We start from the raw sequence: 57,671 nt of genomic DNA on the forward strand, positions 1-57,671 counted from the left end.
AACCAATGCCGGTTTGTCGTTCGCACCAAGTAATGCAGGTATGCCTGCCAAAGTTTGGGTACGCGATATTGAATTTGACCCGCGCGATGATACGCGTGCTTCACTTTTTGTAGCAGCACCATGGAGCCAGGAGACTGGAACCCAAGGAGGTTTGTTCCATTCAACTAATCGCGGACAAAGCTGGACCGAAATACCGGTTGCCGATAATCTGGAAGGAATAAACAATGTGTGTTTCGACCACACCGGACGATTGTATGTAACAGCAGGACGGCGCGCTGCAAATGGCGATAACGGTGGTGTTTTTTACAGCGATGATTATGGTATAACCTGGACCCAAATATTTGAAGCGCCGTTTATGGATAACTTTGATGTGTCGCCATTCGACCACAACCTGTTAGTTGTGTCTCAAGGCACATTGGCAAAGAATCCCGGCATTTTTGTGAGTCGCGACCGTGGCCTTACCTGGAGTAAAAACAACCGCACAATGGGGCAACCCAATGTAATTACCCAGGTTGAATTTGATTTACACGACGAAACTACGCTTTGGCTTTCGGTAATGGGTAGTGGTTTTTATCGTGGCGATTTCCCTCAGGGTACAATATCGCGTAAAATTCGGGTTAGCCCCGGAACGGCCAAAATAAAAGTGGCTGCTACTTTACAACTGGAGCTTACTTTAAACGAAACTGCGGGGAACGTTATCTACAAATCGGCCAATGAAAGCATTGCTACTGTTACACAAGATGGTTTGGTAACCGGCCAAAAAGAGGGTGCAGTAAAAATTTGGGTAACTTCGGATGATGGCCGTTATTCGGATTTTGTGTATTTGGTGGTGAACAACATTACAAGCACAACACAGTTTGAAAAAAATGAAATTAAAGTATTCCCGAATCCGGCAATTGATAAGCTTTATTTTAGTGGCAATACCGATGATTTTCATTTTCAGTTATTTTCATCAACCGGGATGCTGGTGAAAAATATCCGAACAAATCAATCGCAGTCGGTTGATGTGTCAGATTTGTCGGGCGGACTGTATGTATTTAAAATTGTTCAGAATAATCGTATCAGTTCGGGGAAAATTATCAAAAAGTAAGAATATAGAAAGAGGGGTATTTTTAAAAAAGAGCCCCTCTTTTTTACCACAATTATCAGCTGATTTACAATTCCTTAAAAAGCACTTCGGCACTTAAACCATCTTTACACTCAAATTCAACAATAGTTTGGTTATTTGTAACTGAAATGATTCTGGCATTTTTCACTTTCGCTGTTTCCATTTCTTTCAGTTGTTTTTCTATTTTCCATTCTCCATTTAGAGTAATTTGCACCTTGTTAGGGCGGCTGGGCCAAAAGAACCATTCTTTTTCGTAAACCGAAAGCTCGGTGCGGCTTCCGTCGGGTAACAGGTCGTCTTGTCCGTCGTAAATATTTAAATCCGGATCGGCTACTGCTAAAATAAGCTGTCCCTTGCTTTCCTTTACCGCAAAAGTGGCTTGTTTGTTAATCGATGTAATCGGACCATTCTTAAAGATTAATCCAGCTTTTTTGTAAACCGCGTAAGCCGTAACTTTTTCTGAAGGTATTTTAACAATGTGTGCGTTTTCATCAGCCTGGATAACTGATACCGGCGCATTTTCAACCAGGCTATTCATTTCCTTTTCTGAAGTATTGGCGACAAGAAGGTATTGATAAGCGGCATTCTTTGGAGCTTTGCCGTGTTTGATAAAAGCACAGGCAAAATCGCCCGAAACTTCGCCTTTGTTTTGAAACTGCGGGTTGGTTTGTGTGCTTTTAATAAGCTGAAATTCTGTGTCCTTCATTGCTAAAAATCCGGTTCCCCGATTGTCAATAACCCAACTGTTTTTTGTCGCATACTTCTCAAAGGGGAAGGTGCTTACCGGGCCTTCCCACGAGGTAGTTATTTTCTCCGACTTAGCTTTTAATGCTGTTTGAAAAAGGGTGGTTTCTACATCGTAATCTGTTAAGTTGCTTGTAATATTTGTTCCGATGCAAAGTACTTTATTACCGAAGAAAAAATAGGATTTTTTGCCTGTAAAGTCTTGTAAGTTAAACTTATCGTGGCCTTTATACTGAAAGACGCTAACACCAATTCCGTAAGTGGTTGCAACGCCACCGGCAAATGCCTGGTCGCTAAACAGGTATTCACCGCCTTCATCGCGCACCTGTCCGGGGTCTGTAAGCATTTTTTCATAAGGCAAACGTACGCTGGTAACTCCCGGCCATCGGCGAAAATCGTAGCCTTCGTGCCAGTAGCCTTCTTCCGGTGTCTGGCTGTCGAGGCTTTCCGGGTACGAAACGTCAAGATAACCGTTGGCAATAAAAAGCGGGAATCCAAAATACGATTTTCCCCAGCTTTCAAAAGGATACACGTATTTTGAGTGGGTTCGCAGCACAATCATCCAGTCGTCGGCCTGACGGTTTAGGGTTACGCACGAATAGGGTAGTTGAGTGATTTGATCATAAGTGTACGGCGCAGTATTCGTCATTTGTGCGTTTGTTTTTTTCTTCCAGAAGTCGTGGTTTTCTACCCGGTCGCCTGTATACTTTTGGAGCATGTCGTTGTACAAGGCTCCCATTTCTGTATCGAAAGCTGGTGCAGAGCAGGCCAGCACAGCCGGAATGGTATAGAATTCGCGGGGCAAACCATAATTTTCAAACCGAATATTGGCAAAGGCTTTTGGTGCCATCAGGTTATCGGTAAAAAGGCAGGCCATCAGTTTTTTTGTAACTTTTTTCATGCGCTGGAAGGCTGCTTCTGTTGCGGCATATTGTGTGCCCGAAAGCAAATAGCCTGCTGCTACACCCCCATAAACCGCCCTTCCACCATAACCAAAAGCATGGCCGGCATGGTGGAAAAAAGTTCCGTCGGGTTTATAGGTTTCATCAAGTGCGTTGGCATATGCCGTAATAATATTTGAATAGTACGAACTAAAATGTTTAATGTCGCGGGCTTTCTCTGGTGAATCGGGCTGCATAAGTGCAACCAGCAATTTTTGCGGAACCAGACCTTGTATTTCGTCGGCATTGGCGGCTTTACGTCCTTTAATTTCGTACACATATTCTTCGTTATATACCTGGTTAAAAGCATAAAACCAACGACAAATTTCAATGGCTTTTTCCAGCCTGCCGTGTTTTTCCAACACATCGCGCATCAGGTAAAATGCCGGTGCCTGTTCACGAATGATGTAGGAATAATGGTGTATCCAGCCCAAACCTTCACCGGTGTCAAAACCCTGGTCAACAGCATAATCAAACAGGTTGATAAACATTTTCTCCAGTTCGGCTTTAATTGTTGGCGAGTTGGTATAGCTATATAATTTTGCCATATCCAGCAAGGTGTAGCCAAACTCTGGTCGCCATTTTTTAATTCCTTCAAATTTTTCTTTTGAAGTGCCCGGAAGCTCAGTAAAATAATCGCCAATAATCCGGTTGTAAATCAGTGGCCGGCCATAAATGGCGTCACCATCGCGGGTAATTTCAAAAGCCTCATAATCCTGCTTTATTTTTTCAATTTTGTCATCGGTGTATTTGGCTTTCTCGTGCTCCGGAAAAAAGATGTCGTTTACATTTTGTTCCAGTTTTCGAAAGTCGGCAAAGGTTTCTTCCGTTAGTGGTTCAAGCTTAAAAGTTGGTCGATACTTGCTGAATTCGTACAACAAATGCGGGTACTGAGCAACCAGTCGCGGATGCCGGTCGATTTCAGGTAGCTGTGGGTTGGCCTGCACTGTTCTGGGATTCATGGTTATGGAAGTGCCCATCATATCAAAATAAAAAGTGCCAGAGCCACTTGCCGGTGCGTTAATGGTTACGCGGTTCATCTCTTCGTTTGGAACGCCGCGCATATCGCCACGGTCGTAGCCAACAGCGCAGGTTCGCCAGCCTGTAAAATTCAGGTTGAAATCAAATTCGCAGTCTACTAACTCGTTGCGACCAAACTGAATACGTATGCGTTGCTGACTGGCTTTTTCGTTATAAATGTAGATAAAGAAACCGCGCGGTGGCTCTAATACCGGATTGCTTACAGAACCTCCATGTCCATCGGCAAGTTTCGAGAGATCAGTAACTATGGCCTGCTGATGATAGCCAATTTCTGTATTAAAAATTAGTCGGTCATTACCCTGCCATTCCCACTTCAATGCTGAATTTCCATATTTAAAACGCTTCGCATCTATTGATACTTTCCCAGTTGCTTTTAAGTAAGTTGGCAATTCTTCAAAATCTTCCATTACTTTAAACGGAGCTACTTGGGCAAACAGTTGTGTAAAAGCAAATAGGCTAAAAAATAGTAAAGTTGATATCAGGTATTTCATTTTATAGGTCTTTCGTCCTGAAAGGACAATTTATTTCAGCCCAAGGAAACACCTTGGGTACAATTGATTAATATTTAATGCGGGCTGAAAGTCCAGCTGATTTTAGTTGCCCTTGCAGGGTGCAGTTTATTTATTATCAATGCCCCGGTCGTTGCCCGGGGCTGAATTAAATAAGGCTTTCAGCCTATTCGTTATAGTTCAAAAAATCCGAACAAATGTTTTCGGTGTACCATTTGTCGTTGGTCGATTTAAGCAGGTGTTCTAATTCTGTTTTTAATTCCGGGCCGTTTTTAACATTAGTAAAAGGGATGCGGTTTAGTTGGTTTGGATCTTTTATATTATCGTAACCGTAAACTTCGGTTTGGCCGTCCTCATTAAGCAAAACAACCAAAGTTTGATTGCCCGTATACACTCCGCGCGATTTATAATCGATATAGAGTGCAGCTGTGGGTTTTTTCTGGCTGCCAGGTTTCGAAATGGCGTCAGCATAGTTTGCTCCTTGCACTTCTGACGGAATTTTTTCTTCCAGGCCCACCATACCCAAAATAGTTGGCATAACATCGGGTACACTTAAAATTAAATCCTCAACACGGTGTTCTAATTTATCGCCCCATTTTACAATAAACGGAATATTAAAAGCTTCCGTTTCAGGGTAAGGTTTGCCTTGGTGTCCATGACTTCCCAACATCTCGCCATGGTCAGACGAAAAGCAAATGATGGTATTTTTATGCAGGTTTAGCTCTTCCAGTTTGTTAAGTACCATGCCAATAAAATGGTCAACGGCACTAACGTTGGCAAAATAATAAGCTGCATAATCGCCTGCTTCGTGGTCGGCATTTTTATGTGTCAGCAATTCTCCCAGCTCAACCACTCCATTGTTGGTGTATTGGTTGTAAAACTGCATGTAGGTGCTTTCTTCCGTCCACGGGTTGTGTGGCGGATTTAACGACCAAATCATAAAAAATGGTTTATCCGGATCGCGTTGCTTACGGTTGTTTTCCAGATATTCTACAATCTTTTCCGATTCAATTTCTGCTGAAAATCGTTTAGGCATATACAATTCGCCATCTTTTTTGCCCTCAATTGCTCCAGGGTCGTTCGAAAACACACGCGGGTTAAAATGCTCATCTTTCAAGGCCTGGAAAAAATAATCTATTCCATGACGATCGGGACCAGGAGGAACATAAGTGTCGTAACGGTTTAATAAATGGCCACCGGGCTCTTCCAAACTTCCCACATAATTCCCGTCTTTGTCAAAAAGTGGTTCGGTTTTTTGCCAGTGGCATTTCCCAAAATACGACACATTGTACCCCGCTTCAGCAAAAACATCGGTAATACAAACAGCATCGGTGCGCAGCTGTACTTCCCGATCGGCTCTGCAGTTGGAAGTTAAACCATTAAGGTCGGGGTACAAACCAGATAAAAGCATTCCGCGATAAGGGCTGCACAGGGGGAAATTACTTACGGCACGACTAAAAACAACACCCTGGTTGGCTAGTTTGTCCAGATTGGGTGTACTTACAGGGTCTGGTTGCCCTTGCAAATGTTTGGCATTATCGCCCTGCGACCAAAAGCCAAGACTGTAGCTTCTGAACTGATCGGGAAAAATAAAGATTACATTGGGTTGTTCTTGTCTTGTGTGTTTTTGCGAACACGATAAGAATGAAATAGTAAATAATAGGGTTACAAGTGTTAGTTTTAGGTATTGCATGTGTTTCAATTAATTTAAATGTTATTGCAAAGATATTGGATACAGGTATTTTTTTAGGTGTGTAATTGTTCAAAAAGTGGGTAGGATTATGCAGGTGAATATTGCCTTTTTGAATGTAAGTTTAAGCTGTATAGATTGTTACGTAGTTTTTTTCTGCTTGCCTTTTTCTGCTTGCAGCTTTGTACTTCTAAATTCAGCAAAACAATTATCTATTTTTGTTTGATAAACGTAATCAATTGCAGCTATGAAAAAAACTTCACAACTACTGCTCCCTCTTGCTTTGTTTCTTATGGCTTGTGCCTGTAAACAGAATACAACAACCGATGCAACACAAGCAAAATTGTTAACTGATTTTATTGAAAATGGCAGTAAAAGTATTTTGCCCGACTTTTCGTATGCCGGTTATGCTTATGGCGAGAAAGAAGTGCCAACAATTAATGGTCCGGTTTTTCGCGTTGAAGACTACGGAGCGATAGCTGATGACAGTATTGATGATACTGAAGCAATACAAAAGGCGGTTGATGCAGCGGGTAAAGCCGGCGGGGGAGTGGTATTATTTCCGAAAGGCCAATTTGATGTGAATAGCGACACAACCCGTCAGGATATTATCAGAATTAATTACAGCAACATTGTTATGCGTGGTGCCGGAATGGAGAGCGATGGAACGATTATTCACAGCCACACTCCAACCACGCAGACAGAGGAAAATTCGCCCTGGTTATCGCCTTTTGTTTTTCACACTGGTTTGAGCTTACAAAGCACCAACAATTTTTTTGATATTGATGAATTGCCCGTTTATTCAAAGCTTATGAAGGATGCGCCAAAAGGCGAAAATGTGCTTGAATTGGCACAAACCAAAGGTTTAAAGGCCGGCGATATTTTGGTGGTAGCCATGCGAAATACGAGTGATGAGGGCGATTTAATGCACCACCTGATGGCTCCCCTGAAGTTTGATCATTTTATGAGCAGCTACCTGGACGCAGGCAAGAACCGCAGGCCATCATTTCAGTATTTCCTTGAGATTGACAAAATACTTTCGGATACAGAAGTGCAAATGAAACAAGCCATGCGCCGCGATATTTTAACACAGTTTGAAGCTTTTGTTTGCCGTGTTCCAATGCTTAAAAATGTGGGAATAGAGCATTTTCGGTTTGAATGTGATTACCAGGGCGGGTACAAGCACCACTTAACCCGCGAACACGATTATGGTTGGGGGGCTGTTTGCCTGCAGCGAGTTGCACATGGCTGGATACGCAACTTGCACATCAATAATTACGTGCAAACCACGCACCTTGTTAACAGCCGCAATATTAGCATATCGGCTATTACGCTTACCGGTTACGATGGGCATTATGGCCCCAAAATGTACCACTCAAGCGATAACCTGGTTTATAACATTGATGTGCAGGCAAAATATACGCATGGCCCGGGCCTGGAGGGCTGTTGTTTTGGAAATGTGTACCGCAAAATAAATCACACTCACCCGGTTCCTGTTGATTTGCATGGAATTGGAGGCGCTGATTTTTCGCCGCCTGCCTGCAATCTATACGAGGAATGCACAAACCTGACCCGAATGGCCGGAGGCGGCGCCCCTGAAAATATTCCGCATGCCAGCGAATACAATACCTTTTGGGGCTTGAAAATGGCAGGCTTCGACGATGATGGGTACAACGAGCTGTTTTATTCATGGATATGGCGCGATCCAAAGCGATTTAAAAATGAATTTCATATCGACTGCCATAAGCAATACCTACGCTCCATTTTGGTAGGTATTCATCATCCCGAAAAAACTTTAAGTATTGAGCACAACACCGAAGACCGGGCCGACGAATGGATTTATGTAGAGGGCTTGAATGAGAATATGAATTTACCATCGCTTTACAAAACACAGCTGGCCTTGCGACTGAAAAAGTAATTTGGGAAGCAAACCCTGATTTAACGTTTTACATATTGCGAAGGATTTACTCCAAAGTGTTTTTTAAAAGCCATGGCAAAATAGCGTGGCGAGTTAAAACCGGTGTCGTAAGCTACCTCCGAAATATTTTTACTGGTATCGTTTACCAACATATCGGCAGCTTTTTTCAGCCGTATGGTTTGAATGTACTCATTAGGCGTTTGTCCCGTAATCATTTTTACTTTTGAGTAGAAAATGGTTCGTCCCATATTCATTTCTGTAGCAAACTCATCAACATTAAAATCAGGGTTCAGCAGGTTGTTTTCAACAATGGTCGTGGTTTTCAACAGAAAGTCGCTATCCACTTTATTTTGTGTAATAGATTTGGTGCTGGCTGCCGGATCGGTGCTAAATTTTTGCTGAAGTTTTGCCCTGTTTTCGAAAAGGTTATTTACCCGAGCCTGCAACATTTCTGAATTAAAAGGTTTGGTACAATACGAATCGGCACCGTGTTTAAAAGCTTTTGTCCGGTCTTCTTCCGAATCGAGCGCTGTTAGCAATAGTACAGGAATGTGGCTTGTATTCAGATTGTTTTTCAATTTTTTGCACATTTCAAACCCCGACATGTTCGGCATTAATACATCCGAAATAATTATGTCGGGTTGATTTTCAAGTGCTATTGCCAAACCTTCAGCCCCGTCGTTGGCCGTGGTAATCTGATAATTTTCAACAAACAAATTTTTAACTGCAATTCTTATTTCCGGATTATCATCAACGATAAGCAATTGTGGCGCATTTTCGTTTACGGCAGGTAGGGCAACTGTTTCGTTGCGCTCTTCAGTTTGCGAAACAGCAATTAGTTCCTTGTCGATACTAAAGGCGTTACTTCGTTTCTTCTGGCTAATTTCATCTGCATCCAAATGTTGGTTTCCTTTTACCAATTTTACTTTAAAACTGGTGCCGCTGTTTAATTCGCTCTCGCAAGTAATTTGGCCTCGGTGTGCCTGCACAATACTTTGGGTAAGTGCCAGTCCAATACCGCTTCCCTGGTAAGCATTTTGCTGGTATTTCGAGTCGTGATGAAAAAAGCGGTTGAAAACTTTATCCAGGTCTTCACCCGGAATTCCAACACCATTATCTTTTACTTCAATTTCAACAGCTTCGGAATTGTGTTCAAGTTTAATTTGTACCTTACCTGTGCTATTTTCGACATGGTTTAAAGCGTTTGAAAGCAGATTGTAAAATACTTTATCCATTTGCCGGGCATCGTAAAACACCATAATTTTTTCGTTCGGAATTATGGCTTCGTAGCTAATGTTTTTATGATGGGCAATTTCTTTAAAAGCTTCGTAAATTTCGTTTAAGTAGGGGACCAGGTCGTTCTCTTGTGCTTCTATTTTTAAGTGTCCCTGTTCAATTTTTCTGAAATCAAGCAATTCGGAGTTCAAATTTTTTAAACGTTTGGCATTGCGTAAGGCCAGGTTAAGGTGCCAGTGTATCTTTGGCGGAATTTTATATTTGGCAAATGCATGTTCAAGCGAGCTTAAAATAATGGTCAAGGGTGTCATAAACTCATGACTAATGTTTGTGAAGAACCTGAGCTTGTACTGGTTCAACTCCTTCATTCTTTCTTTTTCGCTACGTTCGTTTTTTAGCTGATATTGAAGGCGTACTTTTCCCAGGTAAAAATAATTAAACAGTAGTATTAATGCGGCTAGCAACAGCACATAAAAGGTATAGGCATACCAGGTACGCGTAAGGGGAGGCTTAATTGTTATGGCAATGGCTTTTTCGTTGGTGATGGGGTTATAGGCAACATCGGTTGCCCTTATTTTAAATACATATTTCCCGGGATTAAGGTTGGTATAAGTAACCGATGTGTTGTATTCGGCATTCACCCATTCGTTGTTAAAACCTTCAAGTTGGTATTGGTATTTGTTGTTTAAGGTATTGTTGTAGTTAAATGATGAAAAATCAATGCTAAAAACAGTATGTGTGGGTTTTAATACAAAAGATTCGGCCACGGCTATATCGGAAGAAAGAATTCCGGTGTTATCATTGGCACGCACTTCTTTGTTGTTAACGTATAAGCCCGAGAAATTTACTTCAAGATTTTCGTCAACCATTAGCAAATCGCGCTCTTTAAACGATACCAAACCATCAATTCCCCCCAGAAAAAGCTCTCCGCTTTTGGTCAGTAAAAGACCTTTGTAGTTGAGCTCCTGCAAGGGAAAACCCGAAGCACTGGTATAGTTGAAAAATAACTGGTTTTCCACATCAAAGCGCGAAAGGCCGCGGCTGGTGGCAATCCACAGGTTGCCAAAACGCGATTCGGAAATTCCGTAGATAAAATCGCTGGGCAAATTGTTTTTTTGTTGCGTAAACGAGGTAAAATTATCCGTTTCGCGGTTGTACAGGCAAAGTCCGCCACCATCGGTTCCCAGCCATAACCTGAAACGGTGATCTTCAATTATCTGATTAACGGAGTTGCTACCAATACTCTGTGGATCGAACTCGTTACTAAGATACTTTTTTAAAGTTTTTGCGCTTAGGTTGTAGGCAAACAAGCCATTACCGGCAGTGCTAATCCATAGAATTCCTTTTGTGTCGATGTACAAATCGGTGGCGATTGTTTCTGCAGGCCAAAGATTTTCAGAGGTTTGAATAAAAGGCTTGAATTCTTCGTTTTGAATATCAAAACTAATAACGCCAATTTCGGTAGCTAAAATATAGCAGCCATTATATTCAATAATATCGTTAACGTGATAGGGGCGGTCTTTAAAACCGGGTTTGTTGTAATGTTTAAATGTTTTTTGTTTTAAATCGAAGATATTTAAACCACCCTGGTAAGTGCCAATCAGCAGTTTATTGTCGAGCGTAAGGTAAAGCGATTTGATGTTGGTTTGCGACAGGCCGTATTTGTCGTTGGTAAACGGATAGTTGGTAAAGGTATTATCAGCACGGTTATAATAATCCAGTCCGCCTCCTTCGGTGGCAATCCATATATTGTTATTATCTTCAACCATAGCGCCAATAACAGGGTAGCTCGGGCCTCCAGTGGTTTGGTTGTTATATCGGGTAAAAACCTGGTTGGCAACCCGTCCGTAATTTATTCCGCCAAAATACGAACCTACCCAAATGTTATCATCGTTGGAGAGGAACAGGCTGTAAACCGAGTTGTGGGTAAGGCCATATTCGCCACTTCCCGAACGAATAAAAGTTGTTGATTGCGCTTTTCTGTCAAAAACGGCAAGGCCTTTAAATGTTCCAACCCAAAGCCTGTTATTTTTATCTTCAATAACTTTCCGCACTGAAAGGCTTTCAACGAAGTAGGGAGCAGTATTCAGATTTACATTACTAAAAACGCCTGTATTAATATCGTAAACAAAAATGCCATGGTAACGGGTCGAAATCCATAGCTTATTTTCGGAGTCGACAAACAAATCGTAAACAATAAACTTATCGCTAACCGGCACATCAATAATTTCCTGTTTATCGGCTGTTACTTTTATTAATTTACTTTCATTGTTTGATGCCAGCCATAAAACCTTGTTCCTGTCTTGGTAAATAGCGTTAAAAGCCGGCGAGGGCTGCTTTTCCAGTTTGTATGGAATAAATTTTTCAGAACTTTTATCATAAATAAGCAAACCGCCCCGTGTAGCCACAAGAATGGTAGTGTTGAAGTTGCCACACGTTAGTAGCCCGTTAAAACTGTAGCGTTTAAACGAAAGTGTGTGTAAATCCAATCGCGAGAGATGATTACCCGATTGCGCCCAAAGGTAATGATCGGTTTGATGCAACTCAGAAACCTTGTGCCCCGCAAGAGATGTACTGTCGCCACGTTGCGGATAAAATGTTTTCATGCGTATTCCATCCCAGCAATTTAATCCGTTTCGCGTGCCAATCCACATACGGTTTAAGTGGTCCTGGTGAATACAAAGTCCGGCCAGTTCGCTTAAGCCTTCTTCTAAACCAAGCTTTTTAAACGAAATCTCCTGAGCCCTCAGAGTATAAAAATTGAGCAGCCATAAAAGCAGAAAGGGAAAAATAACAGTGAGTAGTTTACTTCTTTGCTTAATTGTTTGCATAGTTCCGTCAGATAGTCGCTTCAGAATGTAAGTATACCGCTTTTTAAAAAGATTCATGGTGTATAATTGTTCAAAATATAGATAGATTGTTCAGCGCTTTTGTGGGAATTAGTTCATATCTATCACGTAATCAAAGGTTTATGATTCCGGATAATTGTTGATTCAAAATGAATTTTTGTAGCGCCTGTGTAGTTGCTCTTCTGTATAGTTTTGAATCGAGTTTAAACCAAATTGTTAAAACTATTAATTTATGAACCATAAAACTGCTCTCTTAGTGTTTGTTTTTTTTACTGTACTTTCATGCACGAACAAACCTGATACCAATCAAAATGTGGCAAATGCTGAAAACGGATTACAAAAGGTATTGCCTCAGCTTGATTTATTACTACACGATGCTTACCAGGCCGAATGGATACCACGTACCGTTGAAGAAAATGGCGAAACACGTTTTGTTGGGAAAAACTTTGACTGGACGGAAGGTTTTTTCCCGGGAACTTTATGGTACGTATATGCTTCTACCAACGAAACAAAATACAAAGAGGCAGCCGAATATTTTCAAAATAAATTTATTGAACACCGCCATTTGACTACCAACCATGATTTGGGCTTTGTCTTTAACGATTCGTTTGGAGCCGGCTACCAGCTAACAGGAAACGAAGAATACAAGCAAGTGTTAATTGATGCGGGAAATAGCCTGATACAACGTTTTAATTCAACAGTTGGATGCATAAAATCATGGGATACCGAAAGAGGTTGGCAAGCGAAACGAGGCTGGCAATTTCCGGTGATAATTGATAATATGATGAACCTGGAAATGTTGTTCGAGCTTTCGGCACTTACCGGAGATGATAAATACAAAGAGGTTGCAATCAGCCATGCCAACACCACCTTAAAAAACCATTTTCGTGCCGACAACAGCTCTTACCATGTTGTTGATTATAATCCTGAAACCGGTGCCGTAAATGTAAAACATACGGCTCAGGGATTTGCACACGAGTCGGCATGGGCGCGCGGGCAGGCATGGGGATTGTATGGCTTTACCGTTTGCTATCGCTATACCCGTGATGCCAACTATTTAAATCAGGCTAAAAAAATTGCTGAGTTTTATCTTAGGCACCAAAATTTGCCTACCGACCTGGTGCCTTACTGGGATTTTAATGCACCGCAAATTCCCAACGAACCACGCGATGCTTCTGCTGCTGCCATTGTTGCTTCAGCATTAATTGAGCTGGATGAATACACCGAAGAAGATTATTTAACACCGGCCACCGAAATTCTAAAAAGCCTGTCTTCTGATGCTTACCTGGCCGAAACCGGAACCAACAATCATTTTATCCTGAAACACAGTGTTGGCAGTATTCCGCATGGTGCCGAAATCGACAAACCTCTGAATTATGCTGATTACTACTATGTAGAAGCCTTAACGCGACTGAAGTAGAAGGACAAAAATTGTAGTAAGGAAATCTGCTGTTTAAAAATGTATACAGTATTCATGAAATAAACAAATAGAAATAAGAGTGGCCAGTGCCAACTCTAAGAATCTAATATCTAGTAATAATTTAATCAAACTTTTCGTATGAAAACAAAATCTGTTTTGAAAGGACTGAAAATAACGGCAATAAGTATTTTTTGCTTACTGTTAAATTTCAGCCTTATGGCACAAAATGCCAAACAAGTTACAGGTACTGTTACCGATGGGGATGGGCAACCACTTCCGGGGGCGACGGTAGTTGAAAAAGGTACAGCAAACGGGACGGTTACCAACATTGACGGTAACTACACCGTGTCGGTACCCGAAGATGCAACATTGGTAATTTCTTTTGTGGGTATGTTGCCGCAGGAATTTGCCGTTGCAGGAAAAACAAGTATTAATGCACAGCTGAAGTCTGATGTTATTGGTTTGGAGGAAGTTGTGGCCATTGGTTATGGTACGCAGAAAAAAGCCGATTTAACCGGTGCTGTTTCAACCGTAGGTGGTGAGCAGTTGGTAAAAGGAGCTACTCCGAATTTAACAGCCAGTTTGGCTGGTAAGGTAACTGGTGTTACAGCCATGTCGCGCACGGGTAAGCCGGGTTCTGAGGATGTTGATTTCTTTATTCGTGGTAAAAGTACATTCGACGATGGCGACAACGCACCTCTGGTGTTAGTTGATGGTATTGAACGCGGAATGAACCGTTTGAATCCGAATGACATTGAAAGCGTAACTATTTTGAAAGATGCTGCTTCAGCTGCAATTTACGGTGTTAAAGGTGCAAATGGTGTAATTCTTATAACCACAAAACGTGCAAAAGAAGGGCAAGCAGAAATTACTTACACCGGTAACTTTGGTGTGCAAACGCCATTGTATTTGCCCGATCGCATGAGCTCGTACGAGTACGCAACACACTTAAACGAGGCTATTTACAACACTGCTCAACTTTCTGGCGGCGATTATGTGCCTTTGTATTCTGATGAGCAAATTGCAGGCTACAAAGATGGTACAGGAACCAACACCGACTGGTGGGAAGAAAGTTTTGACGACAGCACTCCTATTCAAACACATAACATAACGATCTCTAACGGTAGCAACAAAGTGCGTTACCTTACTTCATTCGAATACCTCGACCAGGATGGTATGTACGACCTGTCGTCGTATAAACGTTATAACATTCGTGCAAATATTGATGGCGACATTACTAAAGATTTAAGCATGTCGTTAAATATTGCCGGACGTTTGGATAACAGAAGTCAATCGGCAGACGAGAACTTTGGAATGATTAACCAAAGTTATCCAACTTTTGAGCCTTATATTGATATTGAAGGTAATCAGGAATTGCATTGGAATGGTTTGAATGCTTCACCTATTGGATATATTAACGAATCGGGTTACAACCGTAACAAAAGTGCAGTTTTCCAAAGCTCATTAAGCTTCAACTACAATGTTCCTTTTATCGAAGGTATGTCAGCTAAATATACTTATGCTTTCGATAGAGAAAATTATCAAAGAAAAGAATTCAAAACTCCTTATACTTTTTATACCGGTCCTGATCCGGTTGCTGATAGAAAACAATCCATTCCGGAAATAGAACTCACCCAGCGTTTTACCGAAAGAACACGCAAAACTGGTCAGTTCACATTAAACTACAACAAAGATTTTGGCGACCATTCCATTGGTGCTTTGTTTGTTTTCGAACACTCTGATTATTACAACGAGTGGCTGGAAGGTTACCGCGATGGGTTTATTTCTGATGCCTTAGACCAAATGTTTGCAGGATCAACAGCACGTGTGTCCAACGATGGTTCGGCCAACGAAAACAAACGTTTAGGTTACGCAGCACGTATTAACTACAATTATAAAGACAAATATTTGGTGCAAGCCAATACACGTTACGATAAGTCGTTTAACTTCCCTAAAGATAATGCAGGTGGTTGGTTCCCGGCTTTCTCGGCAGCCTGGCGTATCTCGCAAGAAGATTTTATGGCTGATGTAAGCTGGCTTTCAAACTTGAAACTTCGTGCTGCCTTTGGTATTTATGGTAACGACCGCATTAGTCCATACCAGTACCTTTCTTTATTCGGATTTAGTTCAACCCGTGGCAATCCTTCGGGAACAATAACCGGCGATGGATACCAGCAAGCCGTTAATCCGGGAGTTATACCTAACCCTGATGTTACATGGGAAACTGCGAAAAACTACAACCTTGGTTTAGACTATGGTTTCTTCGATGGTAAACTTTCGGGTGAATTTGAAGTGTTTAAAAAACGTACCGAAGACTTGTTAATTGCCCGTAAAGATATTCCATTAGAAGTTGGTGCAAGTCTTGCTCCTTACAATGTGGGTATTGTTGATAACCGTGGGTTTGAAACTGCATTGCGTTACCGAAATACTTTCAACGAATTTACAATGAGTTTGGAAGGAACGTTAACTTATGCAACCAGCGAAATTATTGAAATGTCGGAAGCAGCTAATGTGCCTGATGCACTAAAACAAACCGGACGCCCATTTAATTCACGTTACGGATATGTTTCTGATGGCCTGTTTAAAGATGAAAATGATGTTACCAGTTCGCCGGACCAAAGCTACTTTGGTGATTACCAGGTTGGAGATATTAAATACAAAGATATTTCAGGCCCTGACGGTGTTCCGGATGGAAAAATTGACGGAAACGACCGAACTTACATTGGCCGTGGTGGAATGCCGGAATTGGTATTTGGGTTTAATACCTATTTTGAATACAAAGGATTTGAATTAACTGCAAATTTCCAGGGCGGTAGCCGTTACACGCACCGTTACAAGCCATCGCCATTTGTAAACAACAGTAATGGTCCTGATGCCTTTACTGACGCCTGGACGGAAGAAAACCAAGACACTTGGTTGCCACGCAGCTACCAGGGTAATTCAAGTAATAACGATGCCGATTCGGATTACTGGTTAACCGATGCCTGGTTCCTGAAACTAAGAAATGCTGAGTTTGCCTATACGCTTCCAAAATTAAATGTATTGGATAAAGCCGGAATTGATGTACTTCGTTTATCTGTTTCAGGAAGTAACTTGTTAGGCTTCTCAAATATCGATTTCTGGGATCCGGAAGCTTCTGATATGGGTACACATCCATGGTATTATATGCAAATGCGCACTGTTAATTTTGGTGTTCAGGTAACTTTCTAATCGATTAAAATTACGAAAATGAAGAAGTTAAATATATTATTTTTAATAGCGATAGCAACCTTTGTTTTTACAGGTTGTGGAGATGATTATCTCGAAAGCGAACCGCTGAATAAGATATCGAGTGCAGCGGTTTTCGAAAGCGAAGGATATACAGAAGCTTTTCTGTATGATATTTACAGTTACATGCCCAATGGTTTTGGTTGGGAAACAACAGGTCATAAGGCTCGTGGATACGGACGCCGTAGCTTTTTAGATTGTACCACTGATTTGGTTGCCAACAAAAGTGGATATGTAGAAGCCTGGCATATTGTTAATGCCGGTCAAACGCCAAATAATGCCCGTGAATTTGGTAACTGGAACGAAAACTACAAAGCCATTTACGAGTGTAACACGCTTATTCAGGGGGTTGACGAATCTTCTCTATCGGAAAGCAGTGCTATGCAAATGATGAAAACGGAAGCTCGTTTTCTTCGCGCTTTCTTTTATTTCGACCTGGTTCGCAGGTATGGTGGTGTGCCATTAATTACCGATGTGCCTGATATTTCAGACCCGGAAGCACTTTACATCGCACGATCAACAGCCGAAGAAGTGTACAATTTTATTGATACTGAATTTGAAGCCGTTGCAGCTGTGCTTCCTTATGCCAAGGAAATGGGTGAAGCAGGTATGCAATGGGGACGTATTTGTAAAGAAGCCGTTTGGGGTTTCCACGGACGTATGTTGCTACATGCCGAACGCTTTGCCGAATCGGCTGCCATGTCTAAAAAAGTGATCGATGCAGTTGAAAGTGGTGCCTCAGACCGCGAACTGGCAGACGATTACAGACTCCTGTTCTTATCAAAAGGAGACCAAAAAGAGGTGCTTTTTGAAATATTATTTGATGGAGTGAATAAAGGTGGTACTGTTGATAATTTCTCTCGTCCGCCAAGTAACCGCGGTTCGTGGGGTGGTCAGCATAACCCAACCGAAGACTTGGTTGCATCATACGAAATGATAAGTGGTTTACCTGCAACACCTGAAAATGGCTTCGATCCACATGATCCATATACCGACCGCGATCCGCGTTTAGACCAAACCGTTATTCGTCACGGAACAACTTTCTTTGGACGTACTTATGATTTTGCTTGGGTACGCGATGCAGATAATCCTAATATGTGGGCGCCAATTAAAAATACCGACGCTCCACACGCGCAAGGTTTAGCAACCATTACCGGTTATTATTTGAAGAAATTTATGGATCCGGATGCAACGGTTGGCGATTTTGGTTTCTCAACACAAAGCTGGATTGTATTGCGTTTGGGTGAAGTTTATTTGAATTATGCCGAAGCACAAAATGAAGCCAATGGCCCCGACCAATCAGTTTTTGATGCCGTGAACGTAATTCGTAACCGCTCGAATATGCCAAATCTTGAGGTGAATTATCCTAACCTTGATAAAGCAGGAATGTTTGAACGTATTAAACAAGAACGTAAGGTGGAATTGGCTTTTGAAGGACACCGATACTGGGATATCCGTCGTTGGGAAATTGCCGACGAAGTATGTAACGGAAGTGTACTTATCGATCCTGCAGATCCTTCTAAAGGTGGTTACATGAGTTGTTGTTATCCGTTAAAACAAGCTGATGGTTCTGTTAAATATTTAACACCAAGCACCATGGCCGATGTATTGGAACCAGGTGATGTACTTCAGCAAGATCCGTATACAAATATGCGTAAAGTGTATAAATGGGACGACAAAAGATATCTGATGCCGATACCTCAGAATGCAATTGATAAAAACCCTGCATTGGTACAAAATCCAGGATACTAAAACAATTAATGTTTCCATTATAATTTAGTTTGGTTAGTTAGTGATAAAACCCGGACTCGTTTTTCGAGTTCGGGTTTTCATTTTGTATTCCACTTAAACATTGTATTCAGTTACAAAAGTGAAAGTTTGGGGGTAAGCAGATAATTTTAGTATTAAACAGTAGTTACCCATAATTACTTTTCGGCCGGTTTTATAGAATTATACTTATTTTGGATGCATGAAGAAAATCGTAATTGCACCCGATAAATTTAAAGGCTCCTTAACCGGAATTGAGTTTTGCAATGCCGTTGAGCGTGGCATAAAAAAACATGTCAGCGAAGTTGAAATTTTGAAACTCCCATTGGCCGACGGTGGCGACGGAACCGTGGAAGCCCTGCAATTTTATACCGGTGGCGAATACGTTTCTGTAATGGTTAACGACCCGCTTGGCAGGAAAATGAAAGCTAAATATTTATTTTCTGCCGAACAAAAAATGGCTTTTATCGAAATGGCAGAAGCGTCCGGGATTCGTTTGCTGAAAACGGAAGAATTAAATCCGCTCCAAACCTCAACTTTTGGAACAGGAGAACTAATAAAGGATGCAATTACCAGAGGCGCAAATCATATTATACTTGGAATAGGTGGAAGTTCAACCAACGATGCCGGAATGGGAATGGCGCGGGCACTTGGTTTCCGCTTTTTCGATATCGCAGGAAACGAACTGGAAGGTAAAGGCGGCGATTTAAACCAACTTCATTCAATCGACAGTGCAAACGTAAACGAAGAATTGGCCGAGCTTAAATTCGAAGTGGCCTGCGATGTGGATAATCCCTTATTTGGACCAAATGGCGCTGCACCTATTTATTCGCCGCAAAAAGGTGCTTCGCCCGAAGTTGTTGAAGAGCTGGATAATGGACTGCAAAATTTTAATGCGGTTGTAAATAATCAGTTTGCCAAAGATTTGCAAAGTATTCCCGGTGCCGGAGCTGCCGGTGGTTTGGGAGCCGGTTGTGTTTTATTTTTGAATGCCGAGTTAAAGTCGGGAACAAGTCTGATAAAAGATGTGGCCAATTTTAACGAACAAGCCAACGATGCCGACTGGATTATTACCGGCGAAGGGAAATTCGATGAACAAACTTTTTCGGGCAAAGTAATTAAAGGCGTACTGGAATCAAGAAAAAAACAGAAACTGGCCATTTTTTGCGGCATTAGCGAATTAAGCAAAGCTCAGTTAAAAGAACACCAAATCGACTTTCTGGCTGAAATGATGACACAGGCAAAAAGCTTTGAGGATTCGATACAAAACTCCGGATTGTACCTGGAAAACGCTGCCGGCTTATTTGCAAAAGAATATTTATAGGCGAAAGTGGAATGTTAAATGAGTAAAAGTTAGCAATACGGGTACGCTGAATTGACCCAAAACCTTACCAGTAGATTTTAAGGAAAATGGAAACGGATAGGTTAGATTAGCAATAATTACAGGCCATGCAATGGTGTGTTTGTTTACAATGTACTTTTTACCCCCTTAAATCAATCAATTTTTAACCCAATCTCAAGCTTTATAACATCTATTTTTGATGAGAGAAAATTTCTATGAACCAATTTAAAATGAATCAAGGATTTCTAAAACTTCTACTGTTGTTCTTATTCGCTGTTTGCAGTACCGCATATGCACAAGACCATAATTTTAATCAATCGTGGCTTTTTCTGAATGAAGGAGCTGAAGGGGCTGAAGCTATAAATTTTGATGATTCCGGCTGGCGAAATCTTGATTTGCCGCACGACTGGGCCATTGAAGGACCTTTTGATGAAAAATACAATGCACGTTGCGGAGGTCTCCCATTTTATGGAACTGGCTGGTACCGTAAACATTTTAAAACTCCCGAAGGTGCAGAAGGGAAAATCGTGCGAATTGAGTTTGAAGGTGCCATGTATGATGCACATGTTTGGGTGAATGGTGAATTTGTTGGTCGCCGGCCTTATGGTTACATCGGTTTCGAATTTGATATAAGTAAACAGTTAAAATACAATGGCGACGATAATGTGGTGGCCGTTCGTCTAACTCCTCAGAACCTTTCATCGCGTTGGTACCCGGGGGCAGGAATTTATCGTAACACCTGGTTAAAAGTTGATGAGCCGGTGCACGTTGCACAATGGGGAACCTACATAACCACCCCAACGGTTACCGATGAAAAAGCTGCCATCCAAAACGAAACAACCATACAGAATAAAACCAACCAGGTTGTGACGGTTGAAATAAAACACGAATATTTTTCTCCTGATGGAAAGTTGGCTGCAAACATTAGCGAAAGCCTTGATATTGAGGCAAACTCATCGACAGTGTCAGGCTTGTTTTGTTATATTGATAAGCCACAACGCTGGGATTTGGAAACACCAAATTTATATGAGGCAGTAACTACGATCACGCAAAATGGGAAAGTGGTTGATACCTATAAAAGTCGTTTTGGGATTCGAACCATTTCCTATACCACCGAAGGTTTTTTCCTGAACGGGAAGCCGGTAAAATTTAAAGGTGTTTGTTTACATCACGATAATGGCGCGCTTGGGGCTGCCGTATATCGACGTGCCGACGAGCGCAAATTGCAGATAATGAAAGCAATGGGCGTAAATGCCATCAGAACAAGTCATAATCCTCCATCAAAAGAACTTTTAGAGCTGTGCGACGAGATGGGAATTATAGTGCAGGATGAGGCATTTGATGTGTGGAAACTGGCCAAGGTTGAAAATGGTTACAATGTATTTTTTGAAGAGTGGGCCGAGCGCGACCTTAAAGATATGATACGACGCGACCGCAATCACCCATCAATTGTAATGTGGAGCATTGGTAACGAAATTATAGAGCAGAAATTAAAGCAGGGCGGCTGGAGAATGGCCAAAATGCTGAACGAATATTGCAAGGAAATTGACCCAACACGGCCAACTACCGCCGGCTTTAACAATTACCCCAATCCTTACGATAATAATATGGCACAGCAGGTTGATATTGCCGGAATGAATTACAAACCCAGCAAATACAGCGAAGTGCACGAAAATTATCCGCAATTACCGGTTTACGGCAGCGAAACATCAAGCTGCACCAGCAGTAGGGGCGTGTATCATCTGCCCATTGAGAAATACAAAACACACGAATCAAAACAGGTGAGTAGTTACGATTTAATTGGGCCGCCATGGGCGTATCCACCCGATATTGAATTTCATTTTCACGAGAAAAATCCCCACATCATGGGTGAGTTTATCTGGACCGGTTTCGACTACCTGGGCGAACCAACTCCCTACGGAGGAAAAGACAACTCAACCAATGGAATGTGGAATGCCGACTGGCCGGCACGCAGTTCGTATTTTGGTGCAGTGGATTTATGTGGTTTCCCAAAAGATCGCTTCTACCTGTATCAAAGTCAGTGGACAGAAGAGCCGATGATTCATTTATTGCCTCACTGGAACTGGAAAGGAATGGAAGGCAAAACAATTCCGGTTTATTGCTACACCAATTGCGATGAAGCAGAATTGTTTTTAAACGGAAAATCGTTGGGTAAACGAGTAAAAGGAAAAGATTTTACCACCCTGAAAGTAAAATTCCTGCGATACGAGCCTGAAATGTTTGATTCGCCCTATCGTTTAAGTTGGGAAGTGCCATACCAGGAAGGAAGTTTAAAAGTGCTTGCTTATAAAAACGGAAAAGCCATTCTCGAAAAAGAGATGAATACTGCCGGAAAACCGGCAAAGGTAAGTCTTTCGGTTGATCGTGAAGAGATCGATGCTGACGGCAGAGACCTCGCGTATATTACGGTGCGCATTGAAGATAAAAACGGCAATCTTTGCCCCATGGCCAATAATCTTGTTAATTTTGAGCTCGAAGGAGCAGGCGAACTTATTGCTGTTGATAACGGAAATGCAGCCACAACAGAGCCCTTTCAGGCCAGCTACCGAAAAGCTTTTAGTGGCATGTGTCTGGCCATTGTAAAGGCATCAAAAACAGCAGGTAAAATAAATTTCAAAGCTTCTTCAAAACATTTGAAAAGCGACGAAATTATTATTCAAACCAAATAAAAAAATATGATGAAATTTAGTTATCTGCTAGCCATATTACTTGTAGTTCTAAGTGCATGCACCGAAGAAACTCAAAAACCAAACATTATTTTTCTTTTTGCCGACGACCAAACCTTTTCAACTATTGGAGAATTGGGTAACAGCGAAGTAATAACCCCAACGCTTGATAAAATGGTTGCCGGTGGAGTAACCTTTACCCATACCTACAATATGGGGGCATGGAATGGTGCCGTTTGTGCAGCCAGTCGTGCCATGCTAAATACCGGTCGCTCTGTTTGGCGCGCCTACCAGCTTGAAGGCAATCAGGATGAAGCTGCCGAACGCGGTGAGTTTTGGTCGCAGCTACTGCAAAAAGCCGGATATGAAACGTATATGACCGGTAAATGGCATGTAAAAACGCATCCCGATAAACTTTTTGAACACGTAACGCACGTGCGTCCGGGAATGCCAAAAGATTTTTGGAGCCAAAGAACAAAAGACAGCATGCCGCACGGTTATAATCGTCCGCAAAGTAAACAAGATACCACATGGCTGCCCTGGGATATAAACAATGGCGGTTTTTGGGAAGGTGGGAAACACTGGAGTGAAGTGTTGGCCGATGATGCCGTTTCGTACATTAACGAGGCAAAAACAAAAGACGCCCCGTTTTTTATGTACCTGGCATTTAATGCGCCGCACGATCCCCGGCAGTCGCCAAAAGAATTTGTGGAAATGTACCAACCCGAAAACCTGTCGGTACCTCAGAATTTCCTTCCCGAATATCCGTATAAAGACAGCATTGGTTGTGGCCCGGGCCTGCGCGATGCTGCGCTGTTACCGTTTCCGCGAACCAACTATGCCGTTCAGGTGCAAAAACAGGAATATTTTGCATTGATTACGCATCTCGACCAACAAATTGCAAGGATATTAAAAGCACTTGAAGAGTCGGGCGAGATGGACAATACTTACATTTTTTATTCGGCCGACAACGGGATGTCGATCGGCGAACACGGATTGGCAGGTAAACAGGATATGTATGAAAATTCGATGCGTGTGCCTTTAATTGTAATTGGCCCCGATGTACCTAAAAATAAACGCAAGGATGTGGATGTATACCTGCAGGATATTATGGCTACAACATTGGATTTAGCCGGTGTTGACAAGCCAGAATATGTAGAGTTTAACAGCCTTATGCCCTTTGTGAAAAATGAACGGGAAGAAAGTTTTTACCCCGCTATTTACGGTTGCTACAAACACCACATGCAGCGCATGATTCGTAAAGATGGCTTTAAGCTGATCGTTTATCCCCACGGAAAAGTAATGCGCTTGTTTGATGTAAATACTGATCCCCTGGAAATGACCGACCTTGCAGATAATCCTGAATTTGCTGAAAAAAAGCAACAGCTTTTTAACGATTTACTCGCTTTGCAAAAAGAAATGGATGATCCGCTTGATTTAGAGATACTATTTAATTAAAAAAAGTTCACTTAAATTAATTAAACCAAAAAATAACCTTAAAATGAGCTGTTTAAGTAAAATTCTTGTTCTCTTTTTTATACTGTTTACACTGGCTGCAGCCGGTAAGAAAAAAAGCCCGAATATCATCTTTATTATGTCTGACGACCATACTTCGCAGGCTATTGGAGCCTACGGTGGACGTTTGTCGGGGCTCGAGCTTACGCCAAATATTGATAAGCTGGCAGCCGAAGGTATACGTTTTGAAAATGCCTTTTGCAACAATTCTATTTGTACGCCCAGCCGGGCCTCCATTATTTCAGGCCAGTATTCGCAAACCAATGGCGTACTCGACCTTGATATTGCACTTCCGGAAGAAAAACAATACCTGCCTAAGGAGTTGAAAAAGCTGGGTTACAGCACTGCCGTTATCGGCAAATGGCACCTGCACATCGAGCCAACGGCGTTCGATTATTACAAAGTGCTTCCCGGTCAGGGCAAGTATTTTAATCCTACATTTCACGAAAAAGGGAAGGGCGATTACCCCAACAATAAAGTAAAAAGCGAAGGACATTCAACTGATGTAATTACCGATTTGGCTATTGATTACATAAAAAACCTCGACAAATCGAAACCTTTCTTTTTGATGCAGCATTACAAAGCTCCCCACGATTTTTTTGAGTACGCCCCACGCTACGAAGATTTTTTGGCTGATACCGAAATTCCTGAGCCGGCAAGCCTTTATTATCAACCGAATTGGGGGTCGGAAGGTACCCGTGGTAAAAACGATAACCTACGCGAATATATAGGTACTTCGGTTTCTAATCGTCATTTCTACAGAAATTATAACCAGCATTATAACGGCGATACCCTGCAGGGATTGGATGCTACCCATCAGGCTTATCAGAAGTATTTAAAAGCCTACCTGCGCTGTGTAAAAGGTGTTGACGATAACCTGGGAAGACTATTTGCCTTTTTAAAAGAAGAAGGACTGTGGGAAAATACGGTAATACTTTACACCGGCGACCAGGGAATGATGTTGGGAGAACATGACTTACAAGACAAACGCTGGATGTATGATGAAACAATGCGTATGCCTTTTATTGTGCATTATCCTGAAATGATTGAGAGGGGACAGGTGACTGACCTGCTGATAAATAATACTGATTTTGCACCAACCATGATTGAACTGGCCGGAGGAGAAACACCGGAATACATGCAGGGAAAAAGTTTCATCAACACGCTGCAAGGAGAAGACGAAACCGATTGGCGCACATCAACTTACTATCGGTACTGGATGCACATTATTCATCACTACGTGCCGGCGCATTTTGGTATTCGCACGAAAGATTACAAATTGATGTTTTTTTACGGAAAACACTACCTGCCCGAGTCGGAGTTTAAAAATCATTATTGGGCAACCCAATATTACGGTATTGAAAAGGAAACACCGCACACCTGGGAGTTTTACGATTTAAAAAATGACCCCGAGGAATTAAATAACCGGTACAACGACCCGCGTTATAAAGAAATTATTGCTCAGCTAAAAAAAGAATTAAAAACGCAACGCGAAGAATTGAACGAAACCGATGAAAATTACCCGGAGATAAAGGCGATAATTGACAAGCATTGGAACGACTAAAATTAATTTATAGCATCTAAACCAAAACCATGAAGAATTTTGAATTTATAGTGTTGTTGTTTGGTGTTTTGTTTTGTACTGTATCGTGCAGTACCCAAAACGAGCAAAGGCCAAACATTATATACATCATGTCTGACGACCATACCTCGCAGGCTTTTGGTATTTACGGAAGCCGTTTGGCAAAATTGAATCCAACACCCACTTTAGATAAAATTGCCGGTGAAGGAATGATTTTCGACAATGCATTTTGTAACAATGCCATTTGTACGCCCAGCCGCGCAAGTATTATAACGGGGCAATATCCGCAAACCAACGGAGTTCTCGATCTTGATGGCGAAATTGCTCCCGAACGACAGTACCTGCCAATGGAAATGAAAAAACTGGGTTACCAAACAGCTATGGTTGGCAAGTGGCACCTAAAACAAGAGCCCGCTGCTTTCGATTACTATTCGGTTTTGCCGGGGCAGGGCGATTATCACAATCCAACCTTCAGAAACAAAGGAAGTAAACAGTGGCCTGAAAATACGACCAAAATGACGGGACATTCATCGGACTGTATTACCGACATCACCTTGGATTGGCTCAAAAATAAACGTGATAAAAGCAAACCCTTTTTTTTAATGCATCATTACAAGGCGCCGCACGATATGTTTGAGTTTGCTGATAGGTACAAAGATTATTTGGAAGATACCTACATACCGGAGCCGGCGAGTATGTATTTTAATGGTAAAAACGGCTCAGTGGCTACCCGGGGCAAAAATGATGAACTAATACATGATATTGGCTCATCAATCGGCCACCGCAATACCATTCGAAATATGGGCATGCACATGGATATTGACCCCAATCTGCCCGATCCGGAGTACAAACACCTGGCCTACCAGGAATACCTGAAGCGTTACCTGCGCTGTGTAAAAGGCGTTGACGATAACCTGGAACGTTTGTTTGCTTATTTAAAAGCGGAAGGATTAATGGAAAATACGATAATCATTTATACCGGCGACCAGGGTTTTTATCTGGGCGAGCACGATTATATTGATAAACGCTGGATGTATGAAGAATCGATGCGTATGCCGTTTTTTGTGCGTTATCCGAAAATGATTGAAGGCGGACAACGCACTGATGCTATTATTAACAATACCGATTTTGCACCTACCATTATCGAATTGGCCGGCGGAAAAGTGCCCGATTATATGCAGGGCCACAGCTTTAAAACCATACTCGAAACCGGGGAGGAACCTGCAAACTGGCAAAAATCTACTTATTATCGCTACTGGATGCACATGGCACATCGTCATGCCAATCCGGCTCATTTTGGTATTCGAACCAAAAACTATAAACTAATATTCTTTTACGGAAAGTATTGGAAAGACACACGAATAGAAAGTAATATTGAAGGTTGGGGAAATCGTTACGGATTTGAAACACCTGTTGCCTGGGAGTTTTACGATCTGAAAAAAGATCCGCAGGAAATGCAAAATGAATACGGCAATCCTGCTTATCAGGAAGTGATTGAAGACCTGAAAAAGCAGCTTCAAACAAAACGAGCCGAGTTAAACGAAGAGGATGCTGATTTTCCACACATCCAGGAGGTGATAGATGCTCACTGGGATGATTAAAGAATTAAAAACCAACAAATAACCCAAAATGAGAAGTATTAAGAATATAGTTCTGCAAGTATTTTTCTTTGCAATTTTACTGATAGTTTTCACTAGCGTGCAAGCTGCAAAAAATAAAAATAAACCCAATATTTTGTGGATAACCATTGAAGATACATCGCCACAGTTTATTGGCTGCTATGGAAACACCGATGCCCGAACTCCCGTAATTGATAAACTGGCCGAAGAGGGCGTACGTTTCACCAATGCTTTTTCAACAGGTACGGTATGTTCGCCAAGCAGAACCGCTATCATTACCGGAGTAAAAACCTACCATACAGGAACCGGAAATCACCGCAGTAAGTATCCCGTTCCGGACTTTATGAAAGGCTATCCGTATTACCTGCAAAAACAAGGATACTATACAACAAATAATGCTAAAACCGATTACAACGTAAAAAACGAACAGGAGTATATTAAAGAGGCATGGAATGAAAGCTCGAACAATGCCGGCTGGTGGAATCGTAAAAAGGGGCAACCCTTCTTTGCTGTATTTAATTATGCCGATTGTCATCAGTCACGAACTATGTCAATGTCGTACGATTATTACCTGAAAAATGTTTGGGACAAATTAAAATCTGCCGACAGAATAAGGGAGGACGAATTTGAAATGCCACCCATTTACCGCGACAGTAAAGCAATGCGCAAACAATTCGCGCGCGTTTATAATTCGATAAAACTAACAGATAACCGGATTGGTGAATTGTTGGAACGACTTGATAAAGATGGTCTTACCGATAGTACCATTATCTTTTTTTATGCCGACCATGGAGAAGGAATGCCCCGCGGAAAAACCAACGGCATAAACTATGGTTACCGCGTGCCTTTTGTAATCTGGTTTCCCGAAATGTATAAACATTTATCGCCATGGGGTACCGGCGGTGTGGTGTCTGATGAGCTGATTGACTTTTCGGATTTGGCGCCAACACTGCTAAGCCTTGTGGGTGAAAAAATACCGGATTACATGGACGGAAGACCCTACCTTGGAAATAAAAGAAAAAAGGCTGTTGATCACCTAGTTCTTTCTTCAGATCGCTCCGATAATGGTATTGATATGATTAGAACGGTAACCGATGGTCGTTTTGTTTATTCGCGAAATTTTATGCCTTTTATTCCTGAGCTTCGCTACATCCGTTACATGGAGATTGGTGCCATAAAACAACAAATGCGAACCGATTTGGCCGAAGGAAAGCTGAATGATTTGCAAAGCAGCTTATTTGCCCCCCGCCAGGCAGAAGTGCTTTACGATATTGATAATGATTTATGGGAAACCAAAAATCTGGTAAATGATGAAGCCTATGCCGGGCAGTTGGAGAAAATGCGCTCATTACTTGAAGATGAAATGCTAAAAACAAAAGATGTGATGTTGTTGCCCGAATATGAAATTGCGGCCTTATCAGAAACCACAACTGCTTTTGAGTTTAGGCAAAACTCAAAGGATTTTCCGGTAAACGAAATTTACAATGCGGCCGCCCTTTGTGGATTCCGTGGAGAAGAATGGGCCGCCAAGCAAGTGGCCTTGCTTAATCACAAAAATAAAATAGTACGTTACTGGGCAGCTTTGGGGCTGCGCAGTCAACCAAAAGAAGTGCTGGATTCATTCAAAACCAACATTATGGCCAGCATGGCTGATAATTATCCGCCGGTGGCGCTTACCGCTTCGGCCATTTGTTGGGAAGAATTTGCAGCTGCCGAGGCTAAAGATAAGTTGCAGGAATTTTGCCTTTCCAACAACATGCAACTGGCATTAATGGCGGTAAACAATTTGCTGTATGTAAAAGACAAAGCGCCATTTGTTGAAACCATTCAGGAAGTTCGTAGGCTCGAAAAGCGCGATTATAATGTAAAAGCATCGTGTATGGATTTTTTGGGCAGCCTGGGGCTAATCCCCAATAATCCTGATTACCGGGAATAAGACCTAAAAACCACAATAAGAATTTAAACTCGTTTGTTACCGAAACAGGCGAGTTTAATTTTTTTATAGGCATGATTCGACTTCTTTCTTTTACTCCCATCACTTACCATTTTTTGTAGTACGAACAGTCTCAAAATTATCTGCGAGAATTAGCAATAAGACACAATTTTTTGGTCCTGCAATAATTGTAAAAGGAGCTAACGAGAGATAATCTAGTGCCGGTTTACGGTAAAAAAGTGCTGCCATTTATGGGCGGTACATTTTTACTTTATGAGCGTTAAAATATAAAATACAAATTTCGTAAAGGTATGAATATGAGCTGATTGTGGCGATAGGGTGTGTTTTGTATACAATTAGGGGGGTAAATTGTTCTTGGCGTTATTTTGTACAATTTTACTCGTTGAAGCCTTTCCTTTTTAATTATTATTGCCGTTGAATTAACAAACTAAAACGAACTTATGAAGCTATTTAATTGCAATGAGATTATCATTGTTGCATCAGACTTCCGGGCTTTCTATGCTCTTTATTATCTGCAAACCGCAGTATTGTTTTCAGCAACTAAATAACAGTAAATCTATTTTATTTTAGAAAAACTAAATCAAACAATTTCAATCCTATTTGTATTTCATTGAAATACAACTATCTAATCATTTTAAAAATTATCAAACTATGAAGAAAAAAGTCAAAGGACTATGGAGTTCAAAGGTAATTCTTGCCTTTATTGCTCTGTTTTTGAGCACTTCTGTTTTTGCTCAACAAATTCCGATTACCGGTAAAGTAACCCAGGATGGTGGCGAAACACTGCCCGGTGTTACTGTGGTTGTAAAAGGAACATCGCAAGGAACTGTTACTGATATTGATGGTGTTTATAAATTAAATGCCGGTTCAGATGCTACCCTTGTATTTACATTTGTTGGTTTTACCTCGCAAGAAGTTGCAGTAAATGGCCAACAAAACATTGATGTAACACTGGCAACCGATGTTATTGGTTTGGAAGAGGTGGTGGCAATTGGCTACGGTACCGTAAAAAAACGCGACATAACCGGTTCGGTTGCTTCAATCGGAGCTGATAAATTAACAGCTGCTCCTATTGTTTCTATTGATAAGGGGATGCAGGGAAAACTTGCCGGTGTTACCGTTCAGCAACAATCGGGTGCACCGGGGCAGAAAATGAAACTGCGTGTGCGTGGCGGCGGTTCTATTAATTACAACAACGAACCTCTTTACGTTATCGATGGTTTTATTGGTGCCGATATTACCACAGTAAATCCTCAGGACGTTGCCAGTATCGATATTCTTAAAGATGCTTCGGCTACTGCAATTTATGGATCGCGTGGTGCCAACGGTGTTGTGCTTATTACCACCAAATCACCGGCAAAAGGAAAAATGCAGGTTACATTTGATGCAAATGTTGGGGTAACCAGTACCGTGCAACCCTACGAAACGCTAACTCCTGGCGAATTAGCCCGCCTGCGTAACGAATACGATGTGGAGAGAGGCAGCCAAAACCTGTCGTTTACCGATGCAGAAATTGCTGAATTTGATAACGGCAAAGGTACCGATTGGTTGAATGACGTTACCCGAACTGGCGTGGTTCAGAATTATTCGTTAAATATAACTGGTGGAAACGAAAAACTTGGTTACTTATTCTCGGCCGGATATGTTGATGAGCAAGGTGTAATTTTGGAGTCATACCGGAAATTATACTCGGTACGTTCTAATATCGATGCCAAAATATTTGACTGGTTAGACATGAAGTTTAACACCTATGCCACGCACTCGAGCAACATGCACAACGGGCAAACCTACCGTGCAATCAGCGATGCTTTCGGTTATCCTATTTTATGGGACAGCAAAGACGAGAACGGCGAGTATATCGATCCGAATACCCAGCCAAGTTATGGAATTTACGGAGCAGCATCAACCAACCCAATTCAGCGAATTGAGACAACGGCAAATGGCGAAAATCTGAACGAGAAGATTACTTCTACCATTGACTTTACGGCTAAATTAACACCGCATTTAACCCTTCTTGTTTCGGGGTCAGGTATGTACCGCTCAGGTTTCTCAGGAAACCGTCAGGAGTACGAACCAGTTGAAAACACAAGAGACGCTATGACAGCAAGCCAGGGCTACAGCCGTGGACATTCGTTAATGACTACCGACATGCTAACCTATAAAAACTCATTTGGCGACCATACCTTAACAGCTTCTGCAGCATACGAATACAGCTACTCGCGTTCGCAAAGTAGTTCAATAACCATTGGTGATTTGTCAACATTAGGCAACGAATGGTATCTATTATCAAACGGGGAGGTAAGCAGAGCCGTTTCAACTTTTCGCGAAACCAAAATGCAATCGTACATGGGGCGTGTTAACTACGATTATAAAGGAAAATATTTGTTAACAGCTACCATGCGTGCTGATGGTGCTTCGGTATTTAACGAAGATAACCGCTGGGGATATTTCCCATCGGCAGCATTTGCCTGGAGACTAATGGAAGAGGATTTTATTAAAGATACCGAATGGATTTACGACCTGAAACTAAGAGCAGGATGGGGACAAACCGGTAACCGGGCAATTGGTGCCTATGCTACACAGCCAACACTCGATTTTACAACAAGTAAGTTCTTGTATTATCCATTTAACGGAACTACTGTATCGCAGGGAATTATCTCGGGTGCACTTACCGATCCAAATATTCAGTGGGAAACAACCGTGCAAAGTAATATTGGCGTTGATTTCAGTATTCTTGGTGGAAAATTATCGATGGTTGCCGATTGGTACTCGAAAACTTCAAAAGATGTTATTTTGCAGAAATCTATACCTCGTTATACCGGAAAACAGTCGTTAACCGGGAACTTTGCAGAAATTAAAAACACTGGTTTCGAATTTAGTGCTGATTATCATATCGTCAACAAAGATGATTTCCAGTGGAATGCTTTTGCCAATATATCGGTTAACCGCAACGAAGTAATGGATCTGGGCGGCGACGAGCAGATTTTTATTGCCGGCGAAGATGCTTTCAGCATTTGGGGTATCGATAATAAATTTGTTGTTCGCGAAGGAGAATCCTTAGGTTCATTCTGGGGGCTTCAAAACGAAGGTTTGTGGCAAACGGGCGAGGAAGATCAGGCGGCCGTTTATAACAGCAAACCTGGTGAGCCTAAATATACCGATTTGCCCGATGCAGACGGAAACACCGGAAAAATTGATGCAACAGACCGTATGATAATAGGTAATGCCTTACCCGATTTTACCTACGGTATTGGTACCGATTTATATTATAAAAGCTTAGATCTTACTATTCAGGGGCATGGCTCACATGGTAACGATGTTTTCAATTATAATCGCCAGCGTATGGACGACTCGGAAGTTCGTTTCCTGAATCCGGATTACCTAAACAGATGGTCGCCAACAAATACCGGATCATCCCAACAAAAGCTGCCTACCGGTACCGAGTACTACAAAACCCACGTTACAAGTCAGTACATCGAGGATGCATCTTTCTTTAAAATCAGCAATATTACACTGGGTTATACTTTGCCCGACCAGATTGCAAAATCGTTGAGTTTGGCAAAATTCAGAATTTATGCGAGTGTAAATAACGTATTAACAATTACCAATTATTCGGGTCTCGACCCTGAAATGTCGGCAACAACGCAAGGTAGCGATGCCGTTTCAGGTATTGATGCCTACAGTTATCCATTGGCAAGAACCTGGACATTTGGTTTAAAAGTTAACTTTTAAAAATTAATAGCTTAAGAAATATTGAAATGAAGACATATAAATTATTTAATAAGATAGTTTTGGCGGTTGGCATTCTTTTTATGATGTCACTACCGGCCTGTGATCTTGATGAGGGATCGATGGGGGCTGTATCGGCTACAGCGTTTTATAACGATATTGCTGCACTTGATGCTGGTATTACCGGTATTTACGGAACCTGGCACCGTGTGGCCTGGGGGGTAGATGTTTTGGCTGCCTACACCGGAGCCGACGACCTGGCAACGCGTAACGAAAGTAATAAATGGGTTTTTCTTGAAGGCGACCAACTTAATCTTTCAGGCGGAAACCTGCGTACGATAAATATTTGGAACGGATACTACCAGGTGATTTATGAATGTAACAACTTCCTGGAAAATGCAAACCCAGATGGGGCAAGCGAAGAAGAAATTGCACCTTATCATGCCGATGCCCGCTTTATCAGGGGCTTGTTGTATTTCGAACTGGCAAATATTTTTGGCGATGTACCTTTGGTATTGGCAACAACTCCTGATTACGAAATTGGTTTAACGCCATTTAAAGAAGTAATGGAACAAGCTATCAGCGACTTTAAATATGTTGAACAATGGGCAAATAATACGGCTCGTGATACGCCGGCAGGTGTTGCTGGACAAGAAATTAATGGGCGTGCATCAAAAACAGCTGCAAGAGCCTATCTGGCAAAAGCTTATATGTTGTTGTCCGGATGGCCAACCTACGAAAATCACTGGGATAAGGTAGAAAGTTATACCCGCCAGATTATTGATATGGGGGCTTATTCTTTACTTGATGATTATGCACAAAACTGGGGAAATAAGGTGCCCGATGATTGGAAAGGAACGCCTTTTACCAATGCCAATGCGCGCGAAAACGTTTCGTGGAAAGGAAATAAAGAATCAATTTTTGCCCACCACAATAAAGTTGATGTGTGGCCTGTTACCACACAATCAAGAAGCTATGGCCGTTTCTGGAGAGACTGGATGGATATGTTTGTTGAAAATCATTTTCACGCAGAATTTCCTGAAGGATACCGAAAAAACTACTCGTTTGCATGGGATCAAAAATGGCGTTACGCTGGGTGGACTGCATGGCCCTATGCTGAAGGCCAGTCGTATCCGGATCACCCGTCAATGCTGAAATTCCAGTTCGGAACAATAAATGCCTCAGATTTTAAAAAATGGTCGGGACTTGCTGGCAGTGATCCTGCACCCGAAACATTTTTAGGCTTTGAACACGTAATGAACTCATCAAACGATATGCCGCTGATGCGTTATGCCGAAGTATTGCTGATGTATGCCGAAGCTTGTGCACGTCAGAACAAACCAGGTGCAAACCCAAGTGCTGTGGAGGCTTTAAATTATGTGCGCCGCAGAGCATACGGTGGAGGATATGAAAAAATGGGCGATATTCAGGCTAACCTTCCGGTAGAATTCTGGAAAAACCCGGAACCGGCAGTAGACTATCCGCAAGCTGGAGAATCAGACTTAATTCAGGCAATTATTGACGAACGCGCCTGGGAATTTGTTGCCGAATTTGGCGGAAACCGCTGGCTTGACCTGATTCGTACCGAAAGCCTTGCTGAAGCATTGAGTTCGCGTGACGGAAGTGAGGCATCGTTAATTGGAGATCCAAATGACCAGAACCGCTGGAGAGCTCCGGTTCCTTCTACTGAATCACAGTATAATCCGAATATAAAATAGTTTTAGTACAAAGTTTGGTTAGTTAAATTAGTTAGTTTAGTTAGAGGGCTGCTGCCGGTTAGGCAGCGGCCCTTTTTTTGCATTTTTGCTTTTATAATGTGCTCTTCAAAATAAATTTTCAAACCGCAAAAAATGAATAATTGCCCCTTCTTTTCCTTTTTAAAATTCCCCTTCCCATTATATTGTGTTCCATTAATTTTGCATCATAAAACACCATGTACCAATGAAATTCATATTAATTACTTTTTTACTGCTCAGTTTTACAATTGCTTCAGCCCAACAAAAATCAATGCCCGAAGATTCATGGCTTACCAGATGCCTGGCCGATAGTGGAAAAATTATTCTGGAAAGTAAAGACAGTATAATCTGGGGGTGCGCACCCATTTACGACGATGAGGGCAAAGTACACGTTTATTATTCCACCTGGGCAAAAAACGAACACTGGCTAACCCACAGTAAAATTGCACATGCCGTGGCCGACCATCCCGAGGGGCCGTATAAGAAACTGGGTGTTGTACTCGATGGCCGCGAGGACAATTGGGACAAGCACACCATTCATAATCCACATATTCAGCGGGTTGATGGTTTGTACGTGATGCTTTACATTGGTAACGATACCACTCGCCAGGAGAATTGGCGCGACCGGGCCAAAGCGGCTAATACCCAACGTGTGGGAATGGCCATTGCCAAATCGCCCTACGGCCCATGGAAGCGTTTTGATACACCAATTGTCGATGTGTCGCCCGATAGCATGGCCTGGGATGGTTATTGCACCGTAAATCCTTCGTTTATGAAACACCCCAATGGCGAGTACTGGATTTACTACCGTTGTTGGGACAGGCGAAACGACGACCGCCGAAAAACCGGGGTTGCCATGGCAAAAAACATCGAAGGACCTTACGAAAAATATAAAGGAAATCCGATCATCGATTTTCCTGAACGTGGCGGACAAACCGAAGATCCTTACTTTTTTTATTACCGGGGAAAATTTCATTGCCTGATTCGCGATATGGGAAATTACGACTGGTACAGCGGTTTGTACCTTGCATCAGAAGATGGGCTGAACTGGGGAGAATACCAACGCGGCCATCACAAAGGCGATTATTATTTTGATGTGTGCGAAAAATGTCGTTACGAAAGAGTGCAGGTGTTGTGGAAAAACGGTCATCCGGAATACCTTTTTAATGCATTAATGCGCGAAAATGATCGCCACAGCGGGGCAGCATTAAAAATTAATTTAGATAAACTGAATGAATAAAATCAGCAGGAAATTCCGAAAAAAGGTGTTCTGCTGATACGCCGGTTATTTCTTTGTTCGCATTGTTTAGAATGCAGAAATTCATATCCATTTTATTCAATTTATACAGGGATGCAATTATTATTCACTGTAAAAATTAAGATTTGCATCCTTTGTTATGGTTTACCACCTGTACTTTGCATATTTCACCACCCATTTTGCACAGGCTTGTTTTATACTTTTGGTTTGAAATTAATTAAATCAAAAGACGATAAAGCACAAGCCTTATGAAATACTTTTCGATAATATTTCTGGCAATACTTTTTTTCAATTCATGCACACCAACGGTGAGCAAGCCAAATATTATCTGGATTTTTTCTGATGACCATTCGTACCAAACCATAGGAGCTTATGGCGGACGCTTGCAAGGTTTAAACCCAACACCAAACCTCGATATGCTGGCTGCCGAAGGTAAGCGTTTCAATAAATGTTATGTGGAAAACTCGATTTGTGCACCCAGTCGTGCGGCTTTGCTTACCGGAAAAATGAGCCACATGAATGGCAAATATACCAATACCAAACGCCACCCTTTTAATCACGATCAACAGCAGTTTCAGAAAATTCTTCAGCAGAATGGTTACGAAACGGCCATGATCGGAAAAATCCACCTGGATGGATCTATGCAGGGGTTCGACTATTGGGAAGTGCTGCCGGGGCAGGGAAAATACTACAATCCTGAGTTTATTACCGAAGAGGGACAAACCAATTATAAAGGCCGTTATGTTACCGAAGTTATTACCGAACGTGCCTTAAACTGGTTAAAAAACGGCTGGTCGGGGCAAAAACCTTTTATGCTGATGGTGCACCATAAAGCGCCGCACCGAAACTGGGACCCGGCAACCCAGCACATGCAGAAATACGAGGATGTTGAAATTCCGGAACCGAATAATTTATTTGATGATTATGCTACAAAAGGTACCGCAGTAAAAGAACAGGAACTGGATATTGCAAACAGCATGAATCTAAACAGAGATTTGAAGGCGGAAGGCGAAATGTATGCCAACGATCCCAGGTTTAAAAGCCGTTACGAGTGGATGGCTGATAACAAACCGGAAGGTAATGAACTTATAAAATGGAAATACCAGACCTACATGAAAGATTACCTGCGCTGCATTTGGAGTGTTGACGAAAGTATTGGCGAAATTATGCAAGCGCTAAAAGACCTTGATTTGGATGAAAACACGATTGTTTGCTACTCATCGGACCAAGGGTTTTACATGGGCGAGCATGGTTGGTTCGATAAACGAATGATGTATGAAGAGTCGTTCCGTACACCCTTGCTGGTTAAATGGCCCGGAACCGTTCAGCCGGGAAGTGTAAACAATGACCTGGTGCAAAACATCGATTTTGCCGAAACTTTCCTTGATATTGCCGGAGCGCCAATTCCTGAGGATATGCAAGGGAAAAGCATTGTGCCACTGCTGAAAGGCGAAACACCTGCCGATTGGCGTCAATCGCTTTATTACCACTATTACGAATACCCGGGTGCACATGCTGTGCGTCGGCACGAAGGTGTAGCCAACAAAGAATATAAGTTGATTCGTTTTTATGGAGAAGATGTGCCGAACGGCGAAGAATGGGAGTTTTTTGATTTAAAAAATGACCCATCAGAAATGACAAATATTTACAGCGAGTCAGGCGCACAGAATAAAATTGCTGAAATGAAAGAAGAGTTGGCGAGCTTGAGGGGAAAATATCAGGTAAAAGAATAAGTTCGAGTTAATCAGTGGTTTATGCGACTGGGAAAATGTGCGATACCCATAGTGTTAGAAAGAAAAGATACTTTGAAATGAAAAATATTGTAATTATAACCATTGCATTATTTATTGCAACCCACAGTTTTGCCGGTGGTAAAAAAACTCCGTCAAAACCCAATGTCATCCTGGTACTAACCGACGATCAGGGCATTGGAGATTTGGGGCGTCATGGAAATCCATACCTGAAAACACCCCATCTCGACAAGTTTTACGACGAAGCTGTTCATATGACCGATTTTCATGTAAGCCCTTTGTGCACACCAACGCGTGGAGCCATAATGACCGGACGCTACCCAATAAATAATGGCGCCTGGGCTACCTTTAAAGGCCGCGATGCATTATCAAAAAATGCTCCGACTATGGCTGATGTATTTCGTCAAAACGGCTATAAAACCGGGATTTTTGGGAAATGGCACCTTGGCGATAATTATCCGGTTCGTCCTACCGATTGTGGATTCGATGTAGCCATCCACCATAAAGCAGGGGGTGTTGGCGAGCTGTCGGACTATTGGGGAAACACCTATTTCAACGACACCTATTTTGTAAATAATTTGCCCACACAATTCGAAGGCTACTGTACCGATGTTTGGTTTTCGGAGGCAATAAAATTTATTGAAGAGAACAAGGACGAACCTTTTTTTATCTATCTGCCAACCAATGCACCGCATTCGCCATTAATTGTTGCCGAAAAATATGCCGAACCTTATAAAGCACTGGAAGGCGATAAAATAGAAAATGCCAATTACCTCGGAATGATTGCCAACATCGATGAAAATTTTGGGAAACTCGATAAGTACTTAAATGAGAATAATCTTGCTGATAACACCATCCTTATTTTTATGACCGACAACGGAACCCAGTACGGGTTTAATTATGAAAAAGGAATGGGGCACAACCACGGTTTTCGGGGAAACAAACACAGTAAACTGGAAGGTGGACACCGGGTGCCCTTTTTAATCCGTTGGCCAAACGGTAAAGTTGAAGGATGCCGCGATGTTAATGAGCTTGCTGCCCATGTTGATTTAATTCCCACTTTGGCAGCTTTATGTGGCATTAAAATTCCGGATAATATGCCTTTAGATGGCATTGATTTTTCATTGCTGCTAACCACAAAAAACGCCACGCTTGAAGAGCGATCAGTATTTATACACCATCGGCAGGACTGGCGGCAACCGCACGATGTAAAACAAACCTGTATTCTGAAAGAAAACTGGCGACTGGTTAACGGCAGCGAGTTGTATGATATTGAAAACGACCGATTACAGTTGAATAACATTGCAGCACAACATCCTGACCTTGTTAGCAGCTTACTTAACGACAACGAGCGTTTTTTAAAAATTACAAAAGCGAATCCCGAATACAGCGAGTTGCCTGCCAACGTAGTGGGTAGCAAGGTTCAAAACGAAATTACTTTAACCATTCAGCATGCCATTGGTGAAGGCTCCGGAATTTGGAAACCTGAACAGGTGGCAGAAGGAATAAAGAATAGTAACAATACACATGCCCTTGAGGTTGAACGTGCCGGGAATTACGAAATTCGCTGTTGCCGCTGGCCAAAAGAGTGCCCGGGGGCCGTATGGGGGATACCTGCAAACAATCCGAAAAACGCCTATACTTACCAAACCATTAAACCGCAAAAAGTGCGGATTTCAATTGCCAACCAAATGTTTGAAAAAGAGATCAAGGGCGACGAAGAAGCCGTTAGTTTTAAGGTGAAGCTTATGCCTGGAAAAACCTTGTTGGTAAACGATTTTATTGAAGGAAAAGAAAAATATGGAGTGTATTACACTTACATAAAATATTTGGGAGAATAATAACTCTTGTCAAGACGCTCTCGCCGGGTCAATTCGCCGGGACTTCGCGCGTCCGCAAGCAAAAACGTAAACATGAAAACTGTAACATTTCTACTATTAATTCTATTTGGCATTTCAACGTTAAATGCCCAAACGATTCAACGTGAAACCGATTTTAATTTTAACTGGAAATTTACACTTGTTGAAAGTACCGATTTACCCAGCCAGCTTCCGTTGGATGACAGTAATTGGCGCGATGTGAGGTTACCACACGATTGGAGTGTTGAATTTCCTTTTTCTGACGAATGGGAAGGCTGTACCGGTTATTTACCGGGTGGAGTGGGGATTTACCAAAAACATTTTAAAACACCTGCGTCGCCAAAAGAGAAAAGCGTTTTTGTAAAATTCGATGGCGTATACAACAATGCAACTTTTTGGCTTAACGGGAAACTGCTTGGCGAGAATCCTTATGGTTATTCACCTGTCAACTGGGATTTAACGCCACATTTAAAAACCGATGGTTCTGATAATGTTTTAACTGTTCATGTCGATCATTCGCGCTATGCCGACAGTAGATGGTACACTGGAAGTGGAATCTACCGAAATGTTAAATTGGTTACTGTTGATAAACTTCATATTCCAATCTGGGGTACGTTTATTACCACACCAGAGGTAGACGAAAATGAGGCTAAAGTACAGCTTAAAATTAAGGTTAAAAACCAAACCGGAAACAGCAATTTTACCCTCGAAACTAAACTGGTTGATAACAATGGAAATGTTGTTGCAAAACAAATCGATGAATTGAAACTTGGCAAGAACTCAGAGGAAGAATTCACTCAGAATTTTTCAGTGACTAAACCTAATTTATGGGATTGCGAAAATCCAAATATGTACAAAGCCATAACTACCATCTCGAAAAAGGGAGAGGTGGTCGATGAGTATATCACTCCCTTCGGAATCCGCAGTATCGAGTTTGTCGCCAACAAAGGCTTTTCCCTGAACGGGAAGTCGACATTTATGAAAGGCGTTTGTTTGCACCACGATGCCGGTTTGGTGGGGGCAGCTGTTCCTGAAGGCGTTTGGCGACGCAGGTTACAAGCCTTAAAAGATGGAGGTGTAAATGCTATTCGGGGCTCTCATAATCCTGTGTCGGAAGAGTTTCTCGATCTTTGCGATGAAATGGGATTTTTGGTACAGAACGAAATTTTTGACGAGCTGGATTACCCAAAAGACAAACGTCTGAATTTACACGAACGACACGACGATTACCTCTCTCGAGGTTATACCGAGCATTTCCAGGAGTGGGCCAAAAGTGATTTGGAACGCACCGTTTTACGCGATCGCAACCATCCATCAGTTGTTCAGTGGAGTATTGGTAACGAAATTGAGTGGACTTACTTAAGCTATCGTTATGTAACTGGTTTTTGGACAGATCCTGAAGATCCAACCAAATCATCAGGTAATTTCTGGGGAGACCGACCAATGTTTAGCGCTGATGAAATGCGCGAACGCTACGAATCAATGGACAAGGAAGAATATGTGCTTGGAGAAACATCGCAATGCATAGCCGACTGGATACGCGAATTGGATACCAGTCGCCCAACTACTGCCAATCACATTATTCCGCAGGTGAGCCACGTTAGTGGTTATGCCGATGCAGTTGATATTGCCGGTTACAGTTACCGCAATAACATTTTTCCCTGGTCGAAATACTATTTTCCCAACAAACAAACTACTATCAACGAATGTCCCGGAACCTGGGACGATTGGATACAAGTGCTGGAGTACCCGGGCGTGTTCAGCATATTTATGTGGACTGGTATTGATTACCTGGGCGAAAGTCACGAACGCTGGCCGGGGCGTCGTCCGTGGGGTGACATGCTTGATTTAGCCGGATTTAAAGTGCAGGGCTGGAACTACTTTAAAAGTATTTGGGTAGATGATCCGCATCTTTCAATTGGTACCTTGCCGCTGGAAGGTTCAGGTTTTGGCGTAGATAAAATGTCGGGATTTGCCTTGGCCGATAGTGAGAAATCGTTTCGGTGGCGCGATTCGGAAATGCATTGGAATTACAAAGTTGGCGATACCTTGCTGGTTGAAGTTTGCTCGAACTATTCTACAGTTGAATTATTACTAAACGGAAAATCATTGGGATTCCGCAGTATGAGTGAAAGTCCCGACCGATTAATGCGCTGGGTAGTTCCTTTCGAAGCCGGAAAACTGGAAGCCCGTGCAGTACTGGGCAGCGAAAAAACAAAAACAGCACTGGTAACTGCATCAGAGCCGGTAAAAATGGAACTTTCTTCTGACAAATCATCCCTAATCGCCGATGCCTACGATGTGGCGCACCTGGTGGTTCAGTTAGTTGATAAAAACGGCAATGCAGTATTAACCGAAAACACCACTGTTGAGTTTGAACTTGAAGGACCTGCAAAATTATTGGGTGTTGATTGTGCAAATCACCATAAACACCAGGAGTTTCAATCGAATAATATCGAAACCTACAAAGGTCGGTGTTTGGCCATTATTCAATCTACAAAAGAAGCCGGAACAGTTAAAATTACGGCAAAAGCCAATGGTTTTGAAGGCCAGGCAGTAGTTCTTCAAATGAAATAAAACCTCTCGCAAGCCGCAGAGACGCAAAGAAGAATTTAAAACTTTGCGTCTTAGCGACTTTGCGAGCAAAATAAAGAACATGAAAATACTAACATTAATTATTTTACTGGCCGCCGTACTTTTTTCTTGTCAGCCGCAGCAAAAGGAAACTGCAAGTGCCGAAACCCCACAAGAACAGGGTGGTTTTCCATTCGTACTTCCAAAAGAAAAGCCAAACCGTGAAATGAGTGCGGCCATGGAGCGTATTTATACCGATTATGAGGCGCCTCAGCCACACAACAATGAACTGTTTAGCCAGTTTAAATACACCGAGCTGAAAGGATTCGATTACAATGGCCACGACGGAACAATCTCGCGCCGCGACCCCTCTAAAATCCTTTATCACAATGGCAAATATTACCTTTGGTACACTTACCGAAATACACCTACTCCACCGCAGGGGGCCGAAAAATGTACCGATGAAATACCTTCATCAGATTGGGATTTGGCAGAGATTTGGTATGCCACCTCGGAAGATGGTTTTACCTGGGAAGAGCAGGGCGTTGCCATTAAGCGCCCCGAAAAACCAATTGTTGGCTGGCGTGCTGTTACTACAACTGATATTTTAGAGTGGGAAGGTAAATATTATCTTTACTATCAGGGGTTTATGGAAGCAAGCGGTAAGCGTGGCGACGATTGCCCTGTGGCAGTTTCGTGGGCCGATTCGCCCGATGGGCCATGGACACCCTACAATAAAATTGTAATACCCAATGGGGCAGAAGGCGAGTGGGATCAGTATTCCATTCACGACCCGTATCCCCTGGTGCACGATGGCAAAATTTATATTTATTACAAATCAGACATTGGCGAAAAACCACATTTGGTACGTATGCAGGGACTGGCAATTGCCGATAATCCGCTGGGGCCTTTTAAAAAGCATCCCTTAAATCCGCTTATCACTTCGGGCCACGAAACTTGCTTGTTTCCGTTTAGAGGCGGGGTTGCCGCACTGGTATACAAAGATGGACCGGAGCACAACACTATTCAGTATGCCGACGACTGGGTGAATTTTGAAATTGCATCGATTACTGAATTAATGCCATACGCGGCAGCACCTTATGTACCTGATGCTTTTACGAATACAAAAGATGGACGTGGAATAACCTGGGGCATGGCACATTTCATCAACTATAACAACAACTGGAATACCTTTCATTCGGTACTGGTGCGCTTCGATTGTGATTTAAGCCTTGATTTGCACGACCCTGAAATGAAAGAACATCGTGTACAACATACACCGGCTGAATTTTATCGCCAGGGATTGAGCAAAAAACAACTTGAACGTATTCAGAAAGAAAATATAAATAAGTGAGAATGTACAGAACAAGCCTAATATTGATTGTTGTCTTTTGTTTCATTGTGGTTACAGGGCATGCTCAAAATCAACAAAAACCAAACATCGTGCTTTTGTTCTCCGACGATGCCGGATACGGAGATTTTGGCTTTCAGGGAAGTAAAACGTTTAAAACACCCAACCTTGATAAGTTGGCAACAGAAGGAGTGGTTTTCAGCCAGGCCTACGTAACGGCAGCCGTTTGTGGCCCCTCGCGTGCCGGATTGTTAACCGGGCAGTATCAGCAACGTTTTGGTATTGAGGAAAATAACGTTCCCGGATATATGAGCCAGTCTTCAGGATTATTGGGCGACGAAATGGGATTACCAACTCATTTGCCAACGATTGCCGATCACCTTAAAAAATTGGGCTACACCTCAGCTATTATTGGTAAGTGGCACTTGGGCGGCAACGACCGGTACCATCCCTTAAAACGAGGATTCGACGAATTTTATGGTTTTCGTGGTGGTGCGCGTAGTTTTTGGGAATTATCGGAGGAGGAAAAAGTTAAGAAACCAGAAGACAGATTGGAACGTGGATTTGCAAATTTTAAAGAGCACGAAGGCTACCTGACGGAAAGTCTTGCCAACGAGGCCTGTGATTTTATCAGCAGGAATAAAGAGCAGCCGTTTTTTCTGTATCTCTCGTTTAATGCAGTGCATACACCAATGCAGGCAAAAAAGGAAGATTTGGCTCAGGTAGAGGGATTAGGTTTAACAGGAAAACGCAAAACTCTGGCAGCCATGACAATTGCCCTGGACCGCGCATGTGGGCAGGTGTTGGATAAGTTAAAAGAATTGGGATTAGATGAAAATACCCTGGTTGTTTTTGCCAACGATAATGGCGGGCCTACCGATTCAAACGGAGCATCTAATTATCCATTAAGCGGAACAAAAGCCAATCACTTGGAAGGCGGAATTCGTATCCCCTGTATAATGCGTTTGCCAGGTGTTATTGCCCGCGGAAGTGGCTTTGAGTACCCGGTTAGTACCCTCGACTTTTTGCCAACTTTTGTTGAGCTGGCTGGTGGTCAATCCGATACTATTCAGAACATTGATGGCGTTAACCTGATGCCCTACATTACAGGAGCTAACAAAAATAGGCCACACGAAATGCTATTCTGGAAAAAAGAAAACCGCGGCGTAATCCGTAAAGGCGATTATAAACTGTTGCGTTTTCCCGACCGTCCGGCTGAATTGTACAATATTGCAACAGACCAAAGCGAAAGAGTTAACCTGGCCTATGAGCAGCCAGAGCGTGTGAAAGAAATGTATAAACGCTTGTTTGAATGGGAAAAAGGTTTGGAGCGTCCGCTGTGGATGTTAGACCGTTTTTACGAAGGGAAAGCCATGGAACGAATGGATACGTACCGAGAACAGAAAAGAGATGAATATGAATAGAATTGTTTATTGTTTGATTTTTGTATTGGGGAGTTTGGTGAGTGGGGCCGAAACCATTCATGTTTATTCCACTGAAATTCCATGGAGGTCTCAGACTATTGCCACCGATACGGATAAGATTTATTCCATTAATGAAGCAATAAATCAGGCCAGTGAAGGCGATAGCATTGTTATTCACGAAGGAATTTATCGCGAAAATATTACGGTAAATAAGAACAATTTAACTTTTCAGAACTACAATACTGACTATGTTTTGGTTACCGGAGCAGAAGTTGTAACCGATTGGACTGAAGCTCTCAACATGGCTGATGGTATAATGGAAGCCGATATCTCAGGACTTGACATTGAAACCGATTACACCCAGCTTTTTGCCAATGGCGAAAGCCAGCTGATGGCACGCCACCCAAACAATGTTACCGGCGATATGATGGAGCCCATGAACCCGGAGAGTGGTTATGCCTTGCTTAGTAATGTGTATAAAGATGCCGGAGCTGGTGCCAGCGGATACGCTACTTTCGAGGGAACAACTATTCCTGATGTAGACTTAAACGGAGGAATTTTCCGGGGCATGACGGGAAAAATGCGCAATTATGTGTACGGAACAGTTTCGGCTTCATCGGGCAATACCCTAACTTTTACGGCGATTAACAACGGGGCATGGAAAAACGAAGCGGCAATTAGCAATACCCAGCATAAATTTGGTTGGGGTTTTGTTCTGCATAAAAATTTAATAGATGTTCCGGGCGAATGGTTTGCCGATAATAACAAACTATATTATCTGCCACACGAAGGGCAAAATATGGATTCAACACGCATTGAAATTCAGGTGCGCGAAAGGGTGTTGGTACTCAATAATACATCGGGTGTTACCGTAAAAGGTATCAATTTTATCGCCGGAAATGTAGACATGCAAAATACTTCCGGAGCCAGCATCTGCGATTGTTCCATACGCTATCTTTATCCTTTCTGGACCCCTTTGGGATACGGGCAAAACGATACCGATAAAAAGGGGATTTATCTTGAGAACAGCTCAGCTAATACATTCAAAAATAACTATGTAGCACATTCGTGGGGCAATATGTTTGCGCTGCGGTCGTGTACCAACACGCAATTCGAAAACTGTGTGATTGAAGATTTTGGCTGGGTAGGTGTTTTTACTTCAGCCATTCATGTAAACAAAGGAGATAATACCCATATTAACAAATGTACTTTTGGCGATGCCGGCCGTTTTCAGGTTCGTATTGATGGAAACGACCCAACTACAGTGAACATTATTGATTGCGATTTTTATGGTTCAATGAAAATGGGAGAGGATGCCGGCCCAATTGAAGCAACCAGCACCGGGCGTATTGGCGCGTTAAATTTAAAAGGAAGTGAAATTGCCTACAATAAAATACACGATGTACAAGGTGTTCCCGTATCCGATGGTGGATACCTAAGGGTTAAGGCCACAGCTTTTTATATGGAAGACACCGAGAATTATACCGCCCATCATAACCTGATTTACAACATTAAACACGAGGGCTACGAAGGGCCACATGAAATTGAAAAGGTGGGCGAATTTTTGTACCTCGGACCACGCTATAATCCCATGTATCATCCTGTAAACTACTACAACAACACCATCTGGAATGTAGACGAAAATATTGGTATTTGGAACATTGAAATAGATAACTGGGAAGAACTGGGGCTAACGCCGCCCGATACCACCGGGTTTATGAAAGATGGCCATTTTGCCAATAATATTTTTATGAATGGGCCCGGTTACAAAATGAGCTATAATCGGCAGGTAATTAGTAGTACCGGAGCCAGAGTTGATTGGGCTACAAGTCCGGCAGGGGCCAGTATTCAAACCACCAACTTTGAGGAATACACCACACACTGTGCAAATTGGGGCTACCAGTTCAATCCGGAAACCAATCAGTTTTTTGATTTTGAAGATGCTGCTGAAAATTTTGTTGATGCAGCCAACGGCGACTTTACTTTGCTTGATGGCTCGCTGGCGGTGGGAACAGGAACGGAATTAGAAGGTTTTACAGGCTCATCTGCTCCCGATTGCGGTGCTTTGGAAGGTGGCAACCGTGTTCTTTTGGCCGGCGCAAACTTAACAATTCCCAATTTTAAAGAGGAAGGCACGAATGCTATCCCCGAAACGGAATGGATAAAATATGTTGAGTTCCCGGAAGAATTTATCGATACAACTACTGTTTTCGAATTGAAGCTGGCTTACAATGTTTTTACCGAACGCGATATTGTGGTTTCCTTTCGCACTCCGGAGGATACTTACATTGCACAGGGACGTAAAACTGTTCAGCACGGTAGCGATACCATAAGCATTACTGTTCAGACTGAACAGGCTCAAACCATTGCCAACGATTATATTTTTATGGCTGCACTTCGCCCGAAAGGTGGTGCCTGGAACGAGAATATTTTTACGCACACCTTAACGGCCGATATTGTTTCCGTTTTAACCTCGGTAGGAGTATCTTTCATGGATACGAATTTGCTTTTATTTCCAAATCCTGCCCGCAATGTAATAAGCATCAGTGGTTTAAATGAGGCTGGTGAAGATTTAAATATTCGAATTTATTCGCTTGACGGAAAAAATGTAATTGCTTCACCTGGCAGTGGGGCAGTCGGCGATTTGGAGATAGATATTTCAAACCTTTCTCCGGGAATGTACTTCGTTCATATAGAAAATTATCCTGGTCAGAAATTAAAATTTGTAAAAAAATAATTTCTGAAAGAAAAAGGTTCGATACTGAATTTTGAAAGTAGTTCCATGGTATTAATTTAAAATTATTGAAATGAGATATGTTATTAAGTATTTTATACTCAGCTTAATTATTCTGCTTTCATTTATAAGTTCACTGGCACAAAACCTGACAATTGAAAGTGTTAATGAATTTGAAAATCCAAAGCATCAGGATCGTTTAGGAGATTTTGCCTATGCAGATACCTTGTTTGTAAAAGGCACCTACAGCAATGCAACAGCTACAAAAATAAGTATTAGTTTGCTCACCTTTAAAAAGAGCCCGTGGACAAAAACCGATTCGTATGCTTTCGACTTGCCCGCGCCACTTAACGGAACAATTGATACTTTTTTAGTTGTACCGCAAGATTATACACTGCTGATTCCGGATGGCTAAGAGGCCAATACACAAATGCTCAAGATTCGCGGAGAATTTGTGGATGGCAATGAGTTTTCAAATCTCTATCTGAATATTATTAAGGAAAATCCTGAGCCTGTTCGAACTATTGATTTTGATGAAGCATATGGAATCCGGAGCGGTCAAAGTTTGGTGGCAAAAATAAACGAAGCCCTTGCCAGTTTAAACGCAGGCGATACACTTCTTTTTAACCGCCCGGAATACGATTTTGAAGGTAATTCGCTTAATATTAGCAAAGGAATTTGTTTGAGTGGTGCCTTACCCGATGTTGCTGCCACCGATTCAATTGGAGCATACAAGGTTACTACCACCTTTAAAAACATGAAGAATTTCCATGTTCGTACAAGTAACATTAATCTTACCAACATGCGTTTTATACCCGTCGATTCTATCGGCTATGTGTTTACGCGCTTCTCAAACAGCACGGCTGGTCAGTTTTATACAGGCATTTTAATAAACAATGTAATTTTCGAAAACGGTAACCTGCAATGCTATGGCGAGAATGGGGCCGGGATAACATTCCGAAATGTATCTTTCCTGAATTTTGCCCACGGTGGATACAATTGCAACCGAAAAGAGCCCATTGATGGATTGCCTCAGTCCATTGTAAAACGATGCAAATTTGTTCCCAATTGGGACGAGGTATTTTACAACACGCGCGGTGTTTCAATGGATGCCGGTAACGATAATCATCCTGTTGTTTGGGATATGAATGGTATGCACATCGACAGTTGTTTGTTTGACGGAACCGGCTGTGGCTGGTCGAAGGGAAAAAACGCCAAAGTTACCAATTGCCATTTTATTGGCTATCGCGGCGATGTGGATATGATTCATATGGAAGAGTACACCAACAATATTTTGGTAGAAAATAACCTGTTCGAATACAGCAAACCATCGCGCACCTTTTACCAGGACCGTTCGTTGCAGCCTTGCAGCGATATTACTATTATCAACAACACATTTAAAGGAAAATACAAATGGATTTTTTGGGGCGAATCACCACAAAACATGCGTTTTGAGGGGAATGACATGACCGAGGCCAGTGCCAACAACCCTGATGAATATACCTTTGATTTTACAGCACATCAAACAGGGGCATACGAAAGTGCTCCATTCGATTTACCTATCGGGGGTTTAGTAATCCGTAACAATGCGGGTATTGCAAAAGAGAGCATGGGGGTGATGCGTTTGCACGAGCTGGCTAATGAAACAGGAAATATTATTGAAGCATATCCCGCAGCTAAAATTCAGAAAAATGTGGTGCAGCAACGTCCGTTTTCGCTGATAGATACATCAGCTGTTTATCGAATTATAAACAACAATAGCGGGGAGGCTATGCTTGCCGCAGAAGGCACCATCAATGTGCAGCTTTCTTCAGCCGCTGTTAGCGACAGTGCCGATTTGTGGAAGGTAAATTTTGAGTACCCATACAATTACACTTTCCTGAATTTGAAGACCAAACAGTACATGGAAATTTTCAAAATATACACACTTGGCGATTACGGAGATGAAGATTTACCCATTTATTATGTGGAACAAAAAAGTAACTGGGCCGATAAAACAGCTTTACCACATTGGTTTTTAAGCACGGTAGAGGGAAGTGATTCTGGTCTGTTTCAAATATATCCGGGCACCAATGAAAAGAAATCGCGCGTTATAAAAAATGGTCATGACGTAGTTTTGGGACTTGCGCAAACGGTTGGTGTTAAAGGTTTTGAACCACCCAGCGAAGCAAGTACCTGGCGTTTCGAACCGGTTTTTCCGGTAGGTATAAGCGAGCCTCAAAATTTACCGGAACTGAAATGCTATCCCAATCCTGCACAGGAGTTTTTACAGCTTTCTTTTAGCTCAGCCATAAAAAACGATACAACAATTGAATTCTACAACTTAAACGGAATATGCCTGAAAAGCTTAATTCTCGATTCAGGTACGGTAGACGAAACCATCCACTTAAACGGCTTTTTACCGGGAGTTTACCTCTTGAGGGCCAGTTCTGAAAATCGTTCCTCAACCTTAAAATTATTAGTAGAAAGGTAAAAAATAGTACCAACAAAGAAAACTAATCAAAGGGTACCACTAAAATTTTCTCCAGATTTAAACTGATACGTTCTTTGCCTTTGGCTTTGAATAAGGCCGTAAAATAAACGCCTTCCTTTAAATGCCTGCGGGTAAACTCCTTTAGCTTTTCAGGGTTGGTAAAATATTCTACTGTGGCTATAACGCCAATGTCGTGGTTCGAGAAAAAGAAAAACTGTTCGGTATTATTTGGGCCAGGTATGCGCGACACAAGGGCAAAATCGGTTTCGGTATTGGAACTGTTGGTATAAAACACCGTATCGGGAATTTGCGGATGTCCTGCAAACAAAACTTCGTTATCACTAATTTTAAAGTATTTATTGGCCTCGTTAAACAAGTACGAGAAATCTTTCTGGTCTTTTAAGCGGCCCACGTAAATGGTATTTCCCTTTTTTATATCTGAAAACGAGGCACGTGTGGCGTATTTTATCTCAAAATCCTTGTTCCAGCCTGTGAAGAAACGCGATAGAGCATGCGTTGCATTTTCTGCCATTCGTGTGGCGTAATTATAGTCTGTGGGACTGGTAAGTGTTCTTAATTCAGGTTGTTGTTCAAGTAGCTTGTAATACTCGTCTAAACTGTTTATGCTAAAATCGCGGGTCCAGCCACTTAAACCCGAAATGGTTTTTCCTCCATAGCCAAATGCATCGCCAATGTACAAATGGGTAGTTTGTTTGTTTTTAAAAAAGGCTTTCCATAATTTAGGCACCGGGCCAGAGTGTTGCAAAATACCGAAGGCTATCAGTACAAAAATCAATAATATGTAGGGTAGAAAGGCTTTTATTTTCGGAAAACTTTTGGGAGCTGATTTTTTTCCAATTTCTGCAAAGCGAATGCCGTATTGGCCCTTATCGATAATTATTTGCCATTCATCTTCAGCACCTTCGCTGGTATAATAATGGGCCAGTTTTTTTCTCAGGTTGTAAATATTGACCCGAACCCGAGGATTACTTTTTTCAGTGTCTGCCTGCCCTCCAAAAAACTCGAGGTCAATCACACTTTCTTTCAAAGGGCGATTTTCAATTTCAGCTTGCACCAGATAACGCAAAATAGCCATGCTTGTGGGGGCATTTTTAAAGGTCTCACTTGAAATTACCTTTTCTGTTATTTCTATTTTCTTCTCTTTTGAAAGCATGCCTCTGTTTTCTTTCGGTTAAGTCTCGAAAACCCAACAATAATAACCGTTATAGCTACCGTTAAAGCAGCGTTAAAGGTAAGTATTTTAATCCAATTAGCTACCTTTAAAATCAAATCTGTAAAAATCAAATAAAACATAAATCATGATAAAAAAAAGCCGAAATCTTATACTCATTGCAGTACTTCTTTTCTTGTGTTATTTGGGCGTTGCACAAACACCTAATAAGGTATTTACCAAAAAAATATACCTGTCGGGAACCGGGAAAGACGATATGGTAGAGTGGGACTTTTATTGTACTGATGGCCGAAATAGTGGCGAGTGGACAAAAATAGGAGTACCCTCGTGTTGGGAATTGCAAGGATTTGGAAACTATAATTACGGGCAGGATTTACCTCTGGAAGACCGTGCTAGCGAACAGGGTTTGTACAAACATAAATTTGTAGTTCCGGAAGAGTGGAAAAACAAAGAGGTAAAAATTGTTTTTGAAGGCGTAATGACTGATGCTGAGGTGAAAATAAATGGTAAACCTGCCGGCGATGTACACCAGGGGGCATTTTATGAGTTTAAATATTCCATCTCGGACTTACTGGCCTACGGAAAAGAGAATGTGTTGGAGGTAAAGGTAAGCAAGGTATCGGCAAACGAATCGATAAACTGGGCAGAACGAAAGGCAGACTTTTGGGTTTTTGGAGGCATTTTCAGACCCGTGTATTTACAGGTATTGCCAAAAGAACATATTGCGCGGGTGGCAATTGATGCCAAAGCCGATGGACAAATATCTGCCGATATTTTTATTGATGCCCCTAAAGCCGAAACAGTCACGGCAACATTAAGCACCTTGGATGGTAATCAGCAGGCAGAACTGCCTCTTTTGGAACTGAAAAAAACTGAAGGAAAATGGACGCTTCGCACAAAAGCTGAAAACATAAAAAGCTGGAATCCTGAAAGTCCGAATTTATACGAATTGGTTTTTTCGCTGAAGGATAAAAAAGGAGCGATTTTGCATCAACACGCACAACGAATTGGTTTTCGGACTGTAGAAGTGAGAGAGGCCGATGGAATTTATGTGAACGGACAACGTATTAAATTTAAAGGCGTAAATCGTCATTCGTTCTACCCGTCCTCCGGAAGAACAACTTCAAAAGCTTTGAGTATTGAGCATGTACAAATGATGAAAGATATGAATATGAATGCTGTTCGTATGTCGCATTACCCACCGGATGTGCATTTTCTTGATGTTTGCGATTCGCTGGGCTTGTTTGTAATCGATGAGGTTTGTACCTGGCACAGTCCAGCTTTAGATACCGAGGTGGGCAGAAAGATTGTGAAAGAAACCGTGGTGCGCGATGTCAATCATCCTTCCATTTTACTGTGGGCAAATGGCAACGAAACCGGATGGAATACTGAGTTGGATGACGATTATGCGATTTGGGATATTCAACAACGTGAAGTCATTCATCCCTGGAATATTTTCAGAAAAACAAACACCTTGCATTACTTTAATTACCATGCTTTTGCAAACGATGGCCCTTTTACTGATAAAATATTTTTTCCAACCGAGTTTTTGCACGGTTTGTATGATGGGGGCCACGGTGCAGGCCTGGATGATTATTGGCAACAAATGTGGAATATGCCTACAAATGCCGGTGGCTTTTTGTGGGACTTTGCCGATGAAGCGGTGCTTAGAACCGATAAAGATGGCGTGTTGGATACGGATGGGAACCACGCTGCTGATGGAATTGTTGGGCCTTACGGTGAAAAAGAAGCAAGCTATTTTACCATAAAAGAAGTGTGGTCGCCAATTTACATTGAAAACCGTTTTATCCGAAACGATTTTAATGGTATTTTCAGAATTGAGAACCGCTATCATTTTACGAACCTTTCGGCCTGCAAGATGATAGCCAGGTGGGTGAAGTTTAAGGGGCCGGAAAGTAATGGGCAACCGGAGATTATTGCAGAAAGCCATATTGAACTGCCGGACCTGGAACCCGAAACGAAAGGGAAATTCAAAGTTGGCCTGCCGGAAAACTGGAAATCAGCTGATGTACTTTATTTAACAGGAATTAACCCACAGGGAAATGAGGTGTTTACCTGGTCGTATCCTGTTCAAACGCCCAAAGCTGTTAATTCCAAATTAATACACCTCGCAGGAAATAACGAAATTAAAACTCTTGAAAGTGGTGATAATCTTGTAATTACGGCAAATGGTTTTGAGTATACATTTTCAAAAAAAACCAACATTCTGCAGCAGGTGAAAAAGGATGGGAGAGTTGTTCCGCTTGCCAATGGTCCCATGATATTAAATCACAAGGATAAGATAGACACCCTGTACGTTAATGAGCTGAAAGACAGAACGGAAGTTGTTTTGGTTTATAAAGAAGCAGACAAATCTCCGGCCTGGGCTTCGCATAAAGAATTGAGTGCTGATGTTATAAAATGGACGGTGTATCCCAACGGAACGCTTAATCTTTACGTTGAAATTAAAGGGAAACGTATTGTAGATGGCTATAAAGGAATAACATTTACTTATCCGGAAGAAGAAGTGGCCGGAAAGAAGTGGCTGGGAGATGGCCCATATCGTGTTTGGCGTAACCGCATGAAAGGAACAAAATTCCGGGTTTGGGAAAACGATTACAACAATACTGTCACCGGGGAGTCTGGTTTTGTTTATCCTGAATTTAAAGGATTCTTTTCGCGTTTGTATTGGGCAAAAATTAAGGGTAAAAACAACAATGGTTTTACGGTTTACTGTAATAGCTCAAACGTTTTTCTGAGAATGCTAACTCCTCAGGCTTGGACCGACCCAAAACGAGCAACGCCGGTAATGGATTTCCCTGAAGGAAATATTTCGTTTGTTTTTAATATTCCAGGTATCGGTACAAAATTTCAAACAGCTGAAACATCAGGGCCGCAAGGACATGCTGAAAATTACTTTGGCAATTACGACGACCCGCTTGTAATTGATTTAACATTTGAGTTTTAGTAAAATTAAGAGAGTACTGACACGAATTTGTGTCTGGAAAGCAAAAAGTACAGGTATGCATAATAAAATTTATTGGATAATTCTATTTAGTCTGTTAGCAGCAGCTTGTGAACAAAAGAAGGAAACTACTAACGCCGGTGAAAACCTTGTTACCGAAGATTTTCCTTTTCATATTTCGTATGAGAAACCAGACCGCCCGCTAAGTGCGGCAGTGGAGCGAATCTATGATGCATACGAACACATTCGCCCTGAAGCAACGGAATTGTATTCGCAATTTAGATACACCAAATTAAATGGCTTCGATTACAACGGTGGCGACGGAACCATTACCCGCCGCGACCCATCGAAAGTAATTTTCGACAACGGAAAATACTATGTTTGGTATACCGGTCGTAAATCGCCTGTAAAACCGGTTGGAATGTCACGCGCAAAAGAAGCCACTGATGTAATTCCTTCGGCTGATTGGGATTTAGCCGATATCTGGTATGCTACTTCCGAAGACGGTTTTACCTGGGAAGAGCAAGGCATTGCCGTTCCGCGTCCGCCAAAACCACAGCCGGGCTGGCGCTCGGTTACCACCACCGATATTCTGAAATTTAAAGGAAAATATTACCTGTACTTTCAGGCATTTATGGAGGCCAGTGGTTTACGTGGCGATTTTTGTCCGGTATCGGTAGCGTGGGCAGATACACCTGATGGTCCCTGGCATCACACGGGCGAGATTGTAATTCCCAATGGCCCCGAAGGTTCGTGGGATCAGTATTCCATTCACGATCCATATCCGCTGGTACACGATGGTAAGATCTACTTGTACTACAAAGGCGATTTTGATAAACGCCCCGAGTTTAATCCTTCGAAAATACGAATGCAGGGTTTGGCCATTGCCGAAAACCCGCTTGGTCCTTTTGTTAAACATCCTTTGAATCCTGTAATTAATTCGGGGCACGAAACTACATTGTTCCCCTTTAAAGAGGGCGTTGCAGCAATTGTTCAACGCGATGGACAGGAGCACAACTCCATTCAATATGCAAAAGACTGGGTGAACTTTGAGATTGCAGCCATTACCGAATTATTGCCGGTTGCAGCAGGTCCTTTTGTGCCTGATGCATTTACCGATACAAAAAACGGCCGTGGAATTACCTGGGGGCTTTCGCACGTTATAAATGCCGGAGGAAATTGGAGGCACACAATTTTGGTGCGTTTTGATTGCGATTTGAGCCAGGATGTGGACGACCAGGACATGAAAGGCCATTACCTGAATTACAGCCCCGAATATTTATACAAACACGGCTTAATTGTCAAGCAAAAAGAAAGAATCAGACAACAAACTGAGGAACTTTAAAACAATCAGTAATCATGAAAATAAATAGACACACCATAGTTATATTGTGTTTAATTACAGGTGTTTCATGTATTCTACCTGAAAATAATCAGGTAAAAGAATTCGAACCAACTTTCGAATCACTCTCCAAACACAAAGCAGCACCCGAATGGTTAGCCGATGCCAAACTGGGCATGTATTTCCACTGGGGGCCATACAGTGTGCCTGCCTATGGTAGCGCCTGGTACCCGTGTAACATGTACATAAAGGGCAGCGATGTAAACAAATTTCACGAAAAGAATTTTGGGCCGATAGAGGAGTTTGGATACGAAGACTTTATTCCCATGTTTACTGCCGAACATTTTGATGCTGAGGATTGGGCTGATTTATTTCAAACAACAGGAGCAAAGTTTGCTGGTCCTGTAGCACAGCACCACGATGGTTTTGCCATGTGGGACAGCAAAGTAAATCCATGGAATGCGCTTGAAATGGGGCCCAAACGCGATATTGTTGGCGAGTTGTTCGAGTCGCTTCGAAAAAGGGACATCAAAACAATTGCAACTTTTCACCACGCCCGCAACGGCCAGCGAAATGCCAATACACCGGAATATTGGGGAAGAAACGGTTTTAACAGCCACTATCCGTACCACCCCGATTTGCCAACCGCCACCACCGACCCAAAATTGCGTAAGCTTTTCGGGAATTGGGAAAACATCGAAGATTTTAACCAATACTGGCTCGACCAGGTGGAAGAAGTGGTGGATAAATACCATCCCGATATTTTATGGTACGACTCGTGGTTAAACATGATTCCTGAGGAGAAAATAAATGAAATGCTTGCCTACCATTTTAACAGCGGGCTTAAAAACAAACAGGAAGTGGTGGTTTGCAGCAAACACCAGGATATTCCGTTGGAAATTGGCATTGACGATTTGGAGCAGGGCGGCCGACGCGATATTTATCCCTTACCCTGGATGACCGACATAACCTTAAGCCAGAGCAAATGGATGCATGTGGAAGGCGAACAATATAAAAATGCAGCCCTTGTGGTTAGAAACATGATTGATGTGTGGAGTAAAAACGGAACAGTTTTGCTGAATATTTCACCTCGAGCCGATGGTGTAATTAACCAGGAACAGCGCGATATTTTGAAAGAAATTGGCGATTGGATGAAAGTGCACGGCGAAGCTGTTTACGGAACACGACCATTCAAAATATTCGGTTACGGTACTGCAACTGCCGATGATGCTTCGCACGATGGGCAATCGGCAAAAGTAAAATACACCGCCGATGATGTGCGTTACACCGTGGCCAAAGATGAAAAGGCGATGTATGTTTTCTTTTTGGGAGTGCCCGAAGCCGGAAAACAAATAAAAATGCGTGCTATCGGTGGGTTTCACCGTAACCTGCCACCTTCGCCAATTAAAAACATAAAGCTATTGGAAACGGGGCAGAATATTGAATGGAAATTAACACCACAAACTTTGTTGATTAACATGCCTGAGGTGGAGTATAATCCGATTGCTTCTGTGTTGAAGTTGGAATTGGAATAACAAAGAACTTTCATAAAACCATAATTTCACGACAAAAGCAGTAGTATTTACTGCGAATAGGTGGATGCTATGCGCGACATATAAATTTCTCCCTGTACTTCCATCAAATTTACAACCTATAGTTTTTCCAAATAAACAAGAATTTTGTTCTGAACCAATAAATCTATAATGATTCAGAAAAAGGAACTTCTACGCCTAAAAGCTGATTTGCCGCAATTTAATTTGCACAAGCTGAAACGCTATGTGCCAAAAAGGAAAACAGAGTGGGTTCTTTACTTCTAAAATAATTGAATAACGGGTAAAATACGAATGTCTAAAAATACGAATGAGCATGAAAAATATATTCAAACTAATACTTATGTTTCTTGTTTCGTTTCTGGTAACAAGCGCCAAAGCTCAAACAACTCCTTTCCTGAATATTATGGACTTTGGAGCAAAAGGAGATGGTTTTACCGACGACACTCCGGCTTTATTAAAAGCCATGGAAGCTGCAACCAAATCAGAGGGAACGGTGTATTTTCCACACGGAAATTATTGCATCCATCCGGTTGAAGTGCCA

The 57,671-nt window shown here is 42.1% G+C and carries 30 protein-coding genes (2 of these 30 running past the window's edge); 26 read left to right on the forward strand and 4 right to left on the reverse strand.

Annotated features, from left to right (window positions below; translation table 11 throughout):
• Positions 1–1,090: the 3' portion of an Ig-like domain-containing protein gene (locus QZ574_RS02960; RefSeq protein WP_297086611.1), read on the forward strand. It extends 2,759 nt beyond the left edge of the window; the window shows 1,090 of its 3,849 coding nt (coding positions 2,760–3,849); its start codon lies off the left edge, out of view; it ends in the stop codon at positions 1,088–1,090.
• Positions 1,091–1,154: 64 nt separating this feature from the next.
• Here the strand turns inward: QZ574_RS02960 and QZ574_RS02965 are convergent, their stop codons facing one another.
• A complete protein-coding gene (locus QZ574_RS02965) occupies positions 1,155–4,325 on the reverse strand; it encodes a chondroitinase family polysaccharide lyase (RefSeq protein WP_297086614.1) in 3,171 nt (1,056 codons plus the stop codon).
• Positions 4,326–4,509: 184 nt separating this feature from the next.
• On the reverse strand, positions 4,510–6,036 hold the full coding sequence (locus QZ574_RS02970; protein ID WP_297086616.1) for a sulfatase: 1,527 nt from the start codon (positions 6,034–6,036) through the stop codon (positions 4,510–4,512).
• Positions 6,037–6,280: 244 nt separating this feature from the next.
• On the opposite strand from QZ574_RS02970, the gene QZ574_RS02975 reads away from it, so the two are divergent.
• Complete coding sequence (locus QZ574_RS02975; RefSeq protein ID WP_297086618.1) at positions 6,281–7,951, forward strand: glycosyl hydrolase family 28-related protein; 1,671 nt, start codon at positions 6,281–6,283, stop codon at positions 7,949–7,951.
• Positions 7,952–7,971: 20 nt separating this feature from the next.
• On the opposite strand, the gene QZ574_RS02980 is transcribed toward QZ574_RS02975, so the two are convergent.
• Positions 7,972–12,075: a two-component regulator propeller domain-containing protein gene (locus QZ574_RS02980; protein WP_297086620.1), complete on the reverse strand. Its 4,104-nt coding sequence runs from the start codon at positions 12,073–12,075 to the stop codon at positions 7,972–7,974.
• Positions 12,076–12,268: 193 nt separating this feature from the next.
• Between QZ574_RS02980 and QZ574_RS02985 the strand changes: the two genes are divergently transcribed.
• The 20 genes from QZ574_RS02985 (at position 12,269) to QZ574_RS03080 (ending at position 50,078) form a co-directional block, all read left to right on the forward strand.
• Positions 12,269–13,456: a glycoside hydrolase family 88 protein gene (locus QZ574_RS02985; protein ID WP_297086622.1), complete on the forward strand. Its 1,188-nt coding sequence runs from the start codon at positions 12,269–12,271 to the stop codon at positions 13,454–13,456.
• Between the two features lie 138 nt (positions 13,457–13,594).
• On the forward strand, positions 13,595–16,666 hold the full coding sequence (locus QZ574_RS02990) for a TonB-dependent receptor (RefSeq protein ID WP_297086623.1): 3,072 nt from the start codon (positions 13,595–13,597) through the stop codon (positions 16,664–16,666).
• A gap of 18 nt (positions 16,667–16,684) precedes the next feature.
• Entirely contained in the window at positions 16,685–18,475 is a 1,791-nt protein-coding gene (locus QZ574_RS02995; RefSeq protein ID WP_297086625.1) for a RagB/SusD family nutrient uptake outer membrane protein, read from the forward strand.
• Between the two features lie 217 nt (positions 18,476–18,692).
• Positions 18,693–19,814, forward strand: coding sequence for a glycerate kinase (locus tag QZ574_RS03000; protein ID WP_297086627.1), 1,122 nt, complete (start codon positions 18,693–18,695; stop codon positions 19,812–19,814).
• A 248-nt stretch (positions 19,815–20,062) separates the two neighbouring features.
• On the forward strand, positions 20,063–22,522 hold the full coding sequence (gene galB, locus QZ574_RS03005; RefSeq protein WP_297086629.1) for a beta-galactosidase GalB: 2,460 nt from the start codon (positions 20,063–20,065) through the stop codon (positions 22,520–22,522).
• Between the two features lie 6 nt (positions 22,523–22,528).
• On the forward strand, positions 22,529–23,977 hold the full coding sequence (locus tag QZ574_RS03010) for a sulfatase-like hydrolase/transferase (RefSeq protein WP_297086631.1): 1,449 nt from the start codon (positions 22,529–22,531) through the stop codon (positions 23,975–23,977).
• 43 nt (positions 23,978–24,020) lie between these two features.
• Complete coding sequence (locus tag QZ574_RS03015) at positions 24,021–25,598, forward strand: sulfatase (protein WP_297086633.1); 1,578 nt, start codon at positions 24,021–24,023, stop codon at positions 25,596–25,598.
• A 29-nt stretch (positions 25,599–25,627) separates the two neighbouring features.
• A complete protein-coding gene (locus QZ574_RS03020; protein ID WP_297086635.1) occupies positions 25,628–27,217 on the forward strand; it encodes a sulfatase in 1,590 nt (529 codons plus the stop codon).
• 28 nt (positions 27,218–27,245) lie between these two features.
• Positions 27,246–29,171 (forward strand): sulfatase, encoded by a 1,926-nt coding sequence (locus tag QZ574_RS03025; protein WP_297086637.1) that lies wholly within the window; start codon positions 27,246–27,248, stop codon positions 29,169–29,171.
• A gap of 669 nt (positions 29,172–29,840) precedes the next feature.
• Positions 29,841–32,921, forward strand: a complete 3,081-nt coding sequence (locus tag QZ574_RS03030) for a TonB-dependent receptor (protein ID WP_297086640.1) — start codon at positions 29,841–29,843, stop codon at positions 32,919–32,921.
• A gap of 26 nt (positions 32,922–32,947) precedes the next feature.
• On the forward strand, positions 32,948–34,636 hold the full coding sequence (locus QZ574_RS03035; protein ID WP_297086642.1) for a RagB/SusD family nutrient uptake outer membrane protein: 1,689 nt from the start codon (positions 32,948–32,950) through the stop codon (positions 34,634–34,636).
• A gap of 223 nt (positions 34,637–34,859) precedes the next feature.
• Positions 34,860–35,894, forward strand: coding sequence for a glycoside hydrolase family protein (locus tag QZ574_RS03040; RefSeq protein WP_297086644.1), 1,035 nt, complete (start codon positions 34,860–34,862; stop codon positions 35,892–35,894).
• 266 nt (positions 35,895–36,160) lie between these two features.
• Positions 36,161–37,645: a sulfatase gene (locus tag QZ574_RS03045; RefSeq protein WP_297086646.1), complete on the forward strand. Its 1,485-nt coding sequence runs from the start codon at positions 36,161–36,163 to the stop codon at positions 37,643–37,645.
• A gap of 77 nt (positions 37,646–37,722) precedes the next feature.
• On the forward strand, positions 37,723–39,504 hold the full coding sequence (locus QZ574_RS03050; protein ID WP_297086648.1) for an arylsulfatase: 1,782 nt from the start codon (positions 37,723–37,725) through the stop codon (positions 39,502–39,504).
• Positions 39,505–39,576: 72 nt separating this feature from the next.
• Complete coding sequence (locus QZ574_RS03055) at positions 39,577–42,099, forward strand: glycoside hydrolase family 2 TIM barrel-domain containing protein (RefSeq protein ID WP_297086651.1); 2,523 nt, start codon at positions 39,577–39,579, stop codon at positions 42,097–42,099.
• A 79-nt stretch (positions 42,100–42,178) separates the two neighbouring features.
• Positions 42,179–43,450 carry a family 43 glycosylhydrolase gene (locus tag QZ574_RS03060; protein WP_297086653.1) on the forward strand — a complete coding sequence of 424 codons (1,272 nt, stop codon included), beginning with the start codon at positions 42,179–42,181 and terminating at the stop codon, positions 43,448–43,450.
• Between the two features lie 2 nt (positions 43,451–43,452).
• Complete coding sequence (locus tag QZ574_RS03065) at positions 43,453–44,871, forward strand: sulfatase (RefSeq protein ID WP_297086655.1); 1,419 nt, start codon at positions 43,453–43,455, stop codon at positions 44,869–44,871.
• Entirely contained in the window at positions 44,864–47,608 is a 2,745-nt protein-coding gene (locus QZ574_RS03070) for a T9SS type A sorting domain-containing protein (RefSeq protein ID WP_297086657.1), read from the forward strand. The genes QZ574_RS03065 and QZ574_RS03070 overlap by 8 nt, the downstream gene beginning before the upstream one ends.
• A 70-nt stretch (positions 47,609–47,678) precedes the next feature.
• On the forward strand, positions 47,679–48,020 hold the full coding sequence (locus QZ574_RS03075) for a hypothetical protein (protein WP_297086659.1): 342 nt from the start codon (positions 47,679–47,681) through the stop codon (positions 48,018–48,020).
• Positions 48,021–48,035: 15 nt separating this feature from the next.
• Positions 48,036–50,078, forward strand: a complete 2,043-nt coding sequence (locus QZ574_RS03080) for a T9SS type A sorting domain-containing protein (protein ID WP_297086662.1) — start codon at positions 48,036–48,038, stop codon at positions 50,076–50,078.
• Positions 50,079–50,100: 22 nt separating this feature from the next.
• On the opposite strand, the gene QZ574_RS03085 is transcribed toward QZ574_RS03080, so the two are convergent.
• Complete coding sequence (locus tag QZ574_RS03085) at positions 50,101–51,252, reverse strand: hypothetical protein (protein ID WP_297086664.1); 1,152 nt, start codon at positions 51,250–51,252, stop codon at positions 50,101–50,103.
• A gap of 145 nt (positions 51,253–51,397) precedes the next feature.
• On the opposite strand from QZ574_RS03085, the gene QZ574_RS03090 reads away from it, so the two are divergent.
• From QZ574_RS03090 to QZ574_RS03105, 4 genes are all read left to right on the forward strand, one after another.
• A complete protein-coding gene (locus QZ574_RS03090) occupies positions 51,398–54,238 on the forward strand; it encodes a glycoside hydrolase family 2 TIM barrel-domain containing protein (RefSeq protein ID WP_297086666.1) in 2,841 nt (946 codons plus the stop codon).
• Positions 54,239–54,293: 55 nt separating this feature from the next.
• Positions 54,294–55,580 (forward strand): family 43 glycosylhydrolase, encoded by a 1,287-nt coding sequence (locus tag QZ574_RS03095; protein WP_297086667.1) that lies wholly within the window; start codon positions 54,294–54,296, stop codon positions 55,578–55,580.
• A gap of 14 nt (positions 55,581–55,594) precedes the next feature.
• Positions 55,595–57,112 carry an alpha-L-fucosidase gene (locus tag QZ574_RS03100; RefSeq protein WP_297086669.1) on the forward strand — a complete coding sequence of 506 codons (1,518 nt, stop codon included), beginning with the start codon at positions 55,595–55,597 and terminating at the stop codon, positions 57,110–57,112.
• A gap of 331 nt (positions 57,113–57,443) precedes the next feature.
• Positions 57,444–57,671, forward strand: the 5' end (the start) of a protein-coding gene (locus QZ574_RS03105; RefSeq protein ID WP_297086671.1) for a right-handed parallel beta-helix repeat-containing protein. 975 nt of this gene lie beyond the right edge of the window; 228 of the gene's 1,203 nt are visible here — the first part of the coding sequence; it begins with the start codon at positions 57,444–57,446; the stop codon falls past the right edge of the window.

This window comes from uncultured Draconibacterium sp. (genome assembly GCF_913063105.1).
Lineage (GTDB): Bacteria > Bacteroidota > Bacteroidia > Bacteroidales > Prolixibacteraceae > Draconibacterium.

Bases quoted from the DNA above. Each gene is read 5' to 3' on its own strand.
- QZ574_RS02965 (WP_297086614.1), bottom strand. From the start codon at position 4,325: ATGAAATACCTGATATCAACTTTACTATTTTTTAGCCTATTTGCTTTT.
- QZ574_RS02970 (WP_297086616.1), bottom strand. From the start codon at position 6,036: ATGCAATACCTAAAACTAACACTTGTAACCCTATTATTTACTATTTCA.
- QZ574_RS02975 (WP_297086618.1), top strand. From the start codon at position 6,281: ATGAAAAAAACTTCACAACTACTGCTCCCTCTTGCTTTGTTTCTTATG.
- QZ574_RS02980 (WP_297086620.1), bottom strand. From the start codon at position 12,075: ATGAATCTTTTTAAAAAGCGGTATACTTACATTCTGAAGCGACTATCT.
- QZ574_RS02985 (WP_297086622.1), top strand. From the start codon at position 12,269: ATGAACCATAAAACTGCTCTCTTAGTGTTTGTTTTTTTTACTGTACTT.
- QZ574_RS02990 (WP_297086623.1), top strand. From the start codon at position 13,595: ATGAAAACAAAATCTGTTTTGAAAGGACTGAAAATAACGGCAATAAGT.
- QZ574_RS02995 (WP_297086625.1), top strand. From the start codon at position 16,685: ATGAAGAAGTTAAATATATTATTTTTAATAGCGATAGCAACCTTTGTT.
- QZ574_RS03000 (WP_297086627.1), top strand. From the start codon at position 18,693: ATGAAGAAAATCGTAATTGCACCCGATAAATTTAAAGGCTCCTTAACC.
- galB (WP_297086629.1), top strand. From the start codon at position 20,063: ATGAATCAAGGATTTCTAAAACTTCTACTGTTGTTCTTATTCGCTGTT.
- QZ574_RS03010 (WP_297086631.1), top strand. From the start codon at position 22,529: ATGATGAAATTTAGTTATCTGCTAGCCATATTACTTGTAGTTCTAAGT.
- QZ574_RS03015 (WP_297086633.1), top strand. From the start codon at position 24,021: ATGAGCTGTTTAAGTAAAATTCTTGTTCTCTTTTTTATACTGTTTACA.
- QZ574_RS03020 (WP_297086635.1), top strand. From the start codon at position 25,628: ATGAAGAATTTTGAATTTATAGTGTTGTTGTTTGGTGTTTTGTTTTGT.
- QZ574_RS03025 (WP_297086637.1), top strand. From the start codon at position 27,246: ATGAGAAGTATTAAGAATATAGTTCTGCAAGTATTTTTCTTTGCAATT.
- QZ574_RS03030 (WP_297086640.1), top strand. From the start codon at position 29,841: ATGAAGAAAAAAGTCAAAGGACTATGGAGTTCAAAGGTAATTCTTGCC.
- QZ574_RS03035 (WP_297086642.1), top strand. From the start codon at position 32,948: ATGAAGACATATAAATTATTTAATAAGATAGTTTTGGCGGTTGGCATT.
- QZ574_RS03040 (WP_297086644.1), top strand. From the start codon at position 34,860: ATGAAATTCATATTAATTACTTTTTTACTGCTCAGTTTTACAATTGCT.
- QZ574_RS03045 (WP_297086646.1), top strand. From the start codon at position 36,161: ATGAAATACTTTTCGATAATATTTCTGGCAATACTTTTTTTCAATTCA.
- QZ574_RS03050 (WP_297086648.1), top strand. From the start codon at position 37,723: ATGAAAAATATTGTAATTATAACCATTGCATTATTTATTGCAACCCAC.
- QZ574_RS03055 (WP_297086651.1), top strand. From the start codon at position 39,577: ATGAAAACTGTAACATTTCTACTATTAATTCTATTTGGCATTTCAACG.
- QZ574_RS03060 (WP_297086653.1), top strand. From the start codon at position 42,179: ATGAAAATACTAACATTAATTATTTTACTGGCCGCCGTACTTTTTTCT.
- QZ574_RS03065 (WP_297086655.1), top strand. From the start codon at position 43,453: ATGTACAGAACAAGCCTAATATTGATTGTTGTCTTTTGTTTCATTGTG.
- QZ574_RS03070 (WP_297086657.1), top strand. From the start codon at position 44,864: ATGAATAGAATTGTTTATTGTTTGATTTTTGTATTGGGGAGTTTGGTG.
- QZ574_RS03075 (WP_297086659.1), top strand. From the start codon at position 47,679: ATGAGATATGTTATTAAGTATTTTATACTCAGCTTAATTATTCTGCTT.
- QZ574_RS03080 (WP_297086662.1), top strand. From the start codon at position 48,036: ATGCTCAAGATTCGCGGAGAATTTGTGGATGGCAATGAGTTTTCAAAT.
- QZ574_RS03085 (WP_297086664.1), bottom strand. From the start codon at position 51,252: ATGCTTTCAAAAGAGAAGAAAATAGAAATAACAGAAAAGGTAATTTCA.
- QZ574_RS03090 (WP_297086666.1), top strand. From the start codon at position 51,398: ATGATAAAAAAAAGCCGAAATCTTATACTCATTGCAGTACTTCTTTTC.
- QZ574_RS03095 (WP_297086667.1), top strand. From the start codon at position 54,294: ATGCATAATAAAATTTATTGGATAATTCTATTTAGTCTGTTAGCAGCA.
- QZ574_RS03100 (WP_297086669.1), top strand. From the start codon at position 55,595: ATGAAAATAAATAGACACACCATAGTTATATTGTGTTTAATTACAGGT.